The sequence below is a fragment of the Bacillus sp. BR3(2024) genome, assembly GCF_039134555.1.
In the GTDB taxonomy this organism is placed as follows: domain Bacteria; phylum Bacillota; class Bacilli; order Bacillales; family Bacillaceae_G; genus Bacillus_A; species Bacillus_A cereus.
Window position 1 is genome coordinate 1,256,544 of the sequence record NZ_CP152433.1, and the last position, 56,599, is coordinate 1,313,142.

Here is a 56,599-nt window from a genome sequence, read left to right on the forward strand (position 1 = left end):
GTTTAATACTGCTTTTACACTAGTTGTTTATATTTGAGTTGTACATAAGATTTGTAAAAGGAGAGAGAAACAGTGAAAAAAACAATCTTTAAAGCTGTAGCGACTGGAATGGTATTTTCGTTATTAATGGGGTGTGGTGCAAAGAAAGAAGAAAGTGCTGGAGCGAAAGTGAAAGATGACAAATTATCTGGATCATTAACTGTTTACACAGCCATTGAAGAAGAGCTTGTACCAATTTATCTTGATTCCTTTAAAAAGAAATATCCTGATGTGAAATTGAACATTGTACGTGATTCAACAGGAGTTATTACTGCGAAATTACTAGCTGAAGGGAAAAATACACAAGCAGATGTTGTATGGGGAACTGCGGCATCAAGTCTATTAGCTTTAGATAAAAAAGATATGTTAAAAGGATACTCTCCAAAAGGAGCAGATCGTGTTCTTCCACAATTTAAAGATGATAAGCAACCTGAAAAATGGGTAGGAAATACTGTATTTATGACGGGGATTGCTGTAAATAAAGAAGAGTTAAAGAAGAAAAATTTACCGATGCCAGAATCATATGAAGATTTAACGAAACCAGAGTATAAAGGAACACTTGTTATGCCACATCCAGCATCATCTGGAACAGGATTTTTAACAGTTTCTGCATGGCTACAAATTATGGGTGAAGATAAAGGCTGGGATTACATGAAGAAACTTCATGATAATATGGCAAGTTATACGCATTCAGGTTCAAAACCAGCGAAATTAGCAGGAGCAGGTGAATATCCAGTCGGTGTATCAATGGTTTATAGTGCTTTAAAAGAGAAACAAAAAGGTGCACCAGTTGAAGTTGTACTGCCGAAAGAAGGATTAGGATGGGAAGTAGAAGCGAACGCACTTATTAAGAAAGATAATGCGAAAAATGATAAATTAGCGCAAGCATTTTTAGATTGGGCAATTACTGATGATGTAATGAAGTTATACTTTGAGAAAAATGGATTTGCGACAATTAAAAATGACTATAAACTTCCAGAGGGATTCCCGAAAGATGTTACGGAAAAATTATATAAAAAGAATGACTTTAAATGGGCAGCAGAAAATCGTGACAAAATTTTAGAAAAATGGGAAAAAGAGTTTGGCCAAAAAGCAGAACCGAAAAAGTAAGTGAGTGGGAGAGAGAAAAATGAGCGAATATTTATCAATTCAACACATTCAAAAACAGTTTGATGCATTTACAGCGTTAAAAGATATTTCTTTTACTGTGAAAAAAAATGAGTTTGTTTGTTTATTAGGCCCAAGTGGCTGTGGGAAAACGACGTTGCTTCGCATTTTAGCGGGACTAGAGGAACCAACGACTGGCAGTATAGCTGTGAATGGAAAAGATATTACAGCATTGCCTCCTGGAAAGAGAAACTTCGGAATGGTTTTCCAATCGTATGCTTTATTTCCGAATTTAACAGCACTTGAAAATATTGAATACGGCTTAAAGACAAAAAAATATGGGAAAGCAGAAGTGAAAGAGAAAGCGCTAGATGCGTTAAAACTTGTAGATTTGCTGAATGTAAAAGATAAATATCCTGCTCAAATGTCTGGTGGACAACAGCAGCGAGTAGCACTTGCACGTGCGCTCGCTCTGTCTCCAGATATTTTGTTACTCGATGAGCCGTTATCAGCTTTAGATGCAAAAGTGCGTGAAAAATTACGTAGGGAAATGCGTGATTTGCAAGAGAAAATAGGAGTAACGACGATTATGGTAACGCATGATCAAGAAGAGGCATTAACGATGGCTGATAAAATTGTTGTAATGAATCATGCGGAAATTATGCAGATTGGAACACCAGAGGAGATTTATCAAAGACCAGCCAATCCGTTTGTGGCAGATTTTATTGGTTCTATTAATTTCTTTTCGAAAAATAACGAAGAACATGCAATTCGTCCTGAACATGTAACAATTGTACAAAAGGACGGTATTAAATCAGTTGTGGAAAGTATGGAATTTCGCGGATCTGTATATCGGACGGAAGTGCGAGTCTTAGAAGAAAACACACACCTTTATAATGAGAAAATTGTAGTGGATATATTAGCATCAGAAGTAGAAGCAACGGCTATTAGAAAAGGAAAGCCGATTCAAATCTCTTTCTCAGAAAATCATATGTTGTCATATGGAAAGAAGGTCATTGTATAGATGGAGATGTTAGAAAACTATAAGGTAGAAAGTACGAAAAAAAAGATTAAGAGAAGTATAGGGAAAGAGGAATGGATCCAAAGGCTCGTAATTATCGGTATGATTTTTTCTTTCCTTATCATACTTGTATTACCGCTATTACAACTATTTACACAAGCTTTTTATAATAAAGATGGAATTTTCGTTGGTTTATCGAATTTCAGTAAATATTTCACAACACCAACTTTAGTTCAGTCTTTACAAAATACAGTATGGATTTCGGGCGCAACAACAATTATTTCAGTTGCAATCGCATTCGTTTACGCATATGCAATTGCCCGTACGAATGTTTTTGGAAAGCGTGTATTTCAGTATGTAGCGTTATTACCATTGTTCGCACCAACGATGATGCACGGTATAGCACTTACATATTTATTTGGTAATCAAGGGCTAGTAACGAAAGGAATGTTTGGTTTATTTGAAGGTATACAAATCCCTTTATATGGACCAGTAGGAATTGTAATAGCTGAAGTTATGTATACATTTCCGCAAGCCTTTCTTATATTGCTAATTGCCTTCCAAGGATCTGATTATCGTTTATATGAAGCTTCTAATATGTTAGGGGCGAGTAAAACAAAGCAATTTTTCACGGTTACTTTACCTAGTGTAAAGTACGGATTAATTAGTGCAATGTTTGTTGTGTTTACACTTAGTTTTACTGATTTTGGGGCACCAAAAATTGTTGGTGGTCAATATAATGTGCTTGCTACTGACGTATACAAACAAGTAATTGGACAGCAAAATATGCCGATGGGTGCAACTGTCGGAATGATTTTATTAATCCCAGCTATATTCGCATTTGTAGTTGATCGTATTACGCAAAGAAAGCAGGCGAATTTCTTATCTTCAAAAGCAGTACCGTACAGAATAATAGCTAATAAGAAAAGAGATGTAATTTCATTCATATATTGTAGTGTGATTACACTTATGATCATTCTATTATTTGTTGCAGTTGGTATTGCTGCAAGTGTGAAAGTATGGCCATATAATATGAGTTTTACATTTGAGCATTTTAATTTTTCAAGTTTAACAGGAGATGGACTTGAAGCATTTAAAAATAGCGTAATTGTTTCAGCAGTTACAGCAGTTATTGGGGCGATTTTAACATTTGCATTCGCATATGCAATTGAGAAAATAGACCAGCTACAATTTTTCAGAAAAACAGGTTACTTTTTCTCTATAGTGCCGTTAGCGATACCAGGTTTAGTACTCGGATTAGGATATGTCTTTTTCTTTAGTCAACCAACGATTCAAATTCTTGGACTATCAGTAACGAATCCGTTTCATTCTTTATACGGAACAATCGCTGTATTAGTACTAGTAAATATCATTCATTTTTATTCTGTAACATTTGTCACGGCAACGACTGCCTTAAAGAAATTAGACCGAGAGTTTGAGCTTGTTTCGCAGTCGATGGGTATTCCGTTTTATAAAACATTCTTCCGAGTAACAGTACCAATGTGTTTACCAGCAATTTTAGAAATGGTAATGTACTACTTCGTAAATTCAATGGTAACTGTATCGGCAGTTGTATTCCTATATGCAGCTGATTTTAAACTAGCTGCCGTATCAATCGTAAATATGGATGATGCAGGAAATGTAGCGCCAGCAGCTGCAATGAGTGTACTTATTGTTGTTACAAATATTGTAGTGAGAGTTGTATATGAATGGGGAACGAAAGCACTTCGTAACCGAACTTCACAATGGCAAAAAAGATAAGTAAGAAGGGTGATGGACAGAATGAAAATTGAAGCAGTTATTTTTGATTGGGCAGGTACGACGGTTGATTACGGATGTTTTGCACCGCTAGAAGTATTCATGAAGATTTTTCAAAAACGCGGCGTTGAAATTACAGCAGAAGAAGCACGTAAGCCAATGGGATTATTAAAAATAGATCATGTAAGGGCACTAACAGAAATGCCTCGTATTGCGGATGAGTGGAAGCGTGTCTTCGGTCAATTACCAACAGAAGCAGACATTCATGAGATGTATGAAGAGTTTGAAGAAATTCTCTTTTCTATTTTACCAAGTTATGCTACGCCGATTGATGGGGTAAAAGAAGTAATCGCTTCTTTACGTGAGAGAGGCATTAAAATCGGTTCAACAACGGGCTATACGAGAGAAATGATGGAAATTGTAGCAAAGGAAGCAGCGTTACAAGGATATAAACCTGATTTTCTTGTTACGCCAGATGATGTTCCAGCAGGCCGCCCATACCCATGGATGTGCTATAAAAATGCAATGGAACTTGGTGTGTATCCGATGAACCATATGATAAAAGTAGGGGACACAGTATCAGATATGAAAGAAGGTAGAAATGCTGGAATGTGGACAGTTGGTGTAATTCTTGGAAGTAGTGAGCTTGGTTTAACGGAAGAGGAAGTGGAGAGTATGGATTTGGTAGAGCTTCGTGAAAAAATAGAAATAGTTCGTAATCGGTTTGTTGAAAATGGGGCTCATTTTACGATTGAAACGATGCAGGAGCTCGAAAACGTAATGGAACATATCGAGAAACAAGAACTTATTATTTCATAAAAGGGGCACGGGATCATGAATGAAAATCACTACTTATTATTAACACCAGGACCATTAACGACAACAAAATCAGTAAAAGAAGTTATGCTATACGATTGGTGTACGTGGGATGATGAATATAATACGATGGTGCAAGAAGTAAGAGCTAAACTTGTATCGTTAGCGACGAAGGAAGAAGAGAAATATACAACAGTATTAATGCAAGGAAGCGGTACGTTTTCAGTTGAAGCAGTAATTGGTTCTGTTATTCCAGCAAATGGGAAGCTTCTCGTTTGTACAAATGGTGCGTACGGTAAGCGAATTGTGCAAATGGCAGAGATGTTACAGATTGATGTAGTGATCAGTCAAACAGAAGAGTGGGAACCTACTAATATTGTAGAAGTAGAAAAGTTATTGCAAGAAGATAAAGAGATTACGCATATTGCAGTTGTTCATTGTGAAACAACGACAGGAATTATAAATCCAATTGTAGATGTATGTAAATTAGGACAACAGTATGGAAAGGTTACAATTGTTGATGCGATGAGTAGTTTCGGCGGGATTGAAATAGACATTGCTGATTTACAAATTGATTTTTTAATTAGTAGTGCAAATAAGTGTATTCAAGGGGTTCCTGGATTCGGATTTGTAATCGCAAAACGTGATGAATTATTGAAGTGTAAAGGGCAAGGACGCTCTTTATCTCTTGATTTATATGATCAGTGGGAAACGATGGAAAAACAAAATGGGAAATGGCGTTTTACTTCACCTACACATGTTGTACATGCTTTTTATCAAGCGCTACTTGAGCTAGAAAAAGAAGGTGGAGTAAGAGCGCGTTACAATCGATATTACAACAATCAAAAACTACTAGTGAATAGAATGGGAGAAATCGGATTTAAGCCACTAGTAGATAAGAAATATCAATCTCCTATTATTACATCTTTCATTTATCCAAAAGAGGGGTTTGAGTTTCAACAGTTATATAACGAATTAAAGCGTTATGGATTTGTTATTTACCCTGGGAAAATTTCGAAAGTAGATACGTTCCGCATTGGAAATATCGGTGATGTACATGAAGAAGATATTAATCGCTTAGTTGATTGTATTGCTAAAGGAGCTGTTATTGGGTGAAAGTATTTTGCTTAGGTGGAGCAGGTAAAATTTGTCGTGAAGCTATTTTGGATTTAGTTCAATTTTCATCTTTTGAGACGATTACTGTAGCCGATTTTAACGAGGAAGAGGGCCGTAAAGTAGTAGAATGGCTCAACGATCCTCGTGTTGATTTTGTAAAAGTAGATGTAACGAATCACGAGGATACGGTTGCAAAAATGAAAGGTTATGACATTGTAATGGACGGTACGACGATAAAGCTAAACGGATTGTCGACTCGCTGTATTGCAGAAGCAGGCTGTCACGGTGTGAACTTAAATGGATTTGGTGAAGAAAATGAATCGCATGCTATATTTGTTCAAAATGAAAAAACATGTTTACCTGGATTTGGCATGACGCCAGGTGTAACGCAAATGATGGCAATGCATGCAGCAAATCAACTGGATACTGTAGAGTCCGTCCGTGTAAGTCACGGTTCGTATCGTCCGATTGCTTTTTCTGCTTCAATTACAGAGACAACGACATATGAATATGATCCACATTTATCATCGCGTATAGTGTATGAAGATGGTGAATTTAAGCAAGTACTTCCGTTTGCGCGTCCGAGAGAAATAGAATTACCAGCGCCTTATGGTAAGGCAACACAGTATATCATTCCGCATTCTGAAACGATTACGTTAGCAAAGGCACTAGAAAATAAAGGTGTCAAACTGATAGAGACGAGAGGAACTTGGCCAAAGCAAAATATGCAACTTGTACGTGCTTTATATGATTACGGCATATTGCGTAATGATCAGATTGAAATAAACGGGAAAGAAATAGGAATTATGGATTGTATTTCGCAGTATTTATTGCAATCGAAAGAAGGTCAAGAAACAGAGCTTTATGGTTATGCACTTCATGTAGAAGTAATAGGTATGAAAAATAATGAGAAGCAAAGACATGTGTTATATCATACACATCCGTTATCTGATGGTTCTGTTGTAGGATGGGAAAAATTAAGAGCGTATACGAGAAACGTCGGTATTCCATTTGGGGTTGCTACAGAGTTAATTGCAAATGGAAATGTAAATAGGGTGGGTGTTGTTACGCCTGAAGAAGCCTTTGAAAATCCACAATTGATTTTTGATGAGCTAGCAAAGCGCGGTATTCATATTCATGAAGAAGTTTCTACTTATAAAGAAAATTATAACTTTGTATAAGTAAGGAAGTTTATAAGGGAGATATAAATGAGGTGAAGCTATGTCTGTAGTAGGAGAAGAAAGAAAGCGAACCATTCTTGAAAAGGTAGAATTTAAAGGGAAAGTAAAGGTCTCAGAATTAGCGAGAGAATTTGCTGTATCAACAGAAACGATTCGTCGATATTTAGAAGAATTAGATCGTGAAAAGAAGCTGAAAAAAGTGTATGGTGGAGCTGTTCAACTTCCAGGCGCTGGAGTAGAGGCACCAATGTTAGAAAGAGAAATGCTACATATAGAAGAGAAGAAAAGAATTGGTTATAAAGCAGCGACATTTGTAGAAGATGGTGATGTCATTGCAATTGATGATGGAAGTACACCGCTTCAGATGGTTCCATACCTTGTTCATCGTAAGAACTTAACAATTGTAACAAGTTCATTTCCAGTCGCAACACAATTAATTTCTTCTATTAATAAAAAGATGTTTCATGGTGAAGTTTTATTTATAGGTGGAAAAGTATCTCCAAAGCATTCGCGTGTATCAGGGTCTATTTCTCAGCAAGTCATACAGCAATTCCATTTTCATAAAGCGTTTGTTTCGATTGATGGGTTATTACCTAGTTTTGGAGTTTCCAGCTTTGAATTAGAGAAAGCGAAATTGTCAGAGGCGATGATGAAATTAGCTGAGAAAACATATATTTTATGTGATCATACGAAGGTAGGCGTGAAAGGGAATTATCGTATAGCAACAATTTCGCGTATTCAACACGTAATTTGTGATAAAAAAATGCCATATAGCTTTGAAGAAGAACTTATGAAGCATAATATTCAGTGGACAGTTTGTTAAATACAGTGAAAGCACATAAACTCCCACCTAATTTTTAGGAGGGAGTTTTATTATCTGTAAATCGTAAAATAAAAGATTTGCAGTTATGCAAAAAGTGGACACATTTTCTCACCTCCTTCATATAATTTACCAATACAAAAAAAGTTGGTCGAAGGAAAGAAGGGAGAACATGTCAGAACGAATATATAATAAACTTGTATTGTACGCGAATATTTTGCAAAAAATAGGTGTCATCAATGAGAAGGAAAAAAGTGAAATTCTTCATACGATAGGTAAAAAAGCCCTTTGAATAAAGGGCTTTTTATTTTGTACCTTTAAAAATATAAATTTAATGTAATATTCTCATTGACAATGATAATGAGATTCATTATCATTTATTGTGATTAATTGATAAATGTTATCAATTGTGAAAATTATATATGATAGGGGATATTATTTTGAAAAAAAATTATATGAAGGCGCTAGTAGTAGCGACAACATTAGCGATTCCATTTGCTACGTACTCTACTCCAGCATTAGCGGCATTAAAAGTTGAAGCAAATCAATCGGTAGCAGCAGCGAGTGATCGCACGTATGATACTGAGATTAAAATATATAAGGACCAAAAAGATGAGCCATCTATGGTTTCTCAATATATAAAAGATCCTAAAGTAACGATTGCAGCTGGCAAAAAAATTGTCACTGTAACAATGCAAGATAGCGATTATTTTCAATATCTTAGAATAGAAGATAAAAACCAGCCTGGTGTATTTCATGATGTGAAGGTTTTGTCAGAAGATAAGAGGAAGAATGGAACGAAGGTAGTTCAATTTGAAATTGGCGAGTTTGAGAAGAAGCACAATATGCAAATGCATATACTTATTCCAGCTATTGGATATGATCACAAATATCAAGTTCAATTTGAAATTAAAGATCCAACTGTAGGTAACAAAGAAACAGAGAAACCAGATGATAACTCTAATTCAGGAAATACGGAAACGGATAATCCAGTTGATAATCAAAATATGATAACAGATAACAAATTAAGAGAGCTTGTTAATAAAAAAGTATTTAATAGAAAAGATTTAAATACACCAATTACGAAAGAAGATTTATTACAAGTAAAGGATTTGTTTTTAAATACAAATGAGATACTTGATTATAGTGCATTAAAATATATGCCAAATTTAAAATCTTTAACAGTTGCGAATGCGAAGATAAAGGATCCGTCGTTCTTTGCGAACTTAAAGCAATTAAATCATTTAGCTTTGCGTGGTAATGAATTTGCAGATGTAACGCCACTTGTTAAGATGGATAATTTAGAATCCCTTGATTTAAGTAATAATAAAATTACAAACGTTGCACCACTAACTGAAATGAAAGATGTAAAAAGTTTATTTCTATCAGGCAACCAAATAGAAGATGTAACAGCATTAGCGAAAATGGAACAACTAGATTACTTGAATTTAGCAAATAATAAAATTACGAACGTTGCTCCATTAAGCAATTTGAAAAATGTAACATACTTAACTTTAGCAGGTAATCAAATTGAAGATATTAAACCGCTTTATACGTTACCGTTAAAAGATTTAGTATTAACACGTAATAAAGTGAAAGATTTATCAGGCATTGATCAATTGAATCAATTACAAGAGCTATGGATAGGGAAAAATGAAATAACAGATGTTACTCCTCTAAGTAAGATGACACAGTTGAAAATTTTAAACTTACCCAACAACGAGTTAAAAGATATTACTCCATTATCAAGTTTAGTAAACTTACAAAAGCTTGATTTAGAAGCGAATTATATTTCAGACTTATCACCAGTTAGTAATTTAAAAAAATTAGTATTTCTAAGTTTTGTTGCAAATGAAATCCGTGATGTCCGACCAGTTATAGAACTAAGTAAGACGGCTTATATTAATGTCCAAAATCAAAAAGTATTTTTAGAGGAAACAGAAGTAAATAAAGAAGTAAAAGTACCTATATATGAAAAAGATGGTGAGATTTCTACGAAAATCCGCCTGAAGAGCGATAATGGTACGTATAGTAATGGTGTAGTGAAATGGAGTACACCAGGTGAGAAAGTATATGAATTTGGTGTGAAAGATCCATTCGCGGATACAGGAATCTTCTTTACAGGATCTGTTATTCAAAATGTAGTAGAAAGTAAAGACGGTAATACATCTAAAGAAGATGAGAAAACAGAAGTGGTAGAATTTAAAGATGTACCAAAGGGACATTGGTCAGAAGAAGCAATTAATTACTTAGCCAAAGAAAAATTATTTATAGGCTATGGAAATGGTGAATTTGGATTTGGTGATAACATTACTCGTGGACAAGTAGCACTTCTAATACAAAGGTATTTAAAATTAGAAAATAATCTAGAACAAAAAACGGCATTTACAGATACGAAAGGAAATATGTATGAAACGGCTATTGATGCAGTGGTTCAAGCTGGAATTATGACAGGCTATGGAAATGGTATGTTCCGTCCGGATGGAGTATTAACTCGATATGAAATGTCAGTAGTACTACAAAGAGTATTTCAGTTAAAAGAAAATGAAAATAGTGCAGAGAATTTTAAAGATGTACCAAATGGCCATTGGGCGAAAGGATATGTGAAAGCTTTAGTGGATAATAAAATATCAAAAGGCGACGGGGAAGGGAATTTTTTAGGAGATAATTTCGTAACACGTGAACAATACGCACAGTTTTTGTATAATGCAATAAAGAAATAAAGTGAAACTTTATTCAGTGGGGGTTTTGTTCATTCCCCACTGATTAGTAGCCCTCACGAATCGGGCTGCCCGTTAATGCGGAATAAAAAATGAGGAAAATACGCTATTCTTTAATTAAAGAATAGCGTATTTTTTATGTTCAAAATGAAATAGGAAATAGATAGGAGTATAGACATATGAATAGCCTATTTTAAAGAAGAACCACGAAACTATATTGACAAAAAAGCGTTCTCATGTGATAATTCAATTAAATTTTTAGAATAATCAAAAAATATTCCTTTTACATAGAAAGGATTCGAACCTTATATGAATATTATGCCGGGGGTGACGAAATGTTATTTTTTCTGAAGAAATGGAATGAATTAAAAGATGTGAAATCTGAATTGGCACTTCGTGATTGGTTTTATGGTACCAAAATTAGCTTATCGCTATGTACGTCAAAAGAGCCGTTAACATTTTTAGTAAATGTTGAGGGAAGAGATAAAGGGCTATTTTCGGAAGAAGATTTTATTGTCGTAAATTGCATGTGCGAGTCAGTATTTGAAAATGAAGAAAAACCAGCTGCAGAGTCATTTATGCATGCGGATATTTATAAAAAAAGTAGTGCAGGATGTATTTTACAAGTGCAGACTGTAGATAGTCATTTAATATCAGAGTTATATGGGGAAGAAGGAGAAGTAACGTTCGATAAACGCAGTGTGGAGCGTGTTTTCGGAAAAGAAGGTATAACAGAAATGACAATTCCAATTGTAGAAGATGAAAAAAAATTCGCTGATTTATTAGAAAGCAATGTTCCGAATTTTATTGAAGGTGGAGGAGTAGTTCTTGTTCATAATTACGGCATGATTGTGTGGGGAAAAACGCCAGAAGAAGCGAAAAAATGGCTAGAGGGTATAGAATATTTAATGAACTATCATGTAAAGTTATTAATGATTAAGGGTGCAAGGAGCTCTGTTATATAAAAATGGATGTGATATGGCTACAAGTTAATAAACAAATGAAAGCGTTTTAAAAATAATTTCACTCATAAAATATAGGTCTCCTTATTATATATAGATTACATGTTGACATGTAAGGAGGAACATATTTTGCGAGTTAAATATCATTTTCTGCCAAAGCAGCAAGTAACATTTTGCAAGATAAATGATTCTGGTGAAGAGGCACTGCAAATGATGAACGAAACGGGATTTCGAGCCATCCCGGTATTAGCAGAAGATGAGAAGAAATTCACGGGGATTATTTATAAAGTAGATTTATTAGAAAAAAAATGCAATAGCGGATTAGAGCATGTAAGTGCAGGGGATATGCTTGATGATTCCAATGCATTTATTTTTGAAAAGGATTCATTCTTCAGAGCTTTTTATGTAATTCGTCGGCTTCCGTTTTTAGCTGTGCTAAATGATTATAATGAATTTGTCGGTATGTTAACGCATTCGAATATATTTGATGTTATTGAAGATTCATTTGGTATGCGAACAGGTGGTTATATATTAACAATTGCAACACAAGATTGTAAGGGAACGATTAAAGAGCTTGGGACATTGTTAAAAGCATATAATATCGGTGGCCTATTTACGCTAGATAACGGTGATCAATATATCCGCCGCGTTATTGTAAATATATCAGATGAGTTAGATGAAACAAGATTAAAGCAATTAATCCGAAAAATAGAGAAAAAAGGATTCAGAGTGAGTCATGTAGATTATATTTAAGTTAAAAAAAGTACCTATCTGTTATATATAGATAGGTACTTTTTTGTCCCGCCATTTGTGGGCAGTAAAATCCGCGCCTCAAAATTCAGCGTAAGCAAAGAAGTTAAGTGGGGGGCGGACTGCCAGTAAAAGCCCAATTGGTGAGGGCTGATTAAAGTTTCACTTTATGTGAGTAATCAACTTTATTTTGAAACAGGAGGCGGGGATAATGCTAGATCAGATAAGAAAATAAAGTCTGCATGCTCACGAATTTTAGGGATAGAAGTTTCAATAACGCGTGATGTAATTTCACCTGGAGGGCCCACATGCCCGATAGCTACCATAATAGGTTTTTCTTGAATTTTTTTGATGAGTAATTGGGCTTGTTTTGAAATATGTCCTGCTGTATACACATCATCAAAAAATAGTTGGTTTTCAACAATAGGAACTCCTAATTCTTTTCCGATTTTTGGGACGACACTATTAGGATTCGTTTTACTATCTAAGTAAAATAAACCGTGTTTTTTACAAGCAGCAAGTATAAGGCGAACAATTCTTTCATCCGCTGTTACTTTTGACCCCATATGATTGTTCATTCCAATTGCATGCGGTACTTCTTGGATCGCTTGTTCAAGTCGGTTGTTTATTTCTTCATCGCTTAAATCAGTTGTAATTGCTTTCGGCCCAAGCCATTCTTTTTTACCTTTTATAGGTTCCATTGGCATATGTATAATAACTTCATGGCCTTTCTTATGGGCAGCTATTGCATCTTCTTTTGTGGAAGGAAGAAAAGGCATAACAGCAACAGTGAGTGGAATGGGAAGTGATAACATTTGATTAGTCCCCTTCATATTATTTCCGAAATCATCAATGACAATAGCAACTTTATTCGTATGAGCATTTGCTTGAATAGGAAATAAGAAGGACGGTAAAAACAAAACAATGATGAATAATGCAATCGTATATTTTCGCATATAAATATTTCCTTTCTATTGTTATCCCGCTATTTGTGGGTAGTAAAACTCCCACCTCAACATTGGGCTGGATAGGTGGGAGACCCACTGCCTATAAACGCCCGATTGGTGAATGCTAATAATCAGTGGGGGCTGAACAAAAAACACTGATTAAAGTTTCACTTTATCAATCATCATTATGTTTTGCTTTTTTATATAAATTAAACAAAAAATGTCGAAGAAAAGTAGATGGAAAATTAAGAATCCCCGGTTTACGTAGAATTTATAAAAAAACAAGATGAAAAAAATGTCTATTATTGCGAATGTATTTACAAAGATAGAATAATTTGTAATAATTCTCAAAGTGAGGGTAAAGATTTGTAAATTACAGGGAGAAAATGTTAAATTTTCTGATTCTTCAAATTTGCATATGATTAAGTAGTTAAAAAAGTCAATGGAGAAGTGAAGTTAAGAGCATGGAAGTATAATAAGGGGGATATGGATGTTTACTGTAAAAAGGAAGTACACATTAGAAAAGCTTTCACGTGATATTCATATGAAACGTGAAGAAATGATTCAACTAGGATTAACAAGTGGGCTAAATAGTAGGGAGACAATTCAAGTTAGTCAAGAATTGGACAAGCTTATTTTACAATATCAATGTTATAAAGAAAAACAAACACCGAAATGGTTTTCAATTATAAAAATACCTATTTTCCAAATCGGGTATGAAGGAAAATCAAATAATTTTTGGCGAATGCTTGTGGCTGGTTTTATGAAATAAGTATAATTACCCTTATAGGATAAGGATAATTATACTATGTGTAACGGAATTTCGATATGAACTGTTGTTCCTTCGTTTTCTGTACTGTCAATAAAAATATGCCCATTATACATCTCTACAATTCGTTTACATATGACAAGTCCAAGACCTGTTCCAGTATCTTTATTAGTAAAGAACGGATGAAAGAGGTGTTTTTGAATATGTTGCGGAATCCCTTTTCCAGTATCTATAATCTGCAATTGTGCGTGTGTTTCATTGTTTTTTACTACAATGGTTAGTGTATCACTAGAAGTCATGGCCTCAATTGCATTTTTTGTAATGTTTAAAACCACTTGTTTCATATGGTCTTTCGAACAACGGATATGAACAGGATGGTCTGGCAAATGTAAATGGAATACAATGTTATGTAAATTCGCCTCAGATTGAATAATTAATGCTACCTCATTTAGAATTGTTCTTACATCATACGTTTGTTCGATGATGGCGGTTGGCTTTCCGAGAATAAGAAATTCACTTACAATTTCATTGATTCGCTCTATTTCTTGTTCAATTACGGAAAAGTAGAACTGATCTTGCTCATCTTTATATTTCTCTTTTAATAGAGCGACGAGCCCTTTAATTCCAGTAAGAGGATTACGGATTTCGTGTGCTGTACTCGCTGCAAAAGTTCCAACTAATTCAATTTTCTGTAGTTCATTTTGTTGTCTTTCAAGTTTTGTTTGCCGTTTTAACAAAATATATTGAGCAAGTAAAAATAAAATAGACATTAAAAATAAAGTAGCTATACACTCTATTGTAACCCACTGGTATAAGGTTTTTTGATGAATAGGTAATGGAGAAACAGAGACCTTCCAATTTAATCTTTGGAGTGGGGTAGTAAGCATATTAGAATGCGTATCACTTGTGTCGTTATTATCATCGGTTAGAAAAACTACATCATGTTTATCAGTTACCTCAAAATGGTATTGTGGTTTAATGGCATTTAAAGAAGATGAAATGTAATCAAAGCGTAAACTAGCTAATAATAATCCTGAGAGCTCCTTCTGTTTATTAAATATGGGGGCAGCAATTATAATAGCTTTATGTCCAAGAACGCGATCAGTAATGACTGATGATACAGTGGTTTTTTTAGTTTGGAGCGCGTCTTGAATATATTTACGGTCTGAAACATCTATAGGCTTTGATTCATCTTCAGATGCGATTGTAATGACTCCTTCTGGTGTAGCGTAATATAGACCAGAAAAGCGTGCATCGTTTCCATCTGTATCATGTACAATTTGTTTAATGCCATTTATATTACCAGTCTCGGTGCCTACAACTTTTGCAAGCATGTCTAAAGCAGAAATTGCTTCACCAAGATGATGATCCAAATAATCTCTATATAAAAAGAGAACTGTATGAGCAGATAATTTGTTTTCCTGTTTCATTTTATATGTATGATACGAATAAAATGTAGCACCAATCCCTATTGTCGGTAGGATAACAAGCAATATATATACAATTATGCTTTGGAATTTGACTTTCAAATGTGGTACTCCTTCTTTTTTTATTATCATTATATATAAACTATGTTAAAATTGTCATGTTTTTATTCAAGAATGATTCTTAATATATTAGGGGAGAGGAAATGGATGAGTGAATGCTCATTCGGAATTCACATGAAGTATGAAGTGGCATTTTCTTTTTATTGCTGAGAATTTAAGTGAAGGGTTGAAAGTTGTATGACATCAAATAATGAACGAGAAGATATTTCTCAATCTTTAAAAGTATTTATTGCATTATCTCGTGTACATCGTTCTGTTATGGATACTACAAATAAATCTATACAAAGTAACGGATTAAATCCAACTGAATTTGCTGTATTAGAACTGCTATATCATAAAGGCGGTCAACCACTTCAGCAAATTGGTGAGCGTATTTTAATAGCTAGTGGCAGCATTACATATGTTGTAGATAAGCTGGAGAAAAAGGGATTAGTAAAGAGAATTCCATGTCCGAATGACAGACGTGTTATTTACGCGCAATTAACTGAGTCTGGCGAGAACTTTATTGCTTCTATTTTTCCGGGGCATGAGAAAGTTATACATCAGTCTTTTGAAATGTTAACGAAAGATGAAAAAGATGAATTACTTGATTTATTAAAAAAAATTGGGAAGTATGAAAAATAATATGTTCCAAAGGAGCTTTGGATAAATAAATCCAAGGCTTTTTTTATTTGTAATGAACTCAGGGCAGTCACTGCCGAAATTTGTTGAAAATTAAGAGGGAATTCAAGAATACGTATTGAATTATAATAAAGGTATGTAATGGAGAGGAGGCTCGTTCATGTCATTTAAAGACTATGAATATAAACGCCCAAATATTGAAGAGTTAAAAGAGAAATTTACTGTTGCTTTAGAGAAGTTTGATAACGCAAAAACTGTAGAAGAACAAAAACAAGTCATTCATTCAATTAATGAGATTCGCAACGATTTTGGTACAATGGGAAACCTTTGTTACATTCGCCATTCTGTTGATACGACGGATACTTTTTATAAGGAGGAGCAGGATTTCTTTGATGAATTCTCTCCAGTTGTACAAGGATATGGTACAAAATATTATAAGGCACTCATTAATTCTCCATTTCGTGAAGAATTAGAGGCGTATTATGGAAAACAATTATTTGCTCTAGCAGAATGTGATTTAAAAACATATTCAGATGAAGTCGTGAAAGATTTACAATTAGAAAATAAATTATCATCGCAATATACACAGTTATTAGCATCTGCAAAAATTGACTTTGCTGGAGAAGAAAGAACGTTATCGCAACTGATTCCGTTTATGCAAGGAAAAGAAAGAAGCGAACGTAAAGCAGCAAGTGAAGCATACTACGGATTTTTAGCTGGAAATGAGGAAGAACTAGATCGTATTTATGATGAGCTTGTTAAAGTGAGAACGAAAATCGCAAAATCTTTAGGTTTCAAAAACTTTGTTGAACTTGGATATGCAAGAATGTACCGTACAGATTATAATGCGGAGATGGTGGCTAATTACCGTCAGCAAGTGCTAGATTATATCGTTCCCGTTACAACGGAATTAAGAAAGCGACAACAAGCACGTATCGGTGTAGAGAAGTTAGCTTATTACGACGAAAACTTTGAGTTTGCTACAGGTAACCCAACTCCAAAAGGAGATGCGGATTGGATTGTTGATCATGGAAAGACAATGTATAAAGAGTTATCGGCTGAAACAGATGAATTTTTCAATTTCATGCTAGATAATGATTTATTAGATTTAGTTGCGAAAAAAGGAAAAGCTGGTGGCGGATATTGTACATATATTGAGAATTATAAAGCGCCATTTATTTTCTCAAACTTCAATGGAACATCTGGTGACATTGATGTATTAACACATGAAGCAGGTCATGCCTTCCAAGTATATGAAAGTCGTAAATTTGAAATTCCAGAATATAATTGGCCAACATATGAGGCGTGTGAAATCCACTCTATGAGTATGGAATTCTTTACATGGCCATGGATGAAGCTATTCTTTGAAGAAGATGCAGATAAATATTACTTCTCTCACTTAAGTTCAGCACTTCTGTTTTTACCTTATGGTGTATCTGTTGATGAATATCAACATTATGTATATGAAAATCCTGAAGCATCACCTGAAGAGCGTAAGACAGCATGGCGTAACATAGAGAAGAAATATTTACCACATCGTGATTATGAGGAGAATGATTATTTAGAGCGCGGTGGTTTTTGGCAACGTCAAGGGCATATTTATAGCTCACCGTTCTATTATATTGATTACACGCTTGCTCAAATTTGTGCGCTACAATTTTGGAAACGTGCAAGAGATAATAGACAAGAGGCGTGGGAAGATTATGTGAATCTGTGCCAACAAGGTGGAAGTAAATCGTTCTTAGAATTAGTAGAGGTTGCAAATTTAACATCACCATTTGCTGAAGGCTGTGTGAAAAGTGTTATTACAGAAATTGAAGCATGGTTACATGCGATTGACGACACAAAATTGTAAAAAACATGCGCTTTTTTCACATGTTTAACATCGACATAATGGGAAAATGATGAGATAATAAAAGAAAATTCAGAATACTGAAGGGGTGTTTCTAATAAGGAGCACCTCTTTTCACCAACAAAAGGGGGGAACAAGTATGCTTCAATCTAATATGGATGTAAGTTTAGAAAGTTTAGTAAACTCATTACAGGCTACTCGAAGCACGCTATTATCAGAAATTGAAATGTTAAATGACACAGAAGTGAATGTAAAGCCACGCCGTGATAAATGGAGTATTATTCAAATTTTACACCACTTGCATTTAGTTGAACAATCTGTCACGTCTGCCCTTGTATATGCTTTACAAAAAAATGAAAGAAACATGACTCCATTTAAAGACCTCCAACTTACGCTTGATCGCACACATAAACGAGAAGCTCCTCAGCAAATGCAACCAACAGAAACTTTAATGAAAAAACAGCAAGGAATTCAATTACTAGAACATTCACGCCAAGAACTATTACACGCGCTTCATAGTGTTATAGATGAAAAAGATTTATTTGAAAATGGATTAAAGCATCCTGTTTTTAATGATCTGAATTTGTATCAATGGGTTCAATTTCTTGATTTGCATGAACAAAGACATCTTACGCAGTTAAAAGAGGCGAAACATGCAATTTTGCAACGCTAAAGTGGAAGAAGTGGGAAACCACTTCTTTTTTGATACGTGCATAGTTTTCTTTCTTATTTTGGAATACTACATGGAGAAAGAAAAGAAGGAGTTGAAAAAACATGTCTAAGAAGAAGCGAGAAGAAGAGCGCGCCTGGAAAGCACGTAAAGAAAATCAACAACCGCACGGAAAAGTGAAAGCTTTTGCTGAATTAGTTGAAGGAACAGAAAAAACGTGATGAGTATTTCATCACGTTTTTTGTATGAGTGGAAAAGTTAATAAAAAGGTTGTACCGATTCCTTTTTCACTTATAATATCAATTTTTCCATTCATAGCTTGAACAACACTGAATACGACCATCATTCCAAGTCCAGTACCTTTTTCTTTCGTTGAATAAAAGGGCGAACCAAGACGTTTTACTTGTTCTGAATCCATACCGACTCCTGTATCTTTTATATATAACTGAATATGCTTATGATCAGGAACTAATGTGAAATAAAGATCACCGCCTTTTGGCATAGCCTCAATGCAATTTTTTAAAATATTTAATAAACATTGATTTAGTTTTTGCTTTTCTCCAGCGATAAAAAAAGAAGTGCTTTGCTTTATATAATGAGTACGTACATTTGTTAAATTAGCAAGCGGTGTAATTAACGACAATGCATGTAGTAATTCTTCTTCTAACTGTAATGTTTGTTCTTTTTCAATGCTTGGTTTAGCAAAGGTTAAATAATCTGTAAGAACATGATTTGCTTGTTCGATGCCATTAATGGCAATGTCGATATATAATTTTCGTTCCTGCTCAGTGCATGTATCTGATTGTAACAGTTGTAAAAAACCTTTCGTTGAAGTTAATGGATTGCGAATTTCATGAGAGATAGACGCTGCCATTTCACCAATTAAATGAAACTTTTCAGCATTTATAAGTTCGTTTTGGAGACGAACTTGAGTTTGTAATATGTGTAGTAAATATAAAATTAGAATCGTACCAAGCATTGAACATAATTCATACACAATAATATGCGGTATATAATCAGTCTTATTTGTAACCTTTGAAAGGAAGAAGGGTATCCAACTAAATCCGTATGTGAGACTGTAGATAATAGCAAGTGTTATTTTTATACGATTAGAAGTTCGATTGAAAAATTTATATGTTAATAATAGAACAATAAATAGAAGAACAGAACCGATAAGAGATGGGAAAACACCTATCCCACCTAATAATAAGCGATATATGTTTAATACAACTAAGATAGAACCACCAGCAATAGGCCCTCCCGTTAATGTACCGACAATTAATACAATATGGCGCATATCAAATTGAAAACCATTATTTGTTTTTGCTGCAAATGTAATACAGAGTACGGTAGCAAGGCAACATAGTACAATGAATATAGCTGAATTTAATTTAGGAGAGCGTTTCCCTTTTTGATTCCAAAATAAATGATATACGAGCATTGTAATCAGGATGAATAATATATTTAAAAAGAGATAAATAATAAAGGGTTTCAGTGGGATGCCTCCTCTCTTCTTATATTAAATTAATCATACTATAAAATGAAAGAAATGAAATAATAAATAGCTGAAAAATCAGAAATTTTTACGCTAGTATACAATATGTTACAATAAGCTGTGTCAATGAAAGAAGAAATTCCGTGCACCGCGCGGGAGAGGTTCGCGAACTCCCTCTATAAAAAACTATGGAAACAACAATATCCTTAGGTATTGTTTTGTTTTTTTTATTGTGACAGTTCAAGAACGTTCTTTCTTCTTATTTATAGTAGAGAAGGAGAATGAGTGAAATGAAAAAAGAAAAAGCAGTTGTTGTTTTTAGTGGAGGACAAGATAGTACGACATGTTTATTTTGGGCAATAGAGCAGTTTGCAGAGGTAGAAGCTGTAACGTTTAATTACAATCAACGTCATAAGCTAGAAATTGATTGTGCAGCGGAAATTGCAAAAGAACTAGGAATAAAGCATACGGTACTAGATATGAGTCTATTAAATCAACTTGCTCCAAATGCTTTAACGAGAACGGATATGGAGATTACACATGAAGAAGGTGAATTGCCATCGACATTTGTAGATGGACGAAATTTACTCTTCTTATCATTTGCTGCTGTATTAGCAAAACAAGTTGGAGCACGTCATATTGTAACGGGTGTATGTGAAACTGATTTCAGTGGTTATCCAGACTGCCGTGACGTGTTTGTGAAATCGTTAAATGTTACTTTAAATTTATCTATGGATTACCCGTTTGTCATTCACACGCCACTTATGTGGATTGATAAGGCTGAAACATGGAAATTATCAGATGAACTTGGAGCATTTGAGTTTGTTCGAGAAAAAACATTAACATGTTATAACGGAATCATTGGTGATGGTTGCGGTGAATGTCCAGCATGTCAACTTCGTAAAGCAGGATTAGATACGTACCTACAAGAACGCGAAGGAGCGAACAACTAATGGATAACTTTTTTGGATTTCGCATCGTAGAGAATTTGCAAAAAATGGACAAGGATATTCAGCGTAAACAACTCAAATACCATAATAAAAGAGTAATGGTCAGCAAGGAATTTACATTTGATGCAGCACACCATTTACACTGTTATGAAGGGAAATGTAAAAACTTACATGGTCACACATATAAAGTTGTATTTGGAATTAGTGGATATGTAAATGAAATAGGTCTTGCAATTGACTTTGGAGATATAAAAGAAATTTGGAAGAATGAAATAGAAATTTATCTAGATCATCGTTATTTAAACGAAACGTTACCTGCAATGAATACGACTGCTGAAAATATGGTCGTTTGGATTTATGAAAAGATGGCAGAAGCACTAACAAAAGAGAATCGAGTGAACGAATATAAAGGAGCTCGCGTTGAATTTGTTCGTCTATTTGAGACGCCGACTAGTTATGCGGAAGTAAGACGGGAGTGGATGCTTGATGAGTAAAATCCCTGTCTTAGAAATATTCGGTCCGACTATTCAAGGTGAAGGAATGGTTGTAGGGCAAAAGACAATGTTTATCCGTACAGCTGGTTGTGATTATAGCTGTGCTTGGTGTGATTCTGCTTTTACGTGGGATGGATCAGCTAAAGATCAAATTAGACAGATGACACCAGAAGATATTTGGGATGAGCTTGTTGCAATTGGAGGAGAAAATTTTTCTCATGTTACGATTTCAGGTGGAAATCCGGCATTACTGAAAAATATTGAGTTTCTTCTTTCTATATTAAAAGAAAATGGAATGCGAACGGCAATTGAAACGCAAGGGAGTAAATGGCAAGATTGGTTACTTCAAATTGATGAGATAACAATTTCTCCAAAACCACCAAGTTCAACGATGAAAACAGATTTTCAGAGGTTAGATGCTATTATTCAGAAACTAGCAGGAAAAGATATTAGTTTAAAAGTAGTAGTATTCGATGATCATGATTTTGAATATGCAGTTAAGATGCACGAACGTCATCCAAAGGTACCATTTTTCTTACAAGTAGGAAACGATGATACAAAAACAGTGGATGATGCGATGCTTATAAAAAAATTATTAGATAAGTATGAATGGCTGATTGATAAAGCTGTAAATTGTAAAGAGATGAATGATGCAAAAGTATTGCCTCAGCTTCATGCGTTAGTATGGGGAAATAAGCGCGGCGTATAACGAGAAGGGATGTTTAAAATGACAGGAAGATTAGATGAAGATTTAAAAGATGTAACATTACTAGGGAATCAAAATACAAAATATTTATTTGAATATAGCCCAGAAATATTAGAGGTATTTGATAATAATCATCCAAACCGTGATTATTTTGTAAAATTCAATTGTCCTGAATTTACAAGTTTATGCCCGAAAACAGGACAACCAGATTTTGCAACAATTTATATTAGCTATATTCCAGAGCAAAAAATGGTAGAGAGTAAATCTTTAAAGTTGTATTTATTTAGTTTCCGCAATCATGGTGATTTCCATGAAGATTGCATGAACGTTATTATGAACGATTTAATTAAATTAATGGATCCACGTTATATTGAGGTATGGGGGAAATTCACACCACGTGGTGGTATTTCAATTGATCCATACTGCAACTACGGGCGCCCAGGGACGAAGTATGAACAAATGGCTGATTACCGCATGATGAACCACGATCTATATCCGGAAACAATTGATAATCGTTAATAGAAAGAAAGGGCCTGTATAGTATACAGGCCCTTTCTTTCTATTATATTATGCATTTTGATTAATGACAGTATAGTTTTTATGACTTACAACTGTAAGAGGTTCCATATCTAGTTCTCTAAAATTCTTCATAATTGTTATATCAACAATAACAGAGTTTTGATTTACTTTTTGAACACGGCCTTGCATTCCACCTTTAAATTCGATGATATCTCCAGTTTCTGCGATCTGCATAAGCAACTCTCCTTGTTACAGTTTTCCCAAAAAAAGAATAAATTTGGGTTTTTTTATTTCCTCCTATTTTGAACCATATTTCCTACTTTGTAAATGTTTCCAAAGTAAAAATTCGAAAAATATTCACTTTTTGTAAGAAAATATGTAGAAAATCCATGTTTTTTGAAAAAAATAGCAAAAATGCGAGAATCTTTATATCGAGGTATAATGAAAAAGTAGAATAACCTGCTGAAGTGGGAGAAATTAGAGGCGGTAAAATGATGTTTGAATTTGTGGGGAGTGTTATAGCTTTAATTTTATTTTTATTTTCTTATATGCATTTAAAAAAGATTCGTCAATATGATACGAGTACATATTTTGATGGGATGGATGGTATCCATGCTTCGATAACACATGATAATGGTGGGGAGATGTAAAGGTATATAACTTTATTTTCTTGCGTGGTATGATGTTTAGAACTAGTGCATAATAGAGTTCATAAGTGATGAATGGAGAGTGAAAAGAATGAAGATTTCTTTTATTCGTCATGGTCGCTTAGATTGTACTATAGAACCAATGACGGTTACATCCTTTCATGAATGGATAAAAGGATATGACTTACATACTATAACAGAAAAACAACCTATACCATTGGAAACAAGAGAAGCGGTTGAAGTAGCGAAATTGATTGTAACGAGTGATCAAAAGTGTGCTGTACAGTCAGCAGCTGAATTAATGGATTCTTTATGTTTTATACAAAATTCTCTTTTTAGGGAAGTGGCAGTTCCGGCGAGCTTTTATGCGCCAAAATGGTTGAAGTGTAAACTTAACGTATGGATGTGTATTGGACGAGCATTATGGATACTTGGTTACCATAAAAATGTTGAATCTTATAAGGAAGTAAGAGAGAGGGCAAGGCAAGCAGCTTACGTATTACATCGTTATGCTCTCGTACATGGAAGTATTGCTCTTGTAGGTCATAATTATTTTAATTCGATGATTGGAACGGAGCTGAGGGCAATGGGATGGTCTGGTTCGCCTATTTTGCATAGAAAGCCATGGGGATGTACAACATATACGTTTCACGAGGCGATGGATGGAAATATATTAAATACGAATTTAACATAAAAGCACACGATTTATATAAATCGTGTGCTTTCTTTTTAAGATACAGAAATTTTGACGTTTAATGGTTTTACGAGATGAGCATAAGGTTCGCCTACTAGCATAACAATTTCATCTTTTTTATAACCTAACTTTTCGTATAGTGAATAGGCGCGTGTGTTTTCTAAATTAACAAGTAAAGCGATTTTTTCATGCCCTTTTTCAGTTGCATAGATTTCGGCAGCTTCAATTAATTTAGAACCGATACCTTTTCCGCCGTGTGCACTTGAAACTGATAGTGTATCAATGTAATACTCATCAAGCTCAGCTTCTTTTTCTAACGTAATTGATTCATCTTTATGTAATTCTCTTAAGTGATGTACAATTGGTGCGTCAAGCTGTGTTGCTTCACTACCGTGATAAGCGACAATAACTCCAACTGCACTCTCGTCTTGTTCATAGACAAAACAGTTTTCGTAGCTCAGACGGTTATTTTCTTTTGAGAACCATGTCTCAAGTCCTAGTAATACTTCTGCTTCATCTGTGCTACCTGTGATTTTTTCAGCAATTTCATGCAGAGCATTATACAATAAAGGAGCTATTGCCATTGCATCTGTCTTTTTTGCTTTCCGAATCATAGTATCCCTCCTAGTTCTATTTGTATATTGTAGCATAGTGGTATGGAACTTTGCATAATTGAATGCCGAAATGTTTGATATAGAGAAGTAGCTATGTTAGTATATGATATTTAGTGGACATATAGTAAAACGATATTGTTTGCGAAATAACGAAAATAAAATCATGGCATAACAACGAGATAAAGTGAAACGTTAATCAGTAAGATTTTTTGTTCATTCCACGACTGATTAGTAGTCAACACCAATCGCACTACCTGCAAATAGCGGGATAAATTTACAGTTGTTGACCTATAGAATATACGATAAAATAAAATATTGCAGAGAGGTGAAATACATGGATAAAGAATTAGCAAATACAATTTTAGATCAGCTAAAAAATGGTGAAATAAAGGAGTATGTTGTTACGAAAGATGTATTTTATACGTTCAGAGAAGTTGTTGTAAATAGAGAAGACTTTAAGCATTTCATTGGTAACGCACAGCGAGGCGGGCAAGTGATTTATACATATTCAGAAACGCCACGTTCATAAAGGGGAATTTTGATCAGCAGGGCATCTCTCACTGATTAGTAGCCTTTCACCAATCGGACGTTTAATGCGGGATAAATAAAAGATAAAGGAGAGGGGAATTATGGGCGATTTTAAACAAGGCATTTTACCACATTGGGATTATATGTGGAAAGATAGAGCCGGCAATCGATTTATGGGAATGGTTATGTATCCAGAGAAACGAAAATGTTCAGCAAAAATGCTTCAGAAAATAAAAAGAGCATATGAAGAAGCAGTAGAAATTAAAGTAACTGTACAAGTTCGACATACATATCAGTACGTAGAAGGAATGATTGTATACTTTGATGAAGAGGCTCCGGTATGTACAATGATTGATAAAGATGAAAATCCGCATCATATATTTGTAAAAGATATTTTGCGCATTGAGCACTCTGAATAAACTTTTCATAAATAAATTGAAGTTCCATAATAATAATCTTTTTCTATAATAGTTATCTTTTAGTATGTAACGAGAAACGAAAGTATATGTATAATATATTTAATAAGGTAAATTTGATAAATGTAATCGTTTTTTAGAGCAGATTATAGTTTCATATCTGTTCTTTTTTGCGTGATGCTGGAGAAATATATTTCTTCAGCATCTACCGTTTTATGACAAAATATATTGTTAACTTTTTTAAAAATAAGGTTAAATTCGTTGACAACTTTTTTGAAAAGCACTTTATTGACATGAGTTTTAGAATGTTGTTTCATAGTCATTGTATTGAAAAAAAACGGCTATCATGTCGAAAAGTAAAAGTTAAAAAAAGAAAGAATTTATACATATATCTTGTGTCTTATTTTGAAACGTAATACAATATATAGAGAAATCAAGAACAACATATAGAGAATATAGATTTGAGAGGGAGGGTCGGAAATGTTAGTTGCATATGATTCTATGACAGGAAACGTGAAGCGTTTCATTCACAAATTAAATATGCCGGCCGTTCAAATTGATGAAGATCTAGTAATAGATGAAGACTTTATTCTTATTACGTATACAACAGGTTTTGGCAATGTACCAGAACGTGTTTTAGACTTTTTAGAGCGCAATAATGAAAAATTAAAAGGCGTATCTGCAAGCGGCAATCGTAACTGGGGAGACATGTTCGGTGCAAGTGCTGACAAGATTTCTACTAAATATGAAGTGCCTATTGTATCAAAATTTGAGTTATCTGGAACAAATAACGATGTAGAATATTTTAAGGAAAGGGTGCGGGAGATTGCGACACATTGAACTGAATAATGAAATCACGCAAATGCAGGACGGTTTTTATCAGCTTCATAAAGATAAAGAGGCATTAGAAGTCTTTATGGAAGAAGCTAGAGAGAATACCGTTCCTTTTAATAGCGTGGCAGAGCGAATGGAGTATATGAAAGAACATGATTACTATTACAACGTTCTGGACGAGTATAGCTTGGAGGAAGTAGAGGAAGTATATAACATCGCTTATGGTGAAAACTTCGAGTTCCAATCTTATATGGCAGCATCTAAGTTCTACAAAGATTATGCGTTAAAAACGAATGATCAAAAACAATACTTAGAAAGCTATGAAGATCGTGTAGCAATTGTTTCATTATACTTAGGACGCGGTGATGTTTCGAAGGCAAGACAATTCGCAAGCATGATTGTAAAACAAAACTACCAACCAGCGACACCAACCTTTTTAAATGCGGGAAGAAGCAGAAGAGGAGAAATGGTGTCTTGTTTCTTGTTAGAGATGGACGATAGCTTAAATTCGATCGGCTTTAACATTAATACTGCGATGCAATTATCGAAAATCGGCGGGGGAGTAGCTTTAAACTTATCTAAGCTACGCGCACGCGGTGAGCAAATTAAAGGTATCGACAACGCTGCAAGTGGCGTAGTACCTGTTATGAAATTGCTTGAAGATTCGTTTTCATATGCGAATCAGCTTGGCCAACGAAAAGGTGCCGGTGCAGTATATTTAAACATTTTCCATTGGGATATTATTGAATTCCTTGATACAAAAAAAATAAATGCCGATGAGAAGAGCCGTATTCAGTCTCTATCAATCGGAATTATCGTTCCAAGTAAGTTCTTTGAGCTTGCTGAGAAAAACGAACCTTTCCATGTTTTCGCGCCTTATACGGTTTATAAAGAATATGGCAAGCATTTAGATGATATTGACATTGATGAAATGTACGATGAATTAATGAGCAATCCGAAAGTGAAGAAGAAGCCACTAGATATTAGTGCACGTGATATGCTTATTAAAATCGCTATGATTCAGCTTGAGTCTGGTTACCCATACTTAATGTTTAAATCAAATGCAAATAATCAACATCCATTGAAGGCTATTGGAACTGTGAAGATGTCGAACTTATGTACAGAAATCTTCCAGCTTCAAGAAACTTCAGAAATAAATGATTACGGTACAGATGACATTATCCGTCGTGATATTAACTGTAACTTAGGATCGTTAAATATCGTAAACGTAATGGAAAATAAAGAAATTCGTGAAGCAGTTCATGCGGGAATGGAAGCTTTAACAGCTGTTTCTGATATGACGATTATTCCGAATGCACCAACTGTGAAAAAAGCAAATGACGAGCTTCATTCAGTTGGACTTGGAGCAATGAACTTACACGGATATTTAGCAAAAAATAAAATCGCTTATGAAAGTTCAGAAGCGAAAGAATTCGCTCGTACATTCTTTATGATGTTAAATTACTACTCTATTGAGAAAAGTATGGAAATCGCTACAGAAAAAGGCGAGACATTTAAGGACTTCGATAAATCTGATTATGCGAATGGCACATACTTCGAAAAGTATGAAACGACAGATTACAGCCCAGTAACTGAAAAAGTTCAGCAACTATTTGAAGGAATTCATATTCCAACAAAAGAAGATTGGACAAGTTTAAAAGAGCAAGTGCAGAAGAATGGTTTATACAACTCATATCGTCTTGCCATTGCTCCAACACAATCAATCAGTTACGTTCAAAATGCAACTTCAAGCGTAATGCCGATCGTAAGTCAAATCGAATCAAGAACATATGCGAATGCGACAACATATTATCCAATGCCGTATTTATCAAAAGATACGTTCTGGTACTATAAATCTTCTTACGATATGAATCAGTTTAAATTAATTGATTTAATCGCAGAAATTCAAGAACATATTGACCAAGGAATTAGTACAATTCTTTACGTTAATAGTGATATTTCAACACGTGAATTAGCACGTTACTACATCTATGCACATAAAAAAGGCTTAAAGAGTCTGTATTATACGAGAACACGTAAATTAAGCGTGGAAGAGTGTGTGGCTTGTACCGTTTAATATAAAAAGTGAGACATGATGAGCAGGGTTTTCTGAACCCTGCTCATGCTTAGTTATCATATTTAGAGAAGGGGCGATTTAATGCGTGCGGTAAACTGGAACAAAAAAGAAGATGATTTTAGTTTAATGTTTTGGAAGCAAAACATCGCTCAGTTTTGGACAGAAGAAGAAATTGCGGTTTCGTCTGACAAAAATACTTGGGTGCAATTATCGAAAGAAGAGCAAATTGCTTATAAGCGTGTATTAGGTGGTTTAACACTTTTAGATACGAAACAAGGTGGCGAAGGAATGCCACTTGTACTGGTTCATCTTGAAAATTTACAAGCGAAAAGTGTATTAGCTTTCATGGGAGCTATGGAAGAAGTACATGCGAAAAGTTATAGTCACATTTTCACAACATTAGCTACAGAAGAAGAGATTGATGATATTTTTGACTGGGTAGACAATCATCCGTTACTTGAGAAAAAAGCTGGTATTATTACTAGTTACTATCGTCGTTTATTAAAGCCTGAAGTAACAAAAAAAGAGTTATACATGGCAATGGTAGCAAGTGTGTTCTTAGAAAGTTACTTATTCTATAGCGGATTCTTCTATCCACTTTACTTAGCTGGTCAAGGAAAACTAACAGCAAGTGGTGAGATTATCAACTTGATAATTCGTGATGAGTCAATTCACGGCGTATTCGTCGGTATTTTAGCACAACAAATCTTCGCAGAACTTTCTGCAGAAGAGCAACAAGAAGTGCAAAAAGAAACACAAGATTTATTAATGGAACTATATGAAATTGAAATGGCCTATACAGAAGAAATTTACACTTCTATCGGTCTTGTAGAAGATGTAAATCGTTTCGTTCGTTACAATGCGAATAAAGGGCTTATGAACTTAGGACTTGAGCCGAAGTTTGAAGAAGAAGAAATTAACCCAATCGTTTTAAATGGTTTACGTACAGATACGAAAAACCATGATTTCTTCTCTGTAAAAGGAAATGGTTACGTAAAAGCAACGAACGTTGAAAAGTTAGCTGACGATGACTTCGTGTTTAACTTTTAATATAGGATTATAAAGAAAAACTGTCTTATTCATTGATAAGACAGTTTTTCTTTATAATTTTGTTTACATAACACTATTATTTTTGTATAGCGATTTATATTTGGGAAGTTCTATTCGTTTAACGGATAGAACTTTTTTGTAATTAAATGGGTATTTACAAACCTTTTGTATCGGTGTATTATTTAACTAGTACACCGATACAAAAGGAGGGAAGAAATGAAAATAGAGTTTTCTCCAAATACACCAATTTACATTCAGGTAATGGAATACATAAAAAAAGAGATCGTAACAGGACATTTATTGCCTGGTGATAAAATTCCCTCTGTCCGTGAATTAGCGAGTGAATTACAAGTGAATCCAAATACGATTCAGCGTACATTTCAAGAGCTAGAACGGGATGGAGTTGTTGTCACACGTAGAGGAATGGGACGGTATGTAACGAATGAAGGGGAGAAAATTATGGAGCTGCGAAAAGAGATGGCGAAAGAATTACTTCATTCTTTTATAGATGGAATGGACAATTTAGGTTTTTCAGAAGAAGAAATTCTTACAATTCTTCGTTCTTCATTACATGATAAGAGGGAGGAGAGCCAATGACAGAGCTATTGAAAATAGAAAACTTATGGAAGAGATACGGATTAAAAGCAGTGATCCGTGAATTAAACATAGAGATTACGGAAGGGAAAATCGTTGGGCTTGTTGGAGATAACGGGAGCGGGAAAACGACGTTATTGAAAATGATTGCAGGCTTGCAACACCCTTCTGAAGGTAGTATTACAATAGACGGTAAAAAGGTAGGGTTACAGACGAAAGAAATTGTTTCATTTATGTCCGATAAGCCAATCTTTGATGATTGGATGACTGTAAAAAACGCTTTATTTTTCTATCGAGATTTTTATAAAGACTTCGATATTCAAAAAGCGGTAGATACGATTGCAGAATTTAAAATACCGTTAGAAGAAAAAATTACAGCATTGTCAAAAGGTATGGTTGAGAAGTTGCAGATTATTTTAACGTTTTCTCGAAAAGCGAAGCTATATGTACTGGATGAGCCATTGGGCGGGATTGATCCTCTTTCTAGAGAACATGTATTGGATCTAATTCTACAGTTCTATAGGGAAGATTGTACGATATTAATTTCCACTCACTTAATAAATGAAATTGAAAATATTTTTGATGAAGTGATCTTTTTAAAAGATGGAGAAATGGTTCTATATGAAAATGTAGAAGAAATTCGTTTTCAGAGAGGAAAAGCAGTTCATGAATTGTTTAAGGAGGTGTTTAGTAAGTGAAGTCAGTACTTTCCTATTTATGGAATGTAAATAAGAAAAGATATATTGTTACTTTTTTATTCTTTGTGCTAATTGAAGCTGTGTTATTTTCACAAATGATTGTAAGAAAAAGTGATGCGGCTATCAGTAGACAAGAGGGTATATTTGGAATCATTATGATTATATTTTTCTTTTATATTGTTTATATGTTTATACAAACAATGAAATCATATTCACGCTTACTAACTAATCCAATGTTACGACTTACAGCAATATCTGGGAAACAATATGTAATTTCTATGCTTATTTTCTCATTTATCGCAATGGCTATATGGTATGGGATATGTGGAATTCTTTTCTACGTAAGTTATGTATTAGCTTTTCCTACGACTTCTGTATATGTAGAAGCAAAAGAGATTATGCAAGTAGGCATAATCAATAATTTAATATATACGATAAGCGATGTATTTGAGTTTTTGTTTAGTGTTTTACAAATCATATTGGTAATTACTCTAGTAAAGTTACTTACGAAAAAGAAAAAGGCGCAAAATATACTAATCGTTATTATTTTTCTAGTAATAAATATCGCGATTACTTTAGCGACAACCTTGCTAGGAAAATTAGCTCCAGCTTTCCAAGTATTGCGAAGAGTAGAATATCATAGTGAAAGCAAGAGTCTGTTTATTAATATGTTTCAAGAAAATGGATTTAACATTTTTAATATAAGTTTCATGGTAATGGTTAGTGCTCTAATAATATATGTAATTGCTTATATTATCGATAAAAAACTAGAAGTCTAAAGGAGGAATCAGCATTGGGAAACGTAGTAGTAAAGTTAGAGAATGTTCGAAAAAAGATTGGTGGAACGGAAATTATTCGTGGTTTATCATTTGAGGTTCGTGAAGGAGAAGTATACGGATTCCTTGGACCGAACGGTAGCGGTAAGACGACGACGATCCGTATGATGACAGGTCTTATTTCAATGACAGAGGGCGATATTACAATTTGTGGACATAGTATTCGCTCGGAGCGTGAAAAGGCACTAGAGCAAATTGGAGCGATTGTAGAAAATCCTGAACTATATGATTATATGACAGGAATGCAAAACTTAAAGCATTTTGCGAACATGGCCATTACACCAATTAGTAAAGAGCGCATTGCTGAGATTGTAAAGCTTGTTGAGTTAGAGCATGCGATTCATAAAAAGGTGAAAACATATTCACTTGGTATGAAACAACGTTTAGGAATTGCACAGGCATTACTGCATCAGCCGAAAATCTTAATTTTAGATGAACCGACAAATGGATTAGATCCAGCTGGTATTCGCCAAATTCGTGATTATTTACAACGTTTAGCGAAAGAAGAGAATATTGCTGTAATCGTATCAAGTCACTTATTGAGTGAAATTGAATTAATGTGTGATCGCGTCGTTATTATTAAACAAGGTGAGTTTGTACAAGAGTACAACTTACATGAAAAAGTGAAACATGATGAGGCAGTCGTTGTAGCGTTTGAAGTAGATGAAGTTCAGAAAGCAAATGAAATCATTAAAGGTAAAGCAAAAGGGAATGTAATTGTAGCATCTGTAACAAAAGACGACATTCCGCAACTTGTAAAAAAACTTGTTCATGCTGATGTGCTTGTATACGGAGTTACTGTTCAAAATAAAACGTTAGAGGATGAGTTCTTAGCGATTACTGGGGGAGTGAAGGCGTAATGTTTAAATTAATTCAAAATGAATTTTTAAAGTTGCATGCGAAAAAAGGTATGTATATTTTAATTGGTGTCATTGCGGCACTCGAAATTTTAGGTACTTTAGCAATGTTGAAGTGGGGAAAAGGTGATGAGTTTAAGGGATCATATTTAGATTATGCAAACTCAGAGATTGGCTTAATTGTTTTATTTGCAACGATTTTTGGGATTACACTTGCTGCCCGTACTCTTACTGATGAGTTTCAAAAAGGTACAATTAAACAATTGTTAATCCGTCCAAGAAAAAGACTTGCAGTTTTATTTTCTAAATATATTACAGTGTTATTAGCAATGTTATTTATCGTATTAGCTGGTATGCTAATTGCAATGATTATTGGCGGTATTGTAATGGATGGTAGTAAAACAGAATTAACATTAGGAATCGTTATGAAGTCCACTTTATATCAACTACTTTCACCGTTCTTTTTTGCAACACTTGCATTTTTCCTAGCAAATGTCTTTAGAAAATCTGTATTACCATTAATTATTACGATGTTCCTATTCTTCTTACAAGGTGCAATTAATATGGTATTAATAATGTTTGCAAAAGGCGTAGCGAAGTTTGTAGTATTCAACCATTTGGATTTAAGAGCTTACGATAGTAATAAATTAATCAATGGTGGAATGGAGCCAACATTTACAGAATTTACGTTTACAACTTCATTATTACTTGTAGTTGCATACTTTGTTGTGTTACTTGTAGCATCAAGTACATTATTCCAAAAACGTGACGTATTATAATAAAAGAAATCCCCGCTTGTAAAAACGGGGATTTTTATTACATAAAATTCACTTAGATTGCAACTTGAAGAACAGCGATATGGTATTTTAAGAGATATGCTGTTTAAAAAAATGAGAAAAATAGGAAGGATTTCAACTATATTCATATTATAATTTAGTTATCCTGCTATTTATAGGGAAAGGATTGCCTATAAAGTACTAATTAAAGTTTTATTTTTACTATCTTTGGGGGTGTTCTATATGCACTATGCATTTTCACGTATAAGGCTACGTAGCTTTTTTGGATGGATGATTATAGGGGTGTTCCTTATAATGATCCCATTAGGTCTAGCAAATGTTTCTGAGAATACGATGGAGGTTATTTCACAAATAACTGTATTTTTTGTATTTCCGTTACTTTGGCTATACGTAAAAACACATAAAAATAATGTTGTATTTAACAGTTTTTTTGATAAGCCAGGACGTTTATCTTGGGGATTAATTGTATTAGCAACGATAATGGGGATGATTTTTTCAGTTGGCATATCTCAGATTCAATTTTACATATTAGCACATACGTTACCGAATTTCTTAGTTACTATGCTAGAAGACGGAAATGTTATTAATACGAGTAACGTATATATGACGATATTTACTTTCATTTCAGCATGTGTGTTAGCACCTATTATGGAAGAAGTTATTTTTAGGGGGTTTTTCTTACAGCGAATGGCTTATAAATGGGGAATTAAAAAAGCTGTAATTATATCTTCAATTATTTTTGGCTTAGGACATTTTGATGTTATTGGTGCGTTCATGTTTGGTGTCGTTATGTGTCTTTTATACATAAAGACAAAAAATATATGGACGAATATAGCTGTGCACGCTCTAAATAATTTGATTGCAACAAGTATGCAATTTTTCGGTGGAGAAGAAAGTGGTACAATCTCAATTACTGAATTACAAGCGCAAAGTAATTTATGGATTGGTATCGGTCTTACATTTGTTGGATTACTTTGGTTAATTCCTTATGTTTGGAAACAATGGCGTACAGTAAAAGAAGTTGGCGTGCCACCAGTACGTTTTATAAATGAGCAAAAAGTAGTGAGTTCATCACAAGAAAATGAAGTGTATAGTCAAGTGATCGTAACCGATAGATTGATGGCCATAGAGTTACCAGATGAGGCTGTAAATAAGCTTCGGTTAGAAGAAAATGATTATGTAACAGTATCTGTAGAAGAAGATAAAATCGTTATAAAGAAAGCACATAATAGATAATTAGAAAGTAGCTCCTAAGGAGCTACTTTTTAATTTGTAATAATTTCTACACGGAAATTATTACCGTTCTTTACATATTTAATATCTGTAACAATGCGGACCGTCTTTAAAATCTCCACTTTTTCACCAATTCGCGGGATTGTTGGGACATTGTCCCAAATACCAAGCAAGTCATCTAATTGTGCCGTTTTTTCATAAAACCAGATTTTCAATGTAAAGCCCCTTTCTCGAACTTTATGTATTTTAATACATAATATATTATTTTTATTCTTATTGTAAGGGGTTTTTTTATATTTTTTGAATAAAAATAAATTAATCTTCTGGGAAGATATGTTCAATATCAGGAGTAAGAGATACTTCTGATAATACGATATGAGAAACGGTCGTTGCATATGAAGAAACATCATTGATAAATTCTTCAAGTTCAACGAGTGAAGGAACAGAAATTTTTACAATGTAGCATAAGCTTCCTGTTACTCGGTAACAAAAACTTGCAGATGGATAAGACTGAATAAATTGTTGCATACGTGTTGTATCACCATTTTTTAAAGTGATTTCTAAAATACAATCTAAAACGAGTCCTGCCTTTTTATAATCAATATCGATTGTGTATTTTTGAATAACACCTTCGCTTTCGAGCTTACGAACACGTTCTGAAGTAGACGGAGCAGATAAGTTTACTCGTTTCGCCAATTCACGCATCGAAAGGCGACTATCATTATATAATTCATTTAAAATTTTTCGATCAACACGGTCTAATTGCATTTGTAAATATACCTCCAGTAAAATAATGATTTTTGTAAAGGAAAAATATAAATTAAGATTCATATGAAATGTAAAGTGAACGTTATTTATTTTACAATAAAACAGAAGGAAATAGGAGGGGAAATGATGGAGAGAATTTCATTATCAAATGTAGGAGATACAAAGTTTCAAAAGTTATTAGGGCATAATTCGGATATATTACATTCGTGGAGTACGTTAGAAGATACACTGTACAATACAGGAACTCTTTCAGCAGAGCTGAAGGAGCAAGTGAGAAGAACATTAGCGTATGGGAATGAATGTCCGTACTGTATGGCAAAGGGAAGACCTGATGATGTGCAAAAGGCAGAGGAGATTGGTGTAGCTGTTACTTTTGCGCATACATTTGTTCATGACCGAAAAGCAATAGATGATACTATGTTTCACGTATTAAAACAATATTGGACAGAAAAAGAAATTGTAGAGCTTTGCGCCTATGTTTGCTTTATTACTGCGTCACAACAACTTGGTTTTCTATTTCAATTACAGCCAAATTAAGGGGGAAATGATGACAAATCAAATAGCACTTATCATAATCGATGTACAAAAGGCATTTCAATTACCAGATTGGGGCGAGAGAAATAATATTTTTGCTGAAGAAAACATGAGAATTTTGTTAGAAGAATGGAGAAAAAGGGAACGACCAGTTTTTCATATTCAACATGTAAATAAAGAAAATGCCCAGTCAATGTTTTATGAGAGAGCGGAAACGGTAAACTTTAAGGAAGAAGTGCAACCACTACTTGGTGAAGTGGTTATTCAGAAATTCGTTAACAGCGCGTTCATTGGGACAAATTTAGAAGAGCAATTAAGAAAGAACAAATGTAATGCAGTAGTGGTTGTAGGATTAACGACAAATCATTGCGTGGAAACTACGACACGAATGGCAGGGAATTTAGGATTTACAACATATTTAGTGAGTGATGCAACGGCTACGTTTAACCGTAAAGGTTTAGATGGTAAGGAGTATAGTGCAGAGGATATTCACAATATGACACTTGTAAATTTACATGAAGAGTTTGCTACGATTGTGACGACAAAAGAAGTATTAAAATTATTTTAAGAAAATAATTGCGAATTATGTAGAAAAAAATAAGAATATTTCGTATAATCTAAGTACAATCATTTTGAAAATAGGGGTGGCATCATATGGAGCAAATTTCAGTAAAGAAATTAGAAGAGGTACTTGTTGTAGCAGGGGATGATAAACAGAAGCAAAAGGAATTTTATGAATTGCTCTTATCTACTGAGTTTTATGTTGCTGGTTCACTAGAAGCAGAGGACGGGGCAACAGAAGGAATACTTCGTTTGCGTCATTTCCAAGGAGAAGGTAGATGGATCGTTCCGTTCTTTACACAAATGGAATTTGTAAAAGATGTGTTGCCAGAAGGAACGCCCCTTATTACGATACGTGGGAAAGAGTTATTTGGTAGCATTGAGAAAGATGCTACAGCTGTATTAAATGTTGGCACTGATATAAGTAAAACATTTATTCCAGAAGAAATTGCAGATATCGCATCTGGACGAATTTTTAATTATTATAAGTAAAAGGAAAAGCGTAATCGCTTTTCCTTTTTAATTTGAATATGGAGTGGCTATACCAGAAGAAATAGAGACTGTTTTATTATTCGTGTTTATTGTTGCTGTAGCTCCAAGTGGAATACCGATGTTTGGACTTATATGTCCAATTGGTAAATCGAATAGGGCAGGTATATGATATGGCGCGAAATATTCATATAATATTGTTTGCAATGATTGAGAGGGCTTTGAAGGAGTGCAGTCGTGACAACTTGTGAAAATAATGCCCCTGCATTCATTAAACTTTCCAGATAAAAGTAGCTGATTTAACATACGGTCAATGCGGTACGGTTCTTCACCAATGTCTTCAAGTAATAAAAGTGTATTGTTCGTAATTATCTCGTAGGGCGAGCCAATTATACTTGTTAACACAGCTAAATTTCCTCCAACTAACGTACCTGTAACTGTACTGTGAGAGCTAGGTACGATACATTCTGATGCAGATAAAATGGTTGAATACGGATGGAATAGCTGATTAAAAGAGGATAAAGATAGGGAATCAATGCCTTTTCCTAGTTCTTCAATCATCGGACCATGAAATGTTATAAGCTTTGCATAACGTGAAACAGCAGTATGTAAAGCTGTAATATCGCTATATCCCCAAAAGATTTTTGGATTTTGCCTAATAACTTCATATTGAATGTGAGGAAGAAGACGAGCACTTCCATAACCACCTCGTGCACAAAAAATTGCCTTCACTTCATTATTTGTAAATGCTTCATGTATATCGTCAAGCCGAACTTGATCACTTCCGGCTAAAAATCCATATTTCTCGTAAACACTCTTCCCGATTATTACGGATAACCCCATCTCTTGTAATACATTCACACCTTTTAATACATTTTCGATTGTAGGTGGACCAGATGGTGCAATAATCATTACTGTATCACCTTGTTTTAATGCATTTGGATAAATCATTAAGCTCAGCCTCCTTCTCTTTCAATATATTCGCTTCATATGAAGTTCAACCCTTGCAAAAGCAGGGGAAAGCTTATCAAATAAAGAAGATATAAAGGAAATAGGAGGGAAAATGATGTTTACAAGTCGAGTAACAGACATATTAAAAATTGAGTATCCCGTTGTTCAAGCCGGTATGGCAGGCGCGATTACGACGCCAGAACTTGTTGCAGCAGTAAGTAATAGTGGAGGATTAGGGACGCTTGGAGCGGGCTATATGAGCCCAGAACAAATTCGTGAAGCAATTTATAGAATAAGAGAACTAACAGATAAGCCTTTCGGTGTTAATTTACTTGTAACGAAAGAGATAGAAATAGAAGAAGAGAAGGTAAATGAGGCGAAAGTATTACTAAGCGGAGTGAATAGAGAATTAGGTATAGAAGTAGAAGGAACGTTAAAGCTTCCAAAAAGCTATAAGGAACAATTACAAGTGCTATTAGATGAAAAAGTACCGGTCGTTAGCTTTGCATTTCAAACGTTAGAAAAAGAAGAAATAAATGATTTAAAAAGAAGTGGAATAAAAGTTATCGGAACAGCTACCCATGTGAAGGAAGCGAAAGTACTTGCTGAGCTAGGAGTAGATATTATTATTGGGCAAGGTAGCGAAGCAGGAGGGCATAGAGGAACGTTTATTGGGAAAGAACGAGATGCTATGATTGGTACGTTTGCGTTAATACCTCAGTTAGTAGGGGCTGTTCCGCATATCCCAATTGTCGCAGCAGGTGGTGTAATGAACGGACAAGGGCTTGTTGCGGCATTGGCACTAGGAGCAGAAGGTGTTCAAATGGGATCAGCCTTTTTAACAAGTGAAGAGAGTATTACGCACGATGTGTATAAAGAAGCGGTTTTACATAGTACAGATACGAGCACAACTGTAACTCGTGCGTTTTCCGGGAAATATGCACGCGGTATTCGGAATGAATTTATAGAGAGACATGAAGGAAAAGAAGAAGGGCTTCCGGTATATCCAGTGCAAAACGTATTAACTTCTAAAATACGCCAAGAGGCAGCGAAGCAAAATAAGGAAGAATATATGTCACTTTGGGCAGGGCAGGCAGCATCATTGGCACGAATCGAATCAGCTCAGCATGTAGTGGAGCGAGTTATGAAAGAAGCGGCGAATGCAATCGAGCAATTACAAAATATATACAAAAAGACCACTTGAGTAATTCAAGCGGTCTTTTCGTTAGTTTGCTTTATAAAATTGTTGGATGGCTTCGTCGATGTAAACCCAGCCTTTCCAACCTAAGTGCATATGATCTTTTAAGAAGTATTTATCGTATTCATGATTTGAGAAGTCGGCAATTGGATAACCAGCTTTTTCAATTTGCTCATGAACTTTCTTATAGTATGCTTCGCGGCGTTCTTTCGGGAAGCCAGCGTAGTCGTACCAAGGACCTTTGACAGGAACAGAAATGAAGAGTGGTTTTGCACCAGATTGTTTTAATAAATCAAGTACAATTTGTAAATCTTCATATTCTGGCGATTGGTCATAAGCATCATTTTTTAAGTAACCTTCACGTTGCTTTAATTTTTTCTTAATTTTGCTATTGAAGTAACCATCTTCGATACCATATTCATTAGATCCAGATTCTGCTGCACCTGTTTGATCCGCATGTTTACGAGCCTCTTCCCAGTTCATTTGTTTTAATGAAGGATCGAGCTTCTCTTTATGCGGTTTAATATTAAACATAGCTGTAAATAAATCTTTACGATCTAAAATGTTACGGTAAATATAAGCGAAAGGTTTAGCAGCAAGTGCTTTTACTTTATACTTCGTATCATCATAAGCGATACCTTCAAGCGAAATTTTTAATAAAGTTTCTTTTTTTACAATCTCAAAGTTTAATAAACGCTTTGCAATTTGTTTTTTCATTTCAGGTTTTAAATCATTGTTGAAAATGAAGTGGTAACCTTGTTGTTTTGAAAAGTTAGGTGCAAAGTGCGTTTCGTCAATACCTTGTGGTACAAACCATTGCGGAGAAAGAACGAATACCATTTTCTTATCTTTCAATTGATCCATTGTAGATGCGAAGTTTAATACATGTACAAGGTCTTGTGTTCCGCCGCGTCCAAGAAGGAATGGCGTAAATCCTTCAGGCTTTACTTTAAAATAATTAGATGGATGGAAAGCATCCATACGTGCGAATTCCGATGAACCGTACATCGGAAGATATTTTGGATCTGCTAACATCTTTTGCTGTAAAATCATACTTTGAATTTTTTCTTCTTTTAAAGAAGTAGCAGCTTGTTCTACTTTTTCATCACTTAAAAGTGGAAGTAGGAAGCGCGTTGGAATAAGTAAGAATACAGCAAAAAGGGCCAATGCTAAAAGCATCGGACCAAATTTTGCTTTGTTCATCGGATTTCTTCCAACTTTTTAATAACCATGTTTGGTGTAGCCCACTCGTCACGGTCAAAATCAGAAATAGAAACTTCAATATCTAAACGCTCTTGGAATTCAACTAATAAAGATACTACAGCGAAAGAATCAAGGATACCTTCTTCAAATAATTGAACATCTAAGTTTTCTTTCACAATATCGTTTTCACATACTTCTTCTAAAATATCTAATACTTGCTCTTTGAATTCTGCCATTTTTAAAATCTCCTTTATATCCGAAATTATTATATGTGCAACTTCTTAATGGAATAAGAAGGGTGCATTAAAAGTATCTGTTAAGGTGTCCAGAGAAGATTAGGAAACCGAAACATACAACGTGGAACGTAATTACAATCGCAAGGATGTGTGTAAATTTATTGTTTGGCCAAAACTTATGCTTCTTGTTTTTTCGTTCAAAAATATCGAATAAAATAAACAGTGCGGCATGGTATAGACCATAAATAACATACTGCGCAACAGCGCTTCCTTGGATGTGCCAAATTCCCATAATGAAGAAGTTTAAAAATGCCCCGATATACGAAATAGTGTAACGGTTCTTAATTAACTTTTTCTTCGTTGCAAAAAAGACGAAACGCATGTAAATAAAATCACGGAACCAGAATGATAAACTCATGTGCCAGCGGTTCCAGAAGTCTTTAATATTACGACTAAGGAATGGCTTATTGAAGTTTTCTGGCGTTTTAATTCCCATCATGTAACTTACACCAATTACAAAAGAGCTATAACCAGCAAAATCAAAGAATAGATATAAGCTATAGCTATACATGTAAATCATATTTGAAAATATTGTATCGTGTTGAGCGAATGCTGGATCCATACAATATTGCTTTATTAAGTAAGCAATAATAAATTTATACAAGAAACCTTGGAAAATACGATTTAGTCCTGTATATAGTAAATTTTGATATTCTTCAGCGCTAGGTGGCTTTTGAATATCTTTTTGGAATCTTCGGTAACGATCGATAGGTCCTGTTGAAATCGCAGGGAAGAATAAAACGAATTCCCAGAAGTTAAAGAAAGAAAGCTCTTTAATTAAACCATCACGAACTTCAAATACCATTTGAACTGCTCTGAATGTTACGTAAGATATACCTAGGAAAACAACAAGTTTTAACTCAGGTAAAAACGATGCAAACGGCGCGATTTTTGCCAAAATAAGAGGCAAAATCGATAAAATAACAGCTATGCAAAATGTGAATGTACTATTATTTTGTTTTCTTAAAATTAAATAGCCTTTAATAAGGACATATTGCCAAATAATAAATGCAGCTAGCATCATTGCTTGCTTTGGTTTATCTGAGAAGATAATAGCAATCATGACTAATGTTAAAATGGCATTATATTTGCGCAACATTTTACCTTTTAATCCAGCTATGATAGTAGGTATTAATAAAATGCCCACTATAGCGAAAAAATAAAATGATCCATATGCGGTCATGCTGTAACCTCACTCAATAATTTTTTGCGATCTACCTTTCCATTTGGTGTCATTGGAATAGAAGATTGATACATGAATTTACGTGGAATCATGTAGTTTGGTAATCGCTCATTGAGTTCTTTTTTGATTGCAGATGTTAATTTGAATTCTTTTTCAAATGAATGTTCTCCAGGAACAACAACCGCTAATAAATAATCGTATTTCTCACCTTTTTTAATTGGAACGATAACTGCTCCTTCTACGTAAGAACACGCACGAAGGTGATGCTCAATTTCTTCTAATTCCATTCGATAACCATGCAGCTTAATTTGGAAATCAAGACGACCATTATAGAATAGAAGACCATTTTCAACATAGCCAGCATCGCCTGTTTTATAGGCGCGCTCACCGTCAATCATAGTAAATGCTTTTTCTGTTAATTCAGGGCTTCCTAAATATCCAACGCTTACGCTTGGACCGACAATTATGATTTCACCTTTTTCACCATCAGGTGCGATTGTGCCATCTTCTTTCATAATAAGAAGGCGACAGTCTGATTTACAATAGCCAACTGGAAGTGATTTGTATTGATCAAGCACTTCTTCTGTAACGTGAATACCTGTTACAGCGACAGTAGCTTCTGTTGGACCATACGTATTCATAATTGTTGCTTTCGGGAAACGCTCAATTAATTTTCTAGCCACTTCATTGGGTAACACTTCGCCGCAGAATAAGAATGTTTTCATGTTCGGTAGCATACTCTCAGAGAAAGATGCTTCCATTAAACACATTTCAGCGAAAGAAGGTGTGGAAGTCCATACTTGAATATCCGATTGCTCTAAAGAAGCAAACAAGTCTTTTGGACGCGCAATCATATCTTTATCGATTGCCCAAAGTGTACCACCTGTTACTAACGATGGGTAAATATCCATTACAGATAAATCAAATGAGAAAGGTGCTTGGTTTAAGAATACTTGCCCTGTTTGTAAGTTGAAATCTTCTACAGCCCATTTTGTAAAGCTAACAAGGCAGTTATAAGTAATCTGAACCCCTTTCGGATTACCTGTGCTTCCTGATGTGTAAATAATGTAGAAGTTCTCATCACCTTTTACCGCATGTTCAGGATTTGGAGTGTTCCCTTTATGAGTAAAGAAAATATCTTTTAAGTTGTCTTCACTTACGATGTGAACTGGTAAATCAGTTACAGTTACTGCTGTTGCCGATAAAAGTAATTTCGCACCAGAATTTTCAGCAATACGTTGTACACGATCAGCTGGGATAGATAAATCTACAGGAATGTAAGCATGTCCAGCTTTTACACATCCTAAAAAGTTAATAATCATTTCAGGTTGCATATGGCCATACACCATAATTGGTGAACGATCGTCTGGATACTCAGAAGAAATCCAATGTGCCAACGCATCAGAATCTTCCTTTAATTGTTTGTACGTAATTTTCGCATCTCGCCAAACAAAAGCGGTTTGATCAGGCGTTTCTGCAGCCCACTTTTCAATTTGTTCTAATAACTTCATAACGTTCCCACCCTAGAATTCATTGTAAATAAATGTACTTGTGTTTGTATCATGGAATCCATACAACCAAAGTAATGCAAATAAAATTGCAAGATAATAAACCGTCTTTGCAACCCATTGTGTGAGTGGTCGAGACCATATCTCTTTTAATCTTTCCATGTCTTTCCCTCTCTTAATGAAATAATAGCTCTTTGTAGGTATCATGTCCTACATTATTGTGAAAAAAACAAAATCCCACATTTTAGGTAAAAATAAGTCAAAAGGCTCTTTTTTGATATTAGCACTAAATACTAAAAAAGAAAATCCCTAACTTAGCAATTATATTACATTCAGCATGAATTTGTAATGGGTTTGACATGTAAATAGAAAGTGGATTGTGTGAATACATAAAAGTGGACTATAAGAATACGTAAAAATACAGTGTTTGTTTTTATTAATCATTTAAGACGGAGTAAACTTTTAAATTTCTAGTTCTTTTGAAAAGGAGGAAATTATCATGAATAGAGTGTGGAAGAATCTAATTTCGGAAGAAAATATCGTGAAATGGAGAAGGCATTTCCATAAGTATCCGGAATTATCATTTCATGAAAAAGAAACTTCGCAATTTATATATGATACATTATGCTCATTTTCTTCTTTTGAAGTAACGAGACCGACGAAGTATAGTGTACTAGCAATTAAAAGAGGTGTGAAGCAAGGGAAAGTAATTGCGATTCGAGCTGATATAGACGCTTTGCCAATTCAAGAGGAGACAAGTAAATCTTATACATCTGTGAATAAAGGAATGATGCATGCATGTGGGCACGATGCTCACGCAGCTATTTTATTAAGCACAGCAGAGGTGTTATCAAATATAAAGGAAGATTTTGCAGGTGAGATTCGTCTATTCTTTCAGCACGCAGAAGAGGTGTATCCCGGTGGGGGACAAGAAATGGTTGAGGCAGGTGTAATGGACGGTGTTGATTATGTAATAGGTTTACATGTTATGTCTGGATTGGAGAGTGGAAAGATAGGAATTGCATATGGACCGATGATGGCAGCTCCAGACGTATTTACAGTTGAGATTCAAGGCAAAGGAGGACATGCGGCGCGACCAGAAGAAACGATAGATCCTATTGCTATCGGAGCACAGATTATTACAAATCTACAACATATCGTATCAAGAAATACAAGTGCTTTTATGCAAAGGGTTGTTTCAGTTACACAATTTCATGGGGGAACGGCTGACAATATTATTCCTAGTACAGCAACTTTAATGGGAACTGTTCGTTCATTTAATCAAGCATTGAGGGTGGAAGCAGAAGGGAAAATCGAGAAAATTGTGAAAGGAATTACAGAAGCACATGGAGGATCGTATACATATACGTATCGATATGGATATGATCCGGTTATTAATGATGAATATATTACGAAAATAGTAGAAGAAAGTGCACTACATTTGTTTGGGAATGAGCGTGTTGTGAAGCTTGAACCTTCTATGGGTGGAGAAGATTTTTCAGCATATTTAAGAAAAGCACCTGGTTGTTTCATTAAATTAGGAACAGGTAATGAAAATATATATACTTGTTATCCACATCATCATCCGAAATTTGACGTGGATGAATCAGCATTAATTTGTGGAGTGGAGCTATTTTTAGAGACGACTATAAGATTACTAAAATCATAGAAAAACAAAAAAAGGCAACTGCACTCTATTGCAGTTGCTTTTATTTCTTTCCGTCAGAGAGGGCTGAGAAAGAACTATGCTCATTCATAGTATATGAATAGCTAACGGACAAGCTTGTACATTTTAATCATTTTTTTAAAAATAGTTATTGACATTGATAATCAATGTCAATTAATCTAAATATAGTTGAAATTGATAATTATTATCAATAGGATGGATGCGACATGTTAATGAGAAAGAATTTTCACCTTCTGCGGAGGGGATTAAAAGATAAAAATAAAGATGTTGATCAGCATATGGAATGGCAAAGAAATGTAATTCGGTCTGAATATGTAGATGAGAAGAAGAGCATTCAAACAGAAAAAGAGATACAAAGTAAAGGGAGAGGTTCAGTTGAGTAAGTTAGTAATGATTTTTGCAAGTATGAGTGGAAATACAGAGGAAATGGCTGACCATATTGCCGGCGTAATTCGTGAAACAGAAAATGAAATTGAAGTTATTGATATTATGGATTCACCAGAAGCTTCTATATTAGAACAGTATGATGGAATTATTTTAGGTGCATACACTTGGGGAGATGGCGATCTTCCTGATGATTTCTTAGATTTTTATGATGCAATGGATTCTATTGATTTAACTGGGAAAAAAGCGGCAGTATTCGGATCATGTGATTCGGCTTATCCGAAATACGGAGTGGCAGTTGACATTTTAATAGAAAAGCTACAAGAGCGCGGGGCAGCAGTTGTGTTAGAAGGACTAAAAGTAGAATTAACGCCAGAAGATGAAGATGTAGAAAAATGTTTACAGTTTGGAGCTGAATTTGTAAAACACCTTTCTTAATGGCAGAAGGGAGATGAAGAGCAAGTGCATGAGAAAATCTCAATCAAAACGATGACAGATTATCATTTGTATGATTTTATGCGTTGTCCGCATAAATTTTATTTTCGTCACATAAAAAGAAGAGAACCTTCTTCATTTGAATGGCAACAAATAGCACAAATGATTGTCAATCAAATTATTAACGAGTATTACACGCTACCTGCGGGTCAACAAACGAAAATTGTACTTTTAATATTAATAGAAAAGTATTGGAAAAAAGTAAGGATTAATATGTTTGCTTCGAAGACGGAATACTATATTGTATTAGCGAAGCTAACGGATCACTTATTACAGTTCGTTGAAAAGGATGATAGTCAGACACCACCATTGTTTTTATACGAGAAGTTTCAAACATATATGGAAGAGTTAGGTGTCCACATGTCATTGACATTTGAAGTTGGTGAGTGGAGTGCTGAGTCGTTTGTAATTAAAAAGTATGTTGTCGATGCAGATGAGGAAATGCTTGCTCTTTGTCAGAAGCTAATGACAGTATTCAGTTATAAAGCTTTCGGAGTTCTTCCAGGAAAAATTGAAGTTATTAATTTAATAGAAGGAACTAAGTATGAGTACATTCCGAAACAGGAAGATATTATAACTGGAATGGCTGATTTATCTAGAATGAAAGAAATGTTAGAGCAACCTGAGCATTATACAGAGCGTCATTTTCGTTCTGAGTGTATAAGTTGTGCGTTTCGTAGTGAATGCCAAGGGGAAGAAGTAAAGACAGAAGCGAAACAGAAGAAAAATATAGTTCATTAAAGGATGCAACTTTGCATCCTTTTTTGTTATTGACATGAAAAGCTTTTCATCATTTACGGTATATTTGTAGCAGATTTTAATAAAGTGAAACTTTAATCAGTGGGGGTTTTGTCAATCACCCACTGATTATCAGCCCTCATTAATCGGGCTACCCACAAATAGCAGAATAAAGGGAGGAATAATCAATGAAAGATGAAACAAAAGTATTTCAATGGTTAAAAGAACAAAATGCTCCTTTTGAAATTCAACTGCAAATTTTACAGGCGTTTCAATTGTATAAAGTTATTGTTGAAATGGATAAAAAGTTAATGATGTATGAGGAGAGAGTATATAGGGAGAGAATGTAATCTCATCCCTGTAATATCGTTTTTAGCTGTTCTGTGCCTGTAATGAATTCGAGTTCATTCTCTGACTCAAAATTATAAATAATATTATGTAGTAAAGGACTGTATTGATAAAAGGTAGTAATACGATGAATGAGTAATGGATCATGATGAGAAATAAGTGTACTGTACTGTTCATATACAGATGTAGTAAACTCATGTCCGAAATCATAATATAGTCCTGCAAAATCAAAAGCAGGATCGCCAATTTGCGCATCACCAAAATCGATAACACCTGAAATGCTTTTGTTATGCTTGTTAAATAAAATGTGATGATGAGTAAAATCAGCGTGAATGATTGTGTTTTGAAAAGTGGATGTAGCTAAACATGTAAAGAAATTTTCAAATAAGCGATTTAAGGCTAGTTTCTGTAATGAAGTAAGGCTAGTAGTGAGATATTGGTTTAATTTTGTTTGTAGCTCTTTCCAGTAGGTACATGTTTTTTCAATAGGGAAACATAGCGTTGTAACTTGGTGTAAAGGAATACTATGTAGTACCGCAAGGAAAGTAGCTAATTGTGTAATAATTGCTTTCAGCTTTGGATCCTCCAGCGTGGCAACTGTTTCTGTTTTTAATGGTTCACCATGAATGAGAGTATAGTAACTACAAAGAGGAACCTCATCAGATTCATTTTTATAAATTAGGTGATATTGTGGAACTTCGATTTCTTGTAGTGATTGAGTGAGAATTGCGCATAGTTCTTTTTCTAACGGAATTCGCATCGCATATTCCTGTTTTCGCGGGAAACGAAACAGTAGCTCATCATTTACTATAACTGCTACATTATCCCATCCTTCTTCATTTTGTTTATATGAATGTATAGAAAGATTAGGCAAAGCTTCTTTTATATAATGTTTGTAAGAGTCCATAATTGTTCCTCGTTTCTGAGTTAAGTTATTCTATTTTATGATATCAGAATTTTCTTTCTATATGTTAAAATATATCTATTATTATGAAGAAGGGCGGGAGTATTACGAAAAAAAGACTGTTAATCATTTCTCTATGTATCGCTTTTGTATTGTTTTGGTCATATAAAGAGGAGGTTTTTGCTACCTTTAAACCGATTGATCAGTACGAGTTAAATACGGAGTTAAAGAACAAAAGTATAGAAAACTTAACTCATAATGAAATGAAAAAGGTAGGAGAGCATTTTGTGACCGAGCAACTATCAGTGTTTGGGTCTACTAATAAAGAAGATGTGAAACGAAAAGGTGAAGAACTATTTTTAAATAGAGGGTATGAACAATTAATGGGAAATTATTATCCAAATCGTTTTCAAGATTTAGAGTATAAATTTACAAACGAGGAGATACGTGAAGAGACCAATGAGAGTTTTCTTTATCAAGCTGTAGCGTACGTTGCGGGTACTGAAAATGGTAAGAGTAAGAGAAGCGAAATAAAATTGAATTATGAAGTGAAAATTGTAAAGGTTAATAATATATTTATGGTGCTAGAACAAAAGCAGCGCGTACAATAAAGGAAATTCATTGCTCAATAGAACATTTGAGGGTGTATTACTTAATGCGGAATAAAAAGGCCCTCAAGGAATAAAGGGCCTTTAAAGATTTTCATTTTGTTGACCAAGTTCTTTTTGAGCAATATATAAATTCCCTTGCTCGACTTGTTTAAGAGTATGAACAGAATCTCCTGCATATCCTTTTTGTGTTTTAACAGTTCTTTTTGAACGATTGGAATCTTGTTTCTCTTCATATAATAGGCCACCTTTCATCAAAAATAAACGAAAATGATAAGTATGAGTAATACAGCAGCGAAAATGGTAATGCCCATTAAAAACGAAGTGTTTTTATATTTAGGTGGCTTATGTACATCTTGCCGATATCCAGGTGAAATTTCAGGGGCAAATTCTTCATCGAATGATTGCTTTTTTTCTTTGTCGTCCATATGTACCCACCTTTCTTTTTCATTATATTATACGTTACAAGAAAAAATATGCATAAAGAAAACAGCCGCTTTATTATTAGCGGCTGTTTTGTGTTGTATATTTTCGTTGTACTTGAAAGAGACGGATAAGTAGGAAGGCAGCGCCAAATGCTAGACCGATAATAAGACCGATCCAATAGCCTTTCGCGGCCCATTCTGTATACGTCGCTAATATGTAACCTAGTGGTAGACCTATTATCCAATAAGCAATTAAAGTCATAATTAGAGCAACATTTACATCTTTATAACCACGCAAAGCTCCTTGTACAGGGGTTGCAATTGCATCTGAAATTTGAAATAAAATTGCAAAGATAAGAAATTCTTTTGCTAAATGATGAACTTTTGCATCTGTCGTATAAATAGAAGCAATTTGATCATCAAAGAAGTAGAGAAGAATCGAATATAATAAAGCAAAGGCAAGGGCTAATCCAATTCCAATCAGTCCGTATTGTTTTGCATTATCGTAACGTTTTGCTCCAACTTCGAATCCAACCGCAATAGTCATTGCCATTGCTAAACTTAGCGGAGTCATATATAACAAGGAAGCAAAGTTCATAGCTGCTTGGTGAGCTGCAATAGTTGTCGTACTAAAATTACTCATCATGAGCGTTACCGCAGCGAAAATACTCGTTTCAAAAAAGATAGCAAATCCGATAGGGACGCCAAGTTTTAAGAATGCTATCCAACTCGAAAGAGAAGGTCGGTATAATTGTTTGAAAATGTTGAAAGAGGCAAAAGGCTCTTTCGTCTGAATAATAATGACTGTAATAATTAAAATGCACCAATATGTTGCAGTGGAAGCAATTGCTGCTCCGACACCACCGAGCTTTGGGAAACCGAAGTTACCAAAAATTAATAGGTAATTTAATATTACATTAATTGGTAATGATAATAATGTAATAATCATCGTTGTTCGAGTTTTTCCTAATGCATCAATAAATCCACGTAAAACAGTGTAAGTGAATAAAGGTATAATTCCTATTGCGATAATACTTAAAAATTGCGCTGCAATACGTTCCACAGGTTCTTCTAAGCGCATGCCATTTAAAATAGGTGAAACGACGAAAAAACCGATGAGGATAACAACGAAGCTAGCACAAATTGCTAAATAAACTGCTTGTATGACAACGTGGGGAACGTCCTCTTTTTTCTTGGATCCAACGAGCTGTGCAACAATGGGAGTAGTAGCCATTAAAATTCCTGTTAACCCCGTACTAACTGGAATCCATATACTTGTTCCAATTGCAACACCTGCTAAATCAGTTGGACTTGCATGTCCTGACATCGTTGTATCAAAAAAACTCATCGCAAATAATGACATTTGCGTTACGAAAATCGGAAAAAATAGTAATACAAATTGCTTTAACTTTTGTGAGAATGAAGTAGTTTCTTTCATAAAATCCCCTTTCCGTATAAAAAAACAAACTCTTACTATCATACAATTTAATCAAAGATTAGAAAAGAAATACGCGCTTATAACATATGAAGCCAATAAAAAAAGGATGCACTTTGAAAAGGGATAAGGTATTATGATAAGGTGTGAAAAAATTACATATTATTTGTTATTAAGGAGGCACTACTTGTGGCTGATTGGTTAATTGGTTTAATCATGGGTGCTGTTGAAGGGTTAACAGAGTTTCTACCAGTATCATCAACAGGACATATGATTTTAACAGGACATTTAATTGGATTTGACGATGAGAGAGCGAAAGTTTTTGAAGTTGTTATCCAATTGGGATCGATTTTAGCAGTTGTTGTTATATTTTGGAAGCGTCTATGGTCGTTAGTTGGAATAGGTAAAGTAACAGACGGACCATCGTTAAATTTATTACATATTATTATCGGGATGATTCCTGCCGGGGTACTTGGCGTATTATTCCATAGCACTATTAAAGAGGTTTTATTTGGTCCAGGACCAGTTGTTATTAGCTTAGTAGCCGGTGGTATTTTAATGATTGTTGCTGAGAAGTTTTCGAAACCAAGTACAGCAAGAACGTTAGATGAAATCACATATAAACAGGCATTTACAATTGGAATGTTCCAATGTTTAGCTCTTTGGCCAGGATTTTCTCGTTCTGGTTCTACAATAAGTGGTGGTTTATTAGCTCGCGTGTCGCATACAGCGGCAGCTGAATATACGTTCATTTTAGCGGTACCGATGATGGTAGCTGCAAGTGGCTTAGATTTAATTAAAAGCTGGGATGTATTAAGCTCAGCAGATATAACGCTATTTGTAACAGGATTTGTAACTGCATTCGTTGTTGCGATGCTTGCAATTGTTTCATTCTTGAAATTATTATCTCGTGTAAAACTAACACCGTTCGCTTATTATCGTTTCATTTTAGCTGCGGTATTCTATTTCTTCATTATGTAATAAAAAAACCTGCCGAGCTCGGCAGGTTTTTATTTTACTACTTTTTCCATCATGTTTTCCATTACATGTTCCCAAAGAGAAGTATCATCAGCTAATGTAGCACGGAAATTAGCATACATTTCTTTTTGTTTTTCTTCGAAAGTTGGATCTTCTTTTTCAGGTAATGTAGCGCGCATTGAAGTTACTAATTCTTGTACTTTTGGAGCGCGTGGTCCAAAGACGGCTTGTTCATTTCCATCTTTATCAATGAAAATAAAGATTGGAATCGCACGTGCTGTTCCATTTGTTAAATATTGATCCATTAATTCTAAGTTTTCATCGCGAATTAATAAACGCATATCAATATTTGCAACTTCAGAAATTCGTTTCATAACAGGTACGCATAAAAGAGCATCGCCACACCAATCAGCAGTTAATACGATAACACGCCAGCCATCATTTTGACGTTCTTCTAATACAGGAAGTAACTCATTTGGAATTAAAAAGTTATTGTAAATGTGTAGTAGCTCGTATTGATTTACTTTCATTTCATTCACATATGTATCAAAGGACATACCTTTATCAGCCCATTGTTGTAAGTTCATAATTAACACCTCTTTAGTAAGATTTGCTTTCATTGTACCAATTTTTATATAGAAAAGCTTGTATTCTTACTCTTTCTTGTCACTTAATAATTTATTTAATAGAAAAAAGAATAGTACGACACATAATTCAGTTAAGTTGGACATTTGTACGCTTTCTATCCAATCATCAGCAGTATGAATGACGAACCAATCTAGTGTAATTTCAATGAATGAGAAAAGAGTGAGAGAAATCCAATTTGGCATGTTTTGAGTCAATGGATATAGTAGCGCTTTGAAGAAACTGAAAATAACTAATGTAATACCATCTAAGAAAGTAATTAATAAAAAAAAGAGAAGTAAAGCAGTACGTGAACTATACTCTATACCTGTAAGTTGAAAGATTCCTACATATACAAAAAATATAAATGCAAAAACTATAATGAGAAAAAGAGCAATAATACTAATGATAATTGTTTTATCTTTTAGGCTGAGATTTGAGAAACTCTCCTCCTCATGCATTAAAATCCCCCCTTTTTTCTGGAAGTTGACTTCATTTTATCATGAAATACATATTAAAAAACTACGAATTACGGGAAAATAAGGTGACAAAAAGTAAGATTTCATGTAAAATTATTAATAAGGTTTTTATTTAACTAAATGAAATAAAAGGGGCTGTCAAAGTTGTCTCAAAATCGAGAGCAATTAATGGAAGAACTATCGACAAATGTGTTTGCTATGTTTCGCACGTTGCGTAATGATATCGGAAAAATATTTGGTGGTTACATACCGTGGAATGAATTCATTGTTCTGAGAATATTAAATCGTACGAATAAAGAAATGGTATCGCGTGTAGCAAATGAATTAAATGTGTCGAATAGTCATATTACAGCTGTTACAGAAAAATTAATTAATAAAGGTTTTGTAACTCGTTCACGTTCTACATCAGATCGCCGAGTTGTGTATTTAGAGATTACAGAACAAGGGAAAGATTTAGTTGCGAAAATGGAAGATGCGAAAAAACAATATTTACAAGAAAGATTCTCTGCACTTTCAGAAGATGAAATGAATGTAATGATTTCAATTTCCAAAAAACTTATTTAAGTGATTATAAACAAGAAAACGCTTACGCGATGAAATAGAAGATCTTCCTTATATATGGGAGGTCTTCTTTCGTGTGTAATAGATGTTAAAAAATAAAATGTGTATGAAAAAAGATAGAGCGCCATACTACTAATACAAGGAAGGGAGGGAGAAATATGACGAATCGTAACGGTAGTAAAGGGAGCGGTAATCAAGGGTCACCAAAGTCCGGTCAATTTAATCAGGAATTTAGCACTGAATTTGAAACTGGTAATGATAATAAAGGAAAAGAATATCGTTCTAAAAAAGGGAGTAAATCAAAAAAGGAGTGAAATTCATCACTCCTTTTTTGATTTAAGATGCTGCCGATTGATCCGTATTATATTTTTCTTCTGATTTTGCGACAATCATTGCGCAAATTGCATCACCAGAAATGTTTACAGCTGTTCTAGACATATCTAAAATACGGTCAATACCGATAATTAAAGCGATACCTTCTACTGGTAGATTTACTTGATTTAAAACCATTGTAAGCATTACAAGTCCAACACCAGGTACACCAGCAGTACCGATACTAGCTAGTACAGCAGTTAATACGACCATAGCTAATTGCGGTAATGTAAGTTCAACTCCGTATACTTGAGCGATAAATACAGTGGCTACCCCTTGCATAATGGCAGTACCATCCATATTAATAGTTGCCCCTAGTGGTTGTACAAATGAGCTTATCGCTTTTGGAACGCCAAGCTTATCTTGTGCTGTTTTCATTGCAAATGGAAGCGATGCATTAGAGCTAGATGTACTAAATCCAATTGCCATTACTGGTCCGAAATGTTTAAAGAAACGAACAATACTTTCTTTTGCTAATACCTTTAATAAGCCGCCATATACAAAGACCCCGTGAATAATGAGTACTAACATAACGACAATCATATACTTGAACATCGCAGCGACGCCTGCAAGCCCCATTTTACCAACGGATGAAGCGAGCAAACCGAATGTTCCAATTGGGGCTAATTTCATAACGAGATTAACAAGATACATCATTAATTCGTTGCCCTGTTCAAGTAATGAATGGATACCTTGAACTCGTTTTCCTAAAATAGCTATACCGAGTCCAATCAATACGGCAAAGGCAATGATTTGTAACATGTTTCCGTCAGCCATCGCTTTTGCTGGGTTATCTGGTACGATATTTAGCAATGTGTCGACGAAAGATGTTTCAGTTTTTGCACCTTCATACTTAAGACCTTCTGTTTTAAAATTACCGCCAGCTCCTGGTTTTATAATAAGTGCAAATGTAACCGCTATAGAGATGGCAACCGCAGTTGTTACGAGAAAGAATGAAATTGATTTTAAACCGATTCTTCCAAGTTGTTTCGGATCTCCAAGGCCGGCAGCACCAAGTACGATAGAAATGAACACAACAGGAACAACTAGCATTTTAATAAGTCGAATAAACAATTGACCAATTGGGTTGAACACATATTGATTTAGTGGCTCAAAGATAGATGGAGCAGCTAAATTTAGAGTGAGTCCAACAACTAGACCTAGAAATAATGCGATTAAGATTGCTTTTGTTTGTTTCAATAAAATCCCCCCTTTTGTTTTTGCGAAATTTCTTTCTAAAGTAATTATACCGAAAAAATACCTAATTTAACAATATTTTCTGAATTTTTCGTTTTTGTTTAAGTGTAGATAGACTGATTTTGTGTTTGGAAAATAAAATAGACCATCACATAGGATGGTCAAGGGAAGGGGACAATTTATGTCAATTTAATTAGGGATGGAAGTTGCTTTAAGACACTGGGGAATGTCTTATAAATTAGGGAGGAACAACTTCGATACATATACTATAAAAGGTAGGTGTGACTCTCATGTGAACATAGGGTGAAAGAGAGGGGGAGTTTTAAATAAAAGATAGAAAGACAAAAAAATAAGACCATCATATATAAGATGGTCAAGGAAGGGACAATTTATGTCAATTTAATTAGGGATGGAAGCTGTTCAAAGACACTGGGGAATGTCTTATAAATTAGGGAGGAACAACTTCGATACATATACTATAAAAGGTAGATGTGACCTCTGTGTGAACATAGAGTGAAAGAGAGAGGGAGTTTTAAATAAAAGATAGAAAGACAAAAAAATAAGACCATCATATATAAGATGGTCAAGGAAGGGGACAATTTATGTCAATTTAATTAGGGATGGAAGCTGTTCAAAGACACTGGGGAATGTCTTATAAATTAGGGAGGAACAACTTCGATACATATACTATAAAAGGTGGATGTGACCTCTGTGTGAATATAGAGTGAAAGAGAGAGGGAGTTTTAAATAAAATGAAAATTTAATGAGTGTTTTTTGTTCATCCCCTGTTGATTATTAGCCTTAACCAATTGGGCGTTTATTGCCCACAAATAGCGGAATAAAAGATAGAGCAAACAAAAAAATAAGACCATCATATATAAGATGGTCAAGGAAGGGGACAATTTATGTCAATTTAATTAGGGATGGAAGCTATTCAAAGACACTGGGGAATGTCTTATAAATTAGGGAGGAACAGCTTCGATACATATACTATAAAAGGTGGATGTGACCTCTATGTGAACATAGAGTGAAAGATATGGGGATTTGAAAAATAGTACATATGAAATTGTTATTGCTAGCAATATTGAGTTAGGATATAGAGTTTTCCCAGCATAAAACGAAAAGGAATATAAATAAAAGTTGTAATCTATGAAAAAAAGGATTATGCTCAACTATATTATGAGAATATAAGGTTTGTCCCAATTATTTAAGGGCTTTTAAAAAGCTTTTTATTGTATGAGGGGAAAGCTTCACTTTAATAAGGGAGTTAGTGATATGGACGTAACAAAAAAACAAGGGCTGTATAATCGTCTTATACGATTAAACCCACCACAAATATTAGCATTAGGCTTTTTCTGCTTAATTGTGGTTGGCGGTTTGTTATTAAAATTACCATTCGCAACGAAAGTACATATTAGTTGGGTAGATGCTTTCTTTACAGCAACGTCAGCAGCGACCGTAACTGGTTTGGGAGTAGTGGATACAGCAAGTACATTTACGATGTTTGGCGAAATTGTTATTATGTTTTTAATTCAAACAGGTGGTCTAGGCCTTATGACAATTGCCATTTTAATTGTTTGGGTACTAGGTAAAAAAATCGGATTACGCCATCGTTTATTAATTGGAGAAGCATTTAATCAAACAAATATAGGTGGTCTTGTAAAATTAGTAAAGCGTGTCTTTATATTTTCGATTTGTATTGAACTTATTGGGGTCATCTTTTTATCGTTTCGCTTTATTCCAGAGTTTGGTTTTGGAAAAGGTTTATACTATAGTATTTTTCATGTAATTGCATCTTATAATAATGCAGGATTTGCTTTATGGCCAGATAATTTAACAAGATATGTAGGGGATCCCATTATTAATATTGGGATTTGCTCTTTAATTGTAATTGGGGGACTCGGTTTTACCGTATTAATTGATATATGGTATAGCCGC

66 protein-coding genes and 1 riboswitch (1 of these 67 running past the window's edge) are annotated in these 56,599 nt (G+C 34.5%); of the genes, 46 read left to right on the top strand and 20 right to left on the bottom strand.

What is annotated here, in order from left to right; translation table 11 throughout:
• The first annotated feature begins 72 nt into the window (after window positions 1–72).
• The 10 genes from V7S45_RS06505 to cbpA all read left to right on the top strand — a co-directional run bounded on the left by V7S45_RS06505 (window position 73) and on the right by cbpA (window position 12,293).
• Entirely contained in the window at window positions 73–1,149 is a 1,077-nt protein-coding gene (locus tag V7S45_RS06505; RefSeq protein WP_025687763.1) for a putative 2-aminoethylphosphonate ABC transporter substrate-binding protein, read from the top strand.
• Window positions 1,150–1,168: 19 nt separating this feature from the next.
• Window positions 1,169–2,170 carry a putative 2-aminoethylphosphonate ABC transporter ATP-binding protein gene (locus V7S45_RS06510; protein ID WP_000006189.1) on the top strand — a complete coding sequence of 334 codons (1,002 nt, stop codon included), beginning with the start codon at window positions 1,169–1,171 and terminating at the stop codon, window positions 2,168–2,170.
• Window positions 2,171–3,928 (top strand): putative 2-aminoethylphosphonate ABC transporter permease subunit, encoded by a 1,758-nt coding sequence (locus tag V7S45_RS06515; protein WP_025687764.1) that lies wholly within the window; start codon window positions 2,171–2,173, stop codon window positions 3,926–3,928.
• Between the two features lie 21 nt (window positions 3,929–3,949).
• On the top strand, window positions 3,950–4,744 hold the full coding sequence (gene phnX / locus V7S45_RS06520; protein WP_025687765.1) for a phosphonoacetaldehyde hydrolase: 795 nt from the start codon (window positions 3,950–3,952) through the stop codon (window positions 4,742–4,744).
• Between the two features lie 15 nt (window positions 4,745–4,759).
• On the top strand, window positions 4,760–5,857 hold the full coding sequence (gene phnW / locus V7S45_RS06525) for a 2-aminoethylphosphonate--pyruvate transaminase (protein WP_001004774.1): 1,098 nt from the start codon (window positions 4,760–4,762) through the stop codon (window positions 5,855–5,857).
• Complete coding sequence (locus V7S45_RS06530) at window positions 5,854–7,038, top strand: saccharopine dehydrogenase C-terminal domain-containing protein (RefSeq protein WP_000862165.1); 1,185 nt, start codon at window positions 5,854–5,856, stop codon at window positions 7,036–7,038. Before phnW ends, V7S45_RS06530 begins: the two co-directional genes overlap by 4 nt.
• Before the next feature lie 40 nt (window positions 7,039–7,078).
• Window positions 7,079–7,861: a DeoR/GlpR family DNA-binding transcription regulator gene (locus tag V7S45_RS06535; protein ID WP_025687766.1), complete on the top strand. Its 783-nt coding sequence runs from the start codon at window positions 7,079–7,081 to the stop codon at window positions 7,859–7,861.
• Window positions 7,862–8,280: 419 nt separating this feature from the next.
• Window positions 8,281–10,581, top strand: coding sequence for an NEAT domain-containing leucine-rich repeat protein (locus V7S45_RS06540; RefSeq protein ID WP_088345370.1), 2,301 nt, complete (start codon window positions 8,281–8,283; stop codon window positions 10,579–10,581).
• Between the two features lie 332 nt (window positions 10,582–10,913).
• A complete protein-coding gene (locus V7S45_RS06545; RefSeq protein ID WP_000896006.1) occupies window positions 10,914–11,543 on the top strand; it encodes a class II aldolase/adducin family protein in 630 nt (209 codons plus the stop codon).
• Window positions 11,544–11,669: 126 nt separating this feature from the next.
• Complete coding sequence (cbpA, locus tag V7S45_RS06550) at window positions 11,670–12,293, top strand: cyclic di-AMP binding protein CbpA (protein ID WP_025687768.1); 624 nt, start codon at window positions 11,670–11,672, stop codon at window positions 12,291–12,293.
• 182 nt (window positions 12,294–12,475) lie between these two features.
• Here cbpA and V7S45_RS06555 read toward each other — a convergent pair whose 3' ends face one another.
• Window positions 12,476–13,246 (bottom strand): divergent polysaccharide deacetylase family protein, encoded by a 771-nt coding sequence (locus tag V7S45_RS06555; RefSeq protein ID WP_025687769.1) that lies wholly within the window; start codon window positions 13,244–13,246, stop codon window positions 12,476–12,478.
• A gap of 481 nt (window positions 13,247–13,727) precedes the next feature.
• On the opposite strand from V7S45_RS06555, the gene V7S45_RS06560 reads away from it, so the two are divergent.
• Entirely contained in the window at window positions 13,728–14,009 is a 282-nt protein-coding gene (locus V7S45_RS06560) for an aspartyl-phosphate phosphatase Spo0E family protein (RefSeq protein ID WP_000495536.1), read from the top strand.
• Between the two features lie 29 nt (window positions 14,010–14,038).
• Here V7S45_RS06560 and V7S45_RS06565 read toward each other — a convergent pair whose 3' ends face one another.
• Window positions 14,039–15,535, bottom strand: coding sequence for a DUF3149 domain-containing protein (locus V7S45_RS06565; RefSeq protein WP_025687770.1), 1,497 nt, complete (start codon window positions 15,533–15,535; stop codon window positions 14,039–14,041).
• Window positions 15,536–15,730: 195 nt separating this feature from the next.
• On the opposite strand from V7S45_RS06565, the gene V7S45_RS06570 reads away from it, so the two are divergent.
• The 4 genes from V7S45_RS06570 to V7S45_RS06585 all read left to right on the top strand — a co-directional run bounded on the left by V7S45_RS06570 (window position 15,731) and on the right by V7S45_RS06585 (window position 18,917).
• Window positions 15,731–16,177, top strand: a complete 447-nt coding sequence (locus V7S45_RS06570; RefSeq protein WP_000203336.1) for a MarR family transcriptional regulator — start codon at window positions 15,731–15,733, stop codon at window positions 16,175–16,177.
• A 157-nt stretch (window positions 16,178–16,334) separates the two neighbouring features.
• A complete protein-coding gene (locus V7S45_RS06575; protein WP_000008577.1) occupies window positions 16,335–18,029 on the top strand; it encodes a M3 family oligoendopeptidase in 1,695 nt (564 codons plus the stop codon).
• Between the two features lie 136 nt (window positions 18,030–18,165).
• Window positions 18,166–18,699 (top strand): DinB family protein, encoded by a 534-nt coding sequence (locus V7S45_RS06580; protein WP_000941961.1) that lies wholly within the window; start codon window positions 18,166–18,168, stop codon window positions 18,697–18,699.
• 101 nt (window positions 18,700–18,800) lie between these two features.
• Window positions 18,801–18,917 (top strand): DUF6254 family protein, encoded by a 117-nt coding sequence (locus V7S45_RS06585; RefSeq protein ID WP_000038355.1) that lies wholly within the window; start codon window positions 18,801–18,803, stop codon window positions 18,915–18,917.
• An 11-nt stretch (window positions 18,918–18,928) separates the two neighbouring features.
• On the opposite strand, the gene kinB is transcribed toward V7S45_RS06585, so the two are convergent.
• Entirely contained in the window at window positions 18,929–20,137 is a 1,209-nt protein-coding gene (kinB, locus tag V7S45_RS06590) for a sporulation sensor histidine kinase KinB (RefSeq protein ID WP_000964151.1), read from the bottom strand.
• Between the two features lie 206 nt (window positions 20,138–20,343).
• Window positions 20,344–20,387: riboswitch (PreQ1 riboswitch) on the top strand.
• A gap of 94 nt (window positions 20,388–20,481) precedes the next feature.
• Here kinB and queC point away from each other — a divergent pair.
• From queC to queF, 4 genes are read left to right on the top strand one after another with little or no spacing between them, the layout of a single operon-like run.
• Window positions 20,482–21,144 (top strand): 7-cyano-7-deazaguanine synthase QueC, encoded by a 663-nt coding sequence (queC, locus tag V7S45_RS06595; protein WP_000711595.1) that lies wholly within the window; start codon window positions 20,482–20,484, stop codon window positions 21,142–21,144.
• Window positions 21,144–21,635 carry a 6-carboxytetrahydropterin synthase QueD gene (gene queD, locus V7S45_RS06600; protein WP_000368414.1) on the top strand — a complete coding sequence of 164 codons (492 nt, stop codon included), beginning with the start codon at window positions 21,144–21,146 and terminating at the stop codon, window positions 21,633–21,635. The genes queC and queD overlap by 1 nt, the downstream gene beginning before the upstream one ends.
• The gene (queE, locus tag V7S45_RS06605; protein WP_342761697.1) at window positions 21,628–22,344 is read left to right on the top strand and encodes a 7-carboxy-7-deazaguanine synthase QueE; all 717 of its coding nucleotides are present in this window, start codon (window positions 21,628–21,630) and stop codon (window positions 22,342–22,344) included. Before queD ends, queE begins: the two co-directional genes overlap by 8 nt.
• An 18-nt stretch (window positions 22,345–22,362) precedes the next feature.
• Window positions 22,363–22,860, top strand: coding sequence for a preQ(1) synthase (queF, locus tag V7S45_RS06610; RefSeq protein ID WP_001986050.1), 498 nt, complete (start codon window positions 22,363–22,365; stop codon window positions 22,858–22,860).
• 48 nt (window positions 22,861–22,908) lie between these two features.
• Here the strand turns inward: queF and V7S45_RS06615 are convergent, their stop codons facing one another.
• Window positions 22,909–23,094 carry a DUF2187 family protein gene (locus V7S45_RS06615; protein ID WP_001165082.1) on the bottom strand — a complete coding sequence of 62 codons (186 nt, stop codon included), beginning with the start codon at window positions 23,092–23,094 and terminating at the stop codon, window positions 22,909–22,911.
• A gap of 260 nt (window positions 23,095–23,354) precedes the next feature.
• On the opposite strand from V7S45_RS06615, the gene V7S45_RS06620 reads away from it, so the two are divergent.
• Both V7S45_RS06620 and V7S45_RS06625 read left to right on the top strand, forming a co-directional pair.
• Window positions 23,355–23,510: a hypothetical protein gene (locus V7S45_RS06620; protein ID WP_000461431.1), complete on the top strand. Its 156-nt coding sequence runs from the start codon at window positions 23,355–23,357 to the stop codon at window positions 23,508–23,510.
• Window positions 23,511–23,598: 88 nt separating this feature from the next.
• Window positions 23,599–24,201, top strand: coding sequence for a hypothetical protein (locus tag V7S45_RS06625; RefSeq protein ID WP_000703102.1), 603 nt, complete (start codon window positions 23,599–23,601; stop codon window positions 24,199–24,201).
• Between the two features lie 35 nt (window positions 24,202–24,236).
• Here the strand turns inward: V7S45_RS06625 and V7S45_RS06630 are convergent, their stop codons facing one another.
• Complete coding sequence (locus tag V7S45_RS06630; protein ID WP_000619542.1) at window positions 24,237–24,815, bottom strand: GNAT family N-acetyltransferase; 579 nt, start codon at window positions 24,813–24,815, stop codon at window positions 24,237–24,239.
• A 334-nt stretch (window positions 24,816–25,149) separates the two neighbouring features.
• Here V7S45_RS06630 and V7S45_RS06635 point away from each other — a divergent pair, with 334 nt between their 5' ends.
• The 11 genes from V7S45_RS06635 to V7S45_RS06685 all read left to right on the top strand — a co-directional run bounded on the left by V7S45_RS06635 (window position 25,150) and on the right by V7S45_RS06685 (window position 34,738).
• Entirely contained in the window at window positions 25,150–25,344 is a 195-nt protein-coding gene (locus V7S45_RS06635; RefSeq protein WP_000356684.1) for a hypothetical protein, read from the top strand.
• A 100-nt stretch (window positions 25,345–25,444) separates the two neighbouring features.
• Entirely contained in the window at window positions 25,445–25,762 is a 318-nt protein-coding gene (locus tag V7S45_RS06640) for a hypothetical protein (RefSeq protein ID WP_000502205.1), read from the top strand.
• Window positions 25,763–26,239: 477 nt separating this feature from the next.
• Entirely contained in the window at window positions 26,240–26,599 is a 360-nt protein-coding gene (gene nrdI, locus V7S45_RS06645; protein ID WP_000959447.1) for a class Ib ribonucleoside-diphosphate reductase assembly flavoprotein NrdI, read from the top strand.
• Window positions 26,586–28,670 carry a class 1b ribonucleoside-diphosphate reductase subunit alpha gene (nrdE, locus tag V7S45_RS06650; protein WP_001215837.1) on the top strand — a complete coding sequence of 695 codons (2,085 nt, stop codon included), beginning with the start codon at window positions 26,586–26,588 and terminating at the stop codon, window positions 28,668–28,670. The genes nrdI and nrdE overlap by 14 nt, the downstream gene beginning before the upstream one ends.
• An 81-nt stretch (window positions 28,671–28,751) precedes the next feature.
• On the top strand, window positions 28,752–29,720 hold the full coding sequence (nrdF, locus tag V7S45_RS06655; protein ID WP_001203028.1) for a class 1b ribonucleoside-diphosphate reductase subunit beta: 969 nt from the start codon (window positions 28,752–28,754) through the stop codon (window positions 29,718–29,720).
• 216 nt (window positions 29,721–29,936) lie between these two features.
• Window positions 29,937–30,317 (top strand): GntR family transcriptional regulator, encoded by a 381-nt coding sequence (locus V7S45_RS06660; RefSeq protein ID WP_000687512.1) that lies wholly within the window; start codon window positions 29,937–29,939, stop codon window positions 30,315–30,317.
• A complete protein-coding gene (locus V7S45_RS06665) occupies window positions 30,314–31,012 on the top strand; it encodes an ABC transporter ATP-binding protein (protein ID WP_000137745.1) in 699 nt (232 codons plus the stop codon). Before V7S45_RS06660 ends, V7S45_RS06665 begins: the two co-directional genes overlap by 4 nt.
• Window positions 31,009–31,791 carry a hypothetical protein gene (locus V7S45_RS06670; RefSeq protein ID WP_025687771.1) on the top strand — a complete coding sequence of 261 codons (783 nt, stop codon included), beginning with the start codon at window positions 31,009–31,011 and terminating at the stop codon, window positions 31,789–31,791. Before V7S45_RS06665 ends, V7S45_RS06670 begins: the two co-directional genes overlap by 4 nt.
• Window positions 31,792–31,805: 14 nt before the next feature.
• Window positions 31,806–32,708 (top strand): ABC transporter ATP-binding protein, encoded by a 903-nt coding sequence (locus V7S45_RS06675; protein WP_025687772.1) that lies wholly within the window; start codon window positions 31,806–31,808, stop codon window positions 32,706–32,708.
• Window positions 32,708–33,484 carry an ABC transporter permease gene (locus V7S45_RS06680; RefSeq protein ID WP_025687773.1) on the top strand — a complete coding sequence of 259 codons (777 nt, stop codon included), beginning with the start codon at window positions 32,708–32,710 and terminating at the stop codon, window positions 33,482–33,484. The genes V7S45_RS06675 and V7S45_RS06680 overlap by 1 nt, the downstream gene beginning before the upstream one ends.
• Before the next feature lie 240 nt (window positions 33,485–33,724).
• A complete protein-coding gene (locus tag V7S45_RS06685) occupies window positions 33,725–34,738 on the top strand; it encodes a CPBP family intramembrane glutamic endopeptidase (protein ID WP_025687774.1) in 1,014 nt (337 codons plus the stop codon).
• 29 nt (window positions 34,739–34,767) lie between these two features.
• On the opposite strand, the gene V7S45_RS06690 is transcribed toward V7S45_RS06685, so the two are convergent.
• Complete coding sequence (locus V7S45_RS06690) at window positions 34,768–34,950, bottom strand: DUF3913 family protein (protein WP_000707104.1); 183 nt, start codon at window positions 34,948–34,950, stop codon at window positions 34,768–34,770.
• 100 nt (window positions 34,951–35,050) lie between these two features.
• Window positions 35,051–35,503: an Lrp/AsnC family transcriptional regulator gene (locus V7S45_RS06695; protein ID WP_001175505.1), complete on the bottom strand. Its 453-nt coding sequence runs from the start codon at window positions 35,501–35,503 to the stop codon at window positions 35,051–35,053.
• Window positions 35,504–35,629: 126 nt separating this feature from the next.
• Between V7S45_RS06695 and V7S45_RS06700 the strand changes: the two genes are divergently transcribed.
• The 3 genes from V7S45_RS06700 to V7S45_RS06710 all read left to right on the top strand — a co-directional run bounded on the left by V7S45_RS06700 (window position 35,630) and on the right by V7S45_RS06710 (window position 37,090).
• The gene (locus V7S45_RS06700; RefSeq protein WP_000439759.1) at window positions 35,630–36,040 is read left to right on the top strand and encodes a carboxymuconolactone decarboxylase family protein; all 411 of its coding nucleotides are present in this window, start codon (window positions 35,630–35,632) and stop codon (window positions 36,038–36,040) included.
• A gap of 10 nt (window positions 36,041–36,050) precedes the next feature.
• Window positions 36,051–36,605: a cysteine hydrolase family protein gene (locus tag V7S45_RS06705; protein WP_000184430.1), complete on the top strand. Its 555-nt coding sequence runs from the start codon at window positions 36,051–36,053 to the stop codon at window positions 36,603–36,605.
• A gap of 86 nt (window positions 36,606–36,691) precedes the next feature.
• A complete protein-coding gene (locus V7S45_RS06710; protein WP_000435265.1) occupies window positions 36,692–37,090 on the top strand; it encodes an SseB family protein in 399 nt (132 codons plus the stop codon).
• Between the two features lie 27 nt (window positions 37,091–37,117).
• On the opposite strand, the gene V7S45_RS06715 is transcribed toward V7S45_RS06710, so the two are convergent.
• Entirely contained in the window at window positions 37,118–38,038 is a 921-nt protein-coding gene (locus V7S45_RS06715; protein WP_025688931.1) for an LD-carboxypeptidase, read from the bottom strand.
• A 115-nt stretch (window positions 38,039–38,153) separates the two neighbouring features.
• On the opposite strand from V7S45_RS06715, the gene V7S45_RS06720 reads away from it, so the two are divergent.
• A complete protein-coding gene (locus V7S45_RS06720; RefSeq protein WP_000495277.1) occupies window positions 38,154–39,242 on the top strand; it encodes a nitronate monooxygenase in 1,089 nt (362 codons plus the stop codon).
• 21 nt (window positions 39,243–39,263) lie between these two features.
• Here V7S45_RS06720 and dltD read toward each other — a convergent pair whose 3' ends face one another.
• The 5 genes from dltD to V7S45_RS06745 all read right to left on the bottom strand — a co-directional run bounded on the left by dltD (window position 39,264) and on the right by V7S45_RS06745 (window position 43,588).
• Window positions 39,264–40,439: a D-alanyl-lipoteichoic acid biosynthesis protein DltD gene (gene dltD / locus V7S45_RS06725; protein ID WP_001030268.1), complete on the bottom strand. Its 1,176-nt coding sequence runs from the start codon at window positions 40,437–40,439 to the stop codon at window positions 39,264–39,266.
• Window positions 40,436–40,675, bottom strand: coding sequence for a D-alanine--poly(phosphoribitol) ligase subunit DltC (gene dltC / locus V7S45_RS06730; RefSeq protein ID WP_000807310.1), 240 nt, complete (start codon window positions 40,673–40,675; stop codon window positions 40,436–40,438). Before dltC ends, dltD begins: the two co-directional genes overlap by 4 nt.
• Window positions 40,676–40,742: 67 nt before the next feature.
• On the bottom strand, window positions 40,743–41,918 hold the full coding sequence (gene dltB / locus V7S45_RS06735; protein WP_025688936.1) for a D-alanyl-lipoteichoic acid biosynthesis protein DltB: 1,176 nt from the start codon (window positions 41,916–41,918) through the stop codon (window positions 40,743–40,745).
• Window positions 41,915–43,429 carry a D-alanine--poly(phosphoribitol) ligase subunit DltA gene (gene dltA, locus V7S45_RS06740; protein ID WP_342761698.1) on the bottom strand — a complete coding sequence of 505 codons (1,515 nt, stop codon included), beginning with the start codon at window positions 43,427–43,429 and terminating at the stop codon, window positions 41,915–41,917. The genes dltB and dltA overlap by 4 nt, the downstream gene beginning before the upstream one ends.
• A 12-nt stretch (window positions 43,430–43,441) precedes the next feature.
• Window positions 43,442–43,588, bottom strand: a complete 147-nt coding sequence (locus tag V7S45_RS06745) for a teichoic acid D-Ala incorporation-associated protein DltX (RefSeq protein WP_000440293.1) — start codon at window positions 43,586–43,588, stop codon at window positions 43,442–43,444.
• 337 nt (window positions 43,589–43,925) lie between these two features.
• Here V7S45_RS06745 and amaA point away from each other — a divergent pair, with 337 nt between their 5' ends.
• From amaA to V7S45_RS06770, 5 genes are all read left to right on the top strand, one after another.
• On the top strand, window positions 43,926–45,095 hold the full coding sequence (gene amaA / locus V7S45_RS06750; RefSeq protein ID WP_025688941.1) for an N-acyl-aliphatic-L-amino acid amidohydrolase: 1,170 nt from the start codon (window positions 43,926–43,928) through the stop codon (window positions 45,093–45,095).
• A 224-nt stretch (window positions 45,096–45,319) separates the two neighbouring features.
• Complete coding sequence (locus tag V7S45_RS06755; RefSeq protein WP_000929023.1) at window positions 45,320–45,496, top strand: hypothetical protein; 177 nt, start codon at window positions 45,320–45,322, stop codon at window positions 45,494–45,496.
• On the top strand, window positions 45,489–45,935 hold the full coding sequence (locus V7S45_RS06760) for a flavodoxin (protein ID WP_000041153.1): 447 nt from the start codon (window positions 45,489–45,491) through the stop codon (window positions 45,933–45,935). Before V7S45_RS06755 ends, V7S45_RS06760 begins: the two co-directional genes overlap by 8 nt.
• 24 nt (window positions 45,936–45,959) lie before the next feature.
• Complete coding sequence (locus V7S45_RS06765) at window positions 45,960–46,733, top strand: hypothetical protein (RefSeq protein WP_000544574.1); 774 nt, start codon at window positions 45,960–45,962, stop codon at window positions 46,731–46,733.
• A 185-nt stretch (window positions 46,734–46,918) separates the two neighbouring features.
• Window positions 46,919–47,080, top strand: coding sequence for a hypothetical protein (locus tag V7S45_RS06770; RefSeq protein WP_000651086.1), 162 nt, complete (start codon window positions 46,919–46,921; stop codon window positions 47,078–47,080).
• Window positions 47,081–47,082: 2 nt separating this feature from the next.
• On the opposite strand, the gene V7S45_RS06775 is transcribed toward V7S45_RS06770, so the two are convergent.
• Entirely contained in the window at window positions 47,083–47,985 is a 903-nt protein-coding gene (locus tag V7S45_RS06775) for an aminoglycoside phosphotransferase family protein (RefSeq protein ID WP_025688946.1), read from the bottom strand.
• An 83-nt stretch (window positions 47,986–48,068) separates the two neighbouring features.
• Here V7S45_RS06775 and V7S45_RS06780 point away from each other — a divergent pair, with 83 nt between their 5' ends.
• On the top strand, window positions 48,069–48,593 hold the full coding sequence (locus V7S45_RS06780; protein ID WP_025688947.1) for a hypothetical protein: 525 nt from the start codon (window positions 48,069–48,071) through the stop codon (window positions 48,591–48,593).
• An 81-nt stretch (window positions 48,594–48,674) separates the two neighbouring features.
• Here V7S45_RS06780 and V7S45_RS06785 read toward each other — a convergent pair whose 3' ends face one another.
• The 3 genes from V7S45_RS06785 to V7S45_RS06795 all read right to left on the bottom strand — a co-directional run bounded on the left by V7S45_RS06785 (window position 48,675) and on the right by V7S45_RS06795 (window position 50,453).
• Window positions 48,675–48,845, bottom strand: coding sequence for a hypothetical protein (locus V7S45_RS06785; protein ID WP_088344751.1), 171 nt, complete (start codon window positions 48,843–48,845; stop codon window positions 48,675–48,677).
• Window positions 48,845–49,018 (bottom strand): hypothetical protein, encoded by a 174-nt coding sequence (locus V7S45_RS06790; RefSeq protein ID WP_000341062.1) that lies wholly within the window; start codon window positions 49,016–49,018, stop codon window positions 48,845–48,847. The genes V7S45_RS06785 and V7S45_RS06790 overlap by 1 nt, the downstream gene beginning before the upstream one ends.
• A 76-nt stretch (window positions 49,019–49,094) precedes the next feature.
• Window positions 49,095–50,453 (bottom strand): MATE family efflux transporter, encoded by a 1,359-nt coding sequence (locus tag V7S45_RS06795; RefSeq protein WP_000665546.1) that lies wholly within the window; start codon window positions 50,451–50,453, stop codon window positions 49,095–49,097.
• A 186-nt stretch (window positions 50,454–50,639) separates the two neighbouring features.
• Between V7S45_RS06795 and uppP the strand changes: the two genes are divergently transcribed.
• On the top strand, window positions 50,640–51,431 hold the full coding sequence (gene uppP, locus V7S45_RS06800) for a bacitracin resistance undecaprenyl-diphosphatase (protein WP_000796256.1): 792 nt from the start codon (window positions 50,640–50,642) through the stop codon (window positions 51,429–51,431).
• A gap of 29 nt (window positions 51,432–51,460) precedes the next feature.
• Here uppP and V7S45_RS06805 read toward each other — a convergent pair whose 3' ends face one another.
• Window positions 51,461–52,048, bottom strand: a complete 588-nt coding sequence (locus V7S45_RS06805) for a thioredoxin family protein (protein ID WP_100249592.1) — start codon at window positions 52,046–52,048, stop codon at window positions 51,461–51,463.
• Between the two features lie 33 nt (window positions 52,049–52,081).
• Window positions 52,082–52,513 (bottom strand): regulatory YrvL family protein, encoded by a 432-nt coding sequence (locus V7S45_RS06810; RefSeq protein ID WP_025688952.1) that lies wholly within the window; start codon window positions 52,511–52,513, stop codon window positions 52,082–52,084.
• Window positions 52,514–52,675: 162 nt separating this feature from the next.
• Here V7S45_RS06810 and V7S45_RS06815 point away from each other — a divergent pair, with 162 nt between their 5' ends.
• Window positions 52,676–53,095 (top strand): MarR family transcriptional regulator, encoded by a 420-nt coding sequence (locus tag V7S45_RS06815; protein WP_000081432.1) that lies wholly within the window; start codon window positions 52,676–52,678, stop codon window positions 53,093–53,095.
• 155 nt (window positions 53,096–53,250) lie between these two features.
• Window positions 53,251–53,406, top strand: coding sequence for a hypothetical protein (locus V7S45_RS06820; protein WP_000184928.1), 156 nt, complete (start codon window positions 53,251–53,253; stop codon window positions 53,404–53,406).
• 22 nt (window positions 53,407–53,428) lie between these two features.
• Here V7S45_RS06820 and V7S45_RS06825 read toward each other — a convergent pair whose 3' ends face one another.
• Window positions 53,429–54,664, bottom strand: coding sequence for a dicarboxylate/amino acid:cation symporter (locus V7S45_RS06825; RefSeq protein WP_000814809.1), 1,236 nt, complete (start codon window positions 54,662–54,664; stop codon window positions 53,429–53,431).
• A gap of 1,272 nt (window positions 54,665–55,936) precedes the next feature.
• Here V7S45_RS06825 and V7S45_RS06830 point away from each other — a divergent pair.
• Window positions 55,937–56,599 carry the beginning of a TrkH family potassium uptake protein gene (locus V7S45_RS06830; RefSeq protein WP_000383526.1) on the top strand. It continues 681 nt past the right edge of the window, so 663 of the gene's 1,344 nt are visible here — the first part of the coding sequence; it begins with the start codon at window positions 55,937–55,939; its stop codon lies off the right edge, out of view.

Coding starts and splice junctions, on each gene's coding strand:
- V7S45_RS06510 (WP_000006189.1), top strand. CDS start 1,169: ATGAGCGAATATTTATCAATTCAACACATTCAAAAACAGTTTGATGCA.
- V7S45_RS06515 (WP_025687764.1), top strand. CDS start 2,171: ATGGAGATGTTAGAAAACTATAAGGTAGAAAGTACGAAAAAAAAGATT.
- phnX (WP_025687765.1), top strand. CDS start 3,950: ATGAAAATTGAAGCAGTTATTTTTGATTGGGCAGGTACGACGGTTGAT.
- phnW (WP_001004774.1), top strand. CDS start 4,760: ATGAATGAAAATCACTACTTATTATTAACACCAGGACCATTAACGACA.
- V7S45_RS06535 (WP_025687766.1), top strand. CDS start 7,079: ATGTCTGTAGTAGGAGAAGAAAGAAAGCGAACCATTCTTGAAAAGGTA.
- V7S45_RS06540 (WP_088345370.1), top strand. CDS start 8,281: ATGATAGGGGATATTATTTTGAAAAAAAATTATATGAAGGCGCTAGTA.
- V7S45_RS06545 (WP_000896006.1), top strand. CDS start 10,914: ATGTTATTTTTTCTGAAGAAATGGAATGAATTAAAAGATGTGAAATCT.
- V7S45_RS06555 (WP_025687769.1), bottom strand. CDS start 13,246: ATGCGAAAATATACGATTGCATTATTCATCATTGTTTTGTTTTTACCG.
- V7S45_RS06560 (WP_000495536.1), top strand. CDS start 13,728: ATGTTTACTGTAAAAAGGAAGTACACATTAGAAAAGCTTTCACGTGAT.
- V7S45_RS06570 (WP_000203336.1), top strand. CDS start 15,731: ATGACATCAAATAATGAACGAGAAGATATTTCTCAATCTTTAAAAGTA.
- V7S45_RS06575 (WP_000008577.1), top strand. CDS start 16,335: ATGTCATTTAAAGACTATGAATATAAACGCCCAAATATTGAAGAGTTA.
- V7S45_RS06580 (WP_000941961.1), top strand. CDS start 18,166: ATGCTTCAATCTAATATGGATGTAAGTTTAGAAAGTTTAGTAAACTCA.
- V7S45_RS06585 (WP_000038355.1), top strand. CDS start 18,801: ATGTCTAAGAAGAAGCGAGAAGAAGAGCGCGCCTGGAAAGCACGTAAA.
- kinB (WP_000964151.1), bottom strand. CDS start 20,137: ATGCTCGTATATCATTTATTTTGGAATCAAAAAGGGAAACGCTCTCCT.
- queC (WP_000711595.1), top strand. CDS start 20,482: ATGAAAAAAGAAAAAGCAGTTGTTGTTTTTAGTGGAGGACAAGATAGT.
- queD (WP_000368414.1), top strand. CDS start 21,144: ATGGATAACTTTTTTGGATTTCGCATCGTAGAGAATTTGCAAAAAATG.
- queE (WP_342761697.1), top strand. CDS start 21,628: ATGAGTAAAATCCCTGTCTTAGAAATATTCGGTCCGACTATTCAAGGT.
- queF (WP_001986050.1), top strand. CDS start 22,363: ATGACAGGAAGATTAGATGAAGATTTAAAAGATGTAACATTACTAGGG.
- V7S45_RS06615 (WP_001165082.1), bottom strand. CDS start 23,094: ATGCAGATCGCAGAAACTGGAGATATCATCGAATTTAAAGGTGGAATG.
- V7S45_RS06620 (WP_000461431.1), top strand. CDS start 23,355: ATGTTTGAATTTGTGGGGAGTGTTATAGCTTTAATTTTATTTTTATTT.
- V7S45_RS06625 (WP_000703102.1), top strand. CDS start 23,599: ATGAAGATTTCTTTTATTCGTCATGGTCGCTTAGATTGTACTATAGAA.
- V7S45_RS06630 (WP_000619542.1), bottom strand. CDS start 24,815: ATGATTCGGAAAGCAAAAAAGACAGATGCAATGGCAATAGCTCCTTTA.
- V7S45_RS06635 (WP_000356684.1), top strand. CDS start 25,150: ATGGATAAAGAATTAGCAAATACAATTTTAGATCAGCTAAAAAATGGT.
- V7S45_RS06640 (WP_000502205.1), top strand. CDS start 25,445: ATGGGCGATTTTAAACAAGGCATTTTACCACATTGGGATTATATGTGG.
- nrdI (WP_000959447.1), top strand. CDS start 26,240: ATGTTAGTTGCATATGATTCTATGACAGGAAACGTGAAGCGTTTCATT.
- nrdF (WP_001203028.1), top strand. CDS start 28,752: ATGCGTGCGGTAAACTGGAACAAAAAAGAAGATGATTTTAGTTTAATG.
- V7S45_RS06660 (WP_000687512.1), top strand. CDS start 29,937: ATGAAAATAGAGTTTTCTCCAAATACACCAATTTACATTCAGGTAATG.
- V7S45_RS06665 (WP_000137745.1), top strand. CDS start 30,314: ATGACAGAGCTATTGAAAATAGAAAACTTATGGAAGAGATACGGATTA.
- V7S45_RS06680 (WP_025687773.1), top strand. CDS start 32,708: ATGTTTAAATTAATTCAAAATGAATTTTTAAAGTTGCATGCGAAAAAA.
- V7S45_RS06685 (WP_025687774.1), top strand. CDS start 33,725: ATGCACTATGCATTTTCACGTATAAGGCTACGTAGCTTTTTTGGATGG.
- V7S45_RS06695 (WP_001175505.1), bottom strand. CDS start 35,503: ATGCAATTAGACCGTGTTGATCGAAAAATTTTAAATGAATTATATAAT.
- V7S45_RS06700 (WP_000439759.1), top strand. CDS start 35,630: ATGGAGAGAATTTCATTATCAAATGTAGGAGATACAAAGTTTCAAAAG.
- V7S45_RS06705 (WP_000184430.1), top strand. CDS start 36,051: ATGACAAATCAAATAGCACTTATCATAATCGATGTACAAAAGGCATTT.
- V7S45_RS06710 (WP_000435265.1), top strand. CDS start 36,692: ATGGAGCAAATTTCAGTAAAGAAATTAGAAGAGGTACTTGTTGTAGCA.
- V7S45_RS06715 (WP_025688931.1), bottom strand. CDS start 38,038: ATGATTTATCCAAATGCATTAAAACAAGGTGATACAGTAATGATTATT.
- V7S45_RS06720 (WP_000495277.1), top strand. CDS start 38,154: ATGTTTACAAGTCGAGTAACAGACATATTAAAAATTGAGTATCCCGTT.
- dltD (WP_001030268.1), bottom strand. CDS start 40,439: ATGAACAAAGCAAAATTTGGTCCGATGCTTTTAGCATTGGCCCTTTTT.
- dltC (WP_000807310.1), bottom strand. CDS start 40,675: ATGGCAGAATTCAAAGAGCAAGTATTAGATATTTTAGAAGAAGTATGT.
- dltB (WP_025688936.1), bottom strand. CDS start 41,918: ATGACCGCATATGGATCATTTTATTTTTTCGCTATAGTGGGCATTTTA.
- dltA (WP_342761698.1), bottom strand. CDS start 43,429: ATGAAGTTATTAGAACAAATTGAAAAGTGGGCTGCAGAAACGCCTGAT.
- V7S45_RS06745 (WP_000440293.1), bottom strand. CDS start 43,588: ATGGAAAGATTAAAAGAGATATGGTCTCGACCACTCACACAATGGGTT.
- amaA (WP_025688941.1), top strand. CDS start 43,926: ATGAATAGAGTGTGGAAGAATCTAATTTCGGAAGAAAATATCGTGAAA.
- V7S45_RS06755 (WP_000929023.1), top strand. CDS start 45,320: ATGTTAATGAGAAAGAATTTTCACCTTCTGCGGAGGGGATTAAAAGAT.
- V7S45_RS06770 (WP_000651086.1), top strand. CDS start 46,919: ATGAAAGATGAAACAAAAGTATTTCAATGGTTAAAAGAACAAAATGCT.
- V7S45_RS06775 (WP_025688946.1), bottom strand. CDS start 47,985: ATGGACTCTTACAAACATTATATAAAAGAAGCTTTGCCTAATCTTTCT.
- V7S45_RS06780 (WP_025688947.1), top strand. CDS start 48,069: ATGAAGAAGGGCGGGAGTATTACGAAAAAAAGACTGTTAATCATTTCT.
- V7S45_RS06785 (WP_088344751.1), bottom strand. CDS start 48,845: ATGAAAGGTGGCCTATTATATGAAGAGAAACAAGATTCCAATCGTTCA.
- V7S45_RS06790 (WP_000341062.1), bottom strand. CDS start 49,018: ATGGACGACAAAGAAAAAAAGCAATCATTCGATGAAGAATTTGCCCCT.
- V7S45_RS06795 (WP_000665546.1), bottom strand. CDS start 50,453: ATGAAAGAAACTACTTCATTCTCACAAAAGTTAAAGCAATTTGTATTA.
- V7S45_RS06805 (WP_100249592.1), bottom strand. CDS start 52,048: ATGAAAGCAAATCTTACTAAAGAGGTGTTAATTATGAACTTACAACAA.
- V7S45_RS06810 (WP_025688952.1), bottom strand. CDS start 52,513: ATGCATGAGGAGGAGAGTTTCTCAAATCTCAGCCTAAAAGATAAAACA.
- V7S45_RS06820 (WP_000184928.1), top strand. CDS start 53,251: ATGACGAATCGTAACGGTAGTAAAGGGAGCGGTAATCAAGGGTCACCA.